49 protein-coding genes and 1 tRNA gene (2 of these 50 cut by a window edge) are annotated in these 57,671 nt (G+C 44.7%); 19 read left to right on the forward strand and 31 right to left on the reverse strand.

Features of this window, described 5'->3' with window-relative positions:
• Together AC1DYT_RS24125 and AC1DYT_RS24130 are read right to left on the reverse strand one after the other, a co-directional pair.
• A protein-coding gene (locus AC1DYT_RS24125; RefSeq protein WP_477472058.1) for an amino acid adenylation domain-containing protein crosses the window boundary here: on the reverse strand, positions 1-2,279 show its start. Its footprint begins 4,699 nt before the window's first position; 2,279 of the gene's 6,978 nt are visible here — the first part of the coding sequence; it begins with the start codon at positions 2,277-2,279; the stop codon falls past the left edge of the window.
• A gap of 264 nt (positions 2,280-2,543) precedes the next feature.
• Entirely contained in the window at positions 2,544-2,885 is a 342-nt protein-coding gene (locus AC1DYT_RS24130) for a hypothetical protein (protein WP_477472059.1), read from the reverse strand.
• A gap of 160 nt (positions 2,886-3,045) precedes the next feature.
• Here AC1DYT_RS24130 and AC1DYT_RS24135 point away from each other — a divergent pair, with 160 nt between their 5' ends.
• Positions 3,046-3,954: a hypothetical protein gene (locus tag AC1DYT_RS24135; RefSeq protein ID WP_477472060.1), complete on the forward strand. Its 909-nt coding sequence runs from the start codon at positions 3,046-3,048 to the stop codon at positions 3,952-3,954.
• A 72-nt stretch (positions 3,955-4,026) separates the two neighbouring features.
• Here the strand turns inward: AC1DYT_RS24135 and AC1DYT_RS24140 are convergent, their stop codons facing one another.
• The gene (locus AC1DYT_RS24140; protein ID WP_477472061.1) at positions 4,027-4,446 is read right to left on the reverse strand and encodes an SRPBCC family protein; all 420 of its coding nucleotides are present in this window, start codon (positions 4,444-4,446) and stop codon (positions 4,027-4,029) included.
• A 69-nt stretch (positions 4,447-4,515) separates the two neighbouring features.
• On the reverse strand, positions 4,516-6,312 hold the full coding sequence (locus AC1DYT_RS24145; RefSeq protein ID WP_477472062.1) for an ATP-binding protein: 1,797 nt from the start codon (positions 6,310-6,312) through the stop codon (positions 4,516-4,518).
• A gap of 535 nt (positions 6,313-6,847) precedes the next feature.
• Here AC1DYT_RS24145 and AC1DYT_RS24150 point away from each other — a divergent pair.
• From AC1DYT_RS24150 to AC1DYT_RS24160, 3 genes are all read left to right on the forward strand, one after another.
• Positions 6,848-7,279 (forward strand): hypothetical protein, encoded by a 432-nt coding sequence (locus AC1DYT_RS24150; RefSeq protein ID WP_477472063.1) that lies wholly within the window; start codon positions 6,848-6,850, stop codon positions 7,277-7,279.
• 37 nt (positions 7,280-7,316) lie between these two features.
• The gene (locus AC1DYT_RS24155) at positions 7,317-7,664 is read left to right on the forward strand and encodes a bleomycin resistance protein (protein ID WP_477472064.1); all 348 of its coding nucleotides are present in this window, start codon (positions 7,317-7,319) and stop codon (positions 7,662-7,664) included.
• A gap of 469 nt (positions 7,665-8,133) precedes the next feature.
• Complete coding sequence (locus AC1DYT_RS24160; protein ID WP_477472065.1) at positions 8,134-9,237, forward strand: AAA family ATPase; 1,104 nt, start codon at positions 8,134-8,136, stop codon at positions 9,235-9,237.
• A gap of 295 nt (positions 9,238-9,532) precedes the next feature.
• On the opposite strand, the gene AC1DYT_RS24165 is transcribed toward AC1DYT_RS24160, so the two are convergent.
• From AC1DYT_RS24165 to AC1DYT_RS24175, 3 genes are all read right to left on the reverse strand, one after another.
• Entirely contained in the window at positions 9,533-10,738 is a 1,206-nt protein-coding gene (locus AC1DYT_RS24165) for a hypothetical protein (protein ID WP_477472066.1), read from the reverse strand.
• Between the two features lie 72 nt (positions 10,739-10,810).
• Complete coding sequence (locus AC1DYT_RS24170) at positions 10,811-12,874, reverse strand: ATP-dependent nuclease (RefSeq protein ID WP_477472067.1); 2,064 nt, start codon at positions 12,872-12,874, stop codon at positions 10,811-10,813.
• A gap of 252 nt (positions 12,875-13,126) precedes the next feature.
• Positions 13,127-14,470, reverse strand: coding sequence for a hypothetical protein (locus tag AC1DYT_RS24175; RefSeq protein ID WP_477472068.1), 1,344 nt, complete (start codon positions 14,468-14,470; stop codon positions 13,127-13,129).
• 283 nt (positions 14,471-14,753) lie between these two features.
• On the opposite strand from AC1DYT_RS24175, the gene AC1DYT_RS24180 reads away from it, so the two are divergent.
• A complete protein-coding gene (locus tag AC1DYT_RS24180; protein WP_477472069.1) occupies positions 14,754-15,260 on the forward strand; it encodes an REP-associated tyrosine transposase in 507 nt (168 codons plus the stop codon).
• A 118-nt stretch (positions 15,261-15,378) separates the two neighbouring features.
• On the opposite strand, the gene AC1DYT_RS24185 is transcribed toward AC1DYT_RS24180, so the two are convergent.
• Both AC1DYT_RS24185 and AC1DYT_RS24190 read right to left on the reverse strand, forming a co-directional pair.
• Complete coding sequence (locus AC1DYT_RS24185; protein ID WP_477472070.1) at positions 15,379-15,804, reverse strand: energy transducer TonB; 426 nt, start codon at positions 15,802-15,804, stop codon at positions 15,379-15,381.
• 479 nt (positions 15,805-16,283) lie between these two features.
• Positions 16,284-18,662, reverse strand: a complete 2,379-nt coding sequence (locus AC1DYT_RS24190; protein WP_477472071.1) for an outer membrane beta-barrel family protein — start codon at positions 18,660-18,662, stop codon at positions 16,284-16,286.
• Between the two features lie 124 nt (positions 18,663-18,786).
• Between AC1DYT_RS24190 and AC1DYT_RS24195 the strand changes: the two genes are divergently transcribed.
• Together AC1DYT_RS24195 and AC1DYT_RS24200 are read left to right on the forward strand one after the other, a co-directional pair.
• Entirely contained in the window at positions 18,787-20,106 is a 1,320-nt protein-coding gene (locus AC1DYT_RS24195; RefSeq protein WP_477472072.1) for a sensor histidine kinase, read from the forward strand.
• Positions 20,103-20,807, forward strand: coding sequence for a response regulator transcription factor (locus tag AC1DYT_RS24200; protein ID WP_477472073.1), 705 nt, complete (start codon positions 20,103-20,105; stop codon positions 20,805-20,807). The genes AC1DYT_RS24195 and AC1DYT_RS24200 overlap by 4 nt, the downstream gene beginning before the upstream one ends.
• A gap of 181 nt (positions 20,808-20,988) precedes the next feature.
• Here AC1DYT_RS24200 and AC1DYT_RS24205 read toward each other — a convergent pair whose 3' ends face one another.
• Complete coding sequence (locus AC1DYT_RS24205) at positions 20,989-21,987, reverse strand: 2-hydroxyacid dehydrogenase (protein WP_477472074.1); 999 nt, start codon at positions 21,985-21,987, stop codon at positions 20,989-20,991.
• A 188-nt stretch (positions 21,988-22,175) separates the two neighbouring features.
• Between AC1DYT_RS24205 and AC1DYT_RS24210 the strand changes: the two genes are divergently transcribed.
• The gene (locus AC1DYT_RS24210) at positions 22,176-22,442 is read left to right on the forward strand and encodes a translation initiation factor IF-3 C-terminal domain-containing protein (RefSeq protein ID WP_477472075.1); all 267 of its coding nucleotides are present in this window, start codon (positions 22,176-22,178) and stop codon (positions 22,440-22,442) included.
• A 410-nt stretch (positions 22,443-22,852) separates the two neighbouring features.
• On the opposite strand, the gene AC1DYT_RS24215 is transcribed toward AC1DYT_RS24210, so the two are convergent.
• The 4 genes from AC1DYT_RS24215 to pfkA form a co-directional block, all read right to left on the reverse strand.
• A complete protein-coding gene (locus AC1DYT_RS24215) occupies positions 22,853-23,374 on the reverse strand; it encodes a transposase (RefSeq protein ID WP_477472076.1) in 522 nt (173 codons plus the stop codon).
• Between the two features lie 378 nt (positions 23,375-23,752).
• Positions 23,753-24,748, reverse strand: coding sequence for a type I glyceraldehyde-3-phosphate dehydrogenase (gene gap, locus AC1DYT_RS24220; RefSeq protein WP_477462255.1), 996 nt, complete (start codon positions 24,746-24,748; stop codon positions 23,753-23,755).
• A 7-nt stretch (positions 24,749-24,755) separates the two neighbouring features.
• A complete protein-coding gene (locus AC1DYT_RS24225; RefSeq protein WP_477472077.1) occupies positions 24,756-25,604 on the reverse strand; it encodes a hypothetical protein in 849 nt (282 codons plus the stop codon).
• A complete protein-coding gene (pfkA, locus tag AC1DYT_RS24230) occupies positions 25,605-26,591 on the reverse strand; it encodes a 6-phosphofructokinase (RefSeq protein ID WP_477472078.1) in 987 nt (328 codons plus the stop codon). It abuts the gene before it with no gap.
• A 124-nt stretch (positions 26,592-26,715) separates the two neighbouring features.
• Here pfkA and AC1DYT_RS24235 point away from each other — a divergent pair, with 124 nt between their 5' ends.
• Positions 26,716-27,411 (forward strand): NUDIX hydrolase, encoded by a 696-nt coding sequence (locus AC1DYT_RS24235; RefSeq protein ID WP_133232350.1) that lies wholly within the window; start codon positions 26,716-26,718, stop codon positions 27,409-27,411.
• A gap of 381 nt (positions 27,412-27,792) precedes the next feature.
• Here the strand turns inward: AC1DYT_RS24235 and AC1DYT_RS24240 are convergent, their stop codons facing one another.
• Positions 27,793-28,653: an N-acetylglucosamine kinase gene (locus tag AC1DYT_RS24240; RefSeq protein ID WP_477462252.1), complete on the reverse strand. Its 861-nt coding sequence runs from the start codon at positions 28,651-28,653 to the stop codon at positions 27,793-27,795.
• 435 nt (positions 28,654-29,088) lie between these two features.
• Between AC1DYT_RS24240 and AC1DYT_RS24245 the strand changes: the two genes are divergently transcribed.
• Entirely contained in the window at positions 29,089-29,802 is a 714-nt protein-coding gene (locus AC1DYT_RS24245) for a hypothetical protein (RefSeq protein ID WP_477472079.1), read from the forward strand.
• A gap of 14 nt (positions 29,803-29,816) precedes the next feature.
• Here AC1DYT_RS24245 and AC1DYT_RS24250 read toward each other — a convergent pair whose 3' ends face one another.
• The gene (locus AC1DYT_RS24250) at positions 29,817-30,050 is read right to left on the reverse strand and encodes a hypothetical protein (RefSeq protein WP_477472080.1); all 234 of its coding nucleotides are present in this window, start codon (positions 30,048-30,050) and stop codon (positions 29,817-29,819) included.
• A gap of 147 nt (positions 30,051-30,197) precedes the next feature.
• Here AC1DYT_RS24250 and AC1DYT_RS24255 point away from each other — a divergent pair.
• The 3 genes from AC1DYT_RS24255 to AC1DYT_RS24265 all read left to right on the forward strand — a co-directional run bounded on the left by AC1DYT_RS24255 (position 30,198) and on the right by AC1DYT_RS24265 (position 31,923).
• Positions 30,198-30,271 (forward strand) — tRNA-Arg (locus AC1DYT_RS24255).
• Positions 30,272-30,371: 100 nt separating this feature from the next.
• Positions 30,372-30,821, forward strand: coding sequence for a hypothetical protein (locus AC1DYT_RS24260; protein ID WP_477472081.1), 450 nt, complete (start codon positions 30,372-30,374; stop codon positions 30,819-30,821).
• Between the two features lie 145 nt (positions 30,822-30,966).
• Positions 30,967-31,923, forward strand: a complete 957-nt coding sequence (locus AC1DYT_RS24265; protein ID WP_477472082.1) for a CvpA family protein — start codon at positions 30,967-30,969, stop codon at positions 31,921-31,923.
• Positions 31,924-31,986: 63 nt separating this feature from the next.
• On the opposite strand, the gene AC1DYT_RS24270 is transcribed toward AC1DYT_RS24265, so the two are convergent.
• The 7 genes from AC1DYT_RS24270 to AC1DYT_RS24300 all read right to left on the reverse strand — a co-directional run bounded on the left by AC1DYT_RS24270 (position 31,987) and on the right by AC1DYT_RS24300 (position 40,583).
• Positions 31,987-32,712: an SDR family oxidoreductase gene (locus AC1DYT_RS24270; protein ID WP_477472083.1), complete on the reverse strand. Its 726-nt coding sequence runs from the start codon at positions 32,710-32,712 to the stop codon at positions 31,987-31,989.
• A 51-nt stretch (positions 32,713-32,763) separates the two neighbouring features.
• Positions 32,764-33,663 carry a helix-turn-helix domain-containing protein gene (locus AC1DYT_RS24275; protein WP_477472084.1) on the reverse strand — a complete coding sequence of 300 codons (900 nt, stop codon included), beginning with the start codon at positions 33,661-33,663 and terminating at the stop codon, positions 32,764-32,766.
• Between the two features lie 109 nt (positions 33,664-33,772).
• Positions 33,773-33,958, reverse strand: coding sequence for a hypothetical protein (locus AC1DYT_RS24280; protein WP_477472085.1), 186 nt, complete (start codon positions 33,956-33,958; stop codon positions 33,773-33,775).
• A 9-nt stretch (positions 33,959-33,967) separates the two neighbouring features.
• The gene (gene glgB, locus AC1DYT_RS24285) at positions 33,968-35,923 is read right to left on the reverse strand and encodes a 1,4-alpha-glucan branching protein GlgB (protein WP_477472144.1); all 1,956 of its coding nucleotides are present in this window, start codon (positions 35,921-35,923) and stop codon (positions 33,968-33,970) included.
• Positions 35,924-36,384: 461 nt separating this feature from the next.
• Positions 36,385-36,744 carry a hypothetical protein gene (locus AC1DYT_RS24290; protein WP_477472086.1) on the reverse strand — a complete coding sequence of 120 codons (360 nt, stop codon included), beginning with the start codon at positions 36,742-36,744 and terminating at the stop codon, positions 36,385-36,387.
• Between the two features lie 107 nt (positions 36,745-36,851).
• Positions 36,852-38,018 carry a Shedu anti-phage system protein SduA domain-containing protein gene (locus tag AC1DYT_RS24295; RefSeq protein WP_477472087.1) on the reverse strand — a complete coding sequence of 389 codons (1,167 nt, stop codon included), beginning with the start codon at positions 38,016-38,018 and terminating at the stop codon, positions 36,852-36,854.
• A 150-nt stretch (positions 38,019-38,168) separates the two neighbouring features.
• Complete coding sequence (locus AC1DYT_RS24300) at positions 38,169-40,583, reverse strand: glycoside hydrolase family 31 protein (protein ID WP_477472145.1); 2,415 nt, start codon at positions 40,581-40,583, stop codon at positions 38,169-38,171.
• Between the two features lie 378 nt (positions 40,584-40,961).
• Between AC1DYT_RS24300 and AC1DYT_RS24305 the strand changes: the two genes are divergently transcribed.
• Positions 40,962-41,564 carry a class I SAM-dependent methyltransferase gene (locus AC1DYT_RS24305; protein WP_477472088.1) on the forward strand — a complete coding sequence of 201 codons (603 nt, stop codon included), beginning with the start codon at positions 40,962-40,964 and terminating at the stop codon, positions 41,562-41,564.
• Here AC1DYT_RS24305 and AC1DYT_RS24310 read toward each other — a convergent pair.
• The 5 genes from AC1DYT_RS24310 to AC1DYT_RS24330 form a co-directional block, all read right to left on the reverse strand.
• Entirely contained in the window at positions 41,557-43,275 is a 1,719-nt protein-coding gene (locus tag AC1DYT_RS24310; protein WP_477472089.1) for an alpha-amylase family glycosyl hydrolase, read from the reverse strand. The genes AC1DYT_RS24305 and AC1DYT_RS24310 overlap by 8 nt on opposite strands.
• A gap of 188 nt (positions 43,276-43,463) precedes the next feature.
• Positions 43,464-44,969 (reverse strand): sensor histidine kinase, encoded by a 1,506-nt coding sequence (locus tag AC1DYT_RS24315; RefSeq protein WP_477472090.1) that lies wholly within the window; start codon positions 44,967-44,969, stop codon positions 43,464-43,466.
• A gap of 6 nt (positions 44,970-44,975) precedes the next feature.
• The gene (locus AC1DYT_RS24320; protein ID WP_477472091.1) at positions 44,976-45,419 is read right to left on the reverse strand and encodes a response regulator; all 444 of its coding nucleotides are present in this window, start codon (positions 45,417-45,419) and stop codon (positions 44,976-44,978) included.
• Positions 45,420-45,424: 5 nt separating this feature from the next.
• Positions 45,425-46,681, reverse strand: a complete 1,257-nt coding sequence (locus AC1DYT_RS24325; RefSeq protein ID WP_477472092.1) for a sensor histidine kinase — start codon at positions 46,679-46,681, stop codon at positions 45,425-45,427.
• A 282-nt stretch (positions 46,682-46,963) separates the two neighbouring features.
• On the reverse strand, positions 46,964-49,276 hold the full coding sequence (locus tag AC1DYT_RS24330; RefSeq protein ID WP_477472093.1) for a family 65 glycosyl hydrolase domain-containing protein: 2,313 nt from the start codon (positions 49,274-49,276) through the stop codon (positions 46,964-46,966).
• Between the two features lie 203 nt (positions 49,277-49,479).
• Here AC1DYT_RS24330 and AC1DYT_RS24335 point away from each other — a divergent pair, with 203 nt between their 5' ends.
• From AC1DYT_RS24335 to AC1DYT_RS24345, 3 genes are read left to right on the forward strand one after another with little or no spacing between them, the layout of a single operon-like run.
• Positions 49,480-50,784, forward strand: a complete 1,305-nt coding sequence (locus tag AC1DYT_RS24335; RefSeq protein WP_477472094.1) for a flavin monoamine oxidase family protein — start codon at positions 49,480-49,482, stop codon at positions 50,782-50,784.
• A 1-nt stretch (position 50,785) separates the two neighbouring features.
• Positions 50,786-51,130, forward strand: coding sequence for a cupin domain-containing protein (locus AC1DYT_RS24340; protein WP_477472095.1), 345 nt, complete (start codon positions 50,786-50,788; stop codon positions 51,128-51,130).
• A 46-nt stretch (positions 51,131-51,176) separates the two neighbouring features.
• Positions 51,177-52,100: a hypothetical protein gene (locus AC1DYT_RS24345; protein WP_477472096.1), complete on the forward strand. Its 924-nt coding sequence runs from the start codon at positions 51,177-51,179 to the stop codon at positions 52,098-52,100.
• Positions 52,101-52,139: 39 nt separating this feature from the next.
• On the opposite strand, the gene AC1DYT_RS24350 is transcribed toward AC1DYT_RS24345, so the two are convergent.
• From AC1DYT_RS24350 to pyrR, 3 genes are all read right to left on the reverse strand, one after another.
• On the reverse strand, positions 52,140-52,661 hold the full coding sequence (locus tag AC1DYT_RS24350; RefSeq protein ID WP_477472097.1) for a hypothetical protein: 522 nt from the start codon (positions 52,659-52,661) through the stop codon (positions 52,140-52,142).
• 12 nt (positions 52,662-52,673) lie between these two features.
• Complete coding sequence (locus tag AC1DYT_RS24355) at positions 52,674-53,597, reverse strand: aspartate carbamoyltransferase catalytic subunit (RefSeq protein ID WP_477458709.1); 924 nt, start codon at positions 53,595-53,597, stop codon at positions 52,674-52,676.
• Positions 53,598-53,716: 119 nt separating this feature from the next.
• On the reverse strand, positions 53,717-54,268 hold the full coding sequence (gene pyrR / locus AC1DYT_RS24360) for a bifunctional pyr operon transcriptional regulator/uracil phosphoribosyltransferase PyrR (protein ID WP_477472098.1): 552 nt from the start codon (positions 54,266-54,268) through the stop codon (positions 53,717-53,719).
• 210 nt (positions 54,269-54,478) lie between these two features.
• Here pyrR and AC1DYT_RS24365 point away from each other — a divergent pair, with 210 nt between their 5' ends.
• Together AC1DYT_RS24365 and AC1DYT_RS24370 are read left to right on the forward strand one after the other, a co-directional pair.
• Positions 54,479-56,104, forward strand: coding sequence for an aminopeptidase P N-terminal domain-containing protein (locus AC1DYT_RS24365; protein WP_477472099.1), 1,626 nt, complete (start codon positions 54,479-54,481; stop codon positions 56,102-56,104).
• Between the two features lie 184 nt (positions 56,105-56,288).
• A protein-coding gene (locus tag AC1DYT_RS24370) for a hypothetical protein (RefSeq protein ID WP_477472100.1) crosses the window boundary here: on the forward strand, positions 56,289-57,671 show its start. 1,413 nt of this gene lie beyond the right edge of the window; only the first 1,383 of its 2,796 coding nucleotides appear in the window; the start codon lies at positions 56,289-56,291; the stop codon falls past the right edge of the window.

Consider the following 57,671-nt stretch of genomic DNA (forward strand, 5'->3'; position numbering starts at 1 on the left):
TAGTTTGGCGCGTATTTTACATTTGGTGGGATAAACGGGTCTATCTCGGCATCAGTAAAGAATTTTGTGGTTTCGCGGCCTTCTGCCAAAACCTGCCAAAGTTCATCAATGGTATTAGCGCCGGGGAACCTGCCCGCCATACCTATCACCGCAATATCGCCGCTGTTTGCTTTGACGGTAGATTTTGGCAGTATGGCTTTGGCCGTTTTAAGGTTGCCATCCAAATAAGCGGCAATACCCGCTATGGTTGGGTATTGGTAAAGTTTGGTAATAGGCAGGGTAAAATCCTGCGCCTTTAATTCAGTTACCGTTTTCAGGGCCAGCAAAGAGTTGCCCCCCATTTTGAAGAAATTATCGTTTACACCAACCTTATCAACAGCTAATAATTGCTGCCAAATTGCGGCAAGTATTTGCTCTGTTTTATTACGATGCGCTATATACGCGCTGTCAGTCATATCATTATGATCCGGATCAGGCAGTGCATGCCGGTCGGTTTTGCCGTTGCTTGTTAATGGCATTTGCTCAAGCGCTACCCATACGGCCGGTACCATGTAATCAGGAAGTTTTTCCTGCATATAAGCCTGCACCTGTGGTTTGCTGGCGGCATCATTGAGCACCACGTAACCAATAAGGCGTTTCATTTTCTGGCTATCATCGCGGGCCAAAACCACGCCTTGTTTTACCAAACCGCTTTGTTGTAGTACACTTTCAATTTCGCCCAGTTCGATACGGTAACCACGAACTTTCACCTGGTCGTCTGTGCGGCCAATGTATTCAATGTTGCCGTCGGGCAGCCATTTACCCAGGTCGCCTGTACGGTAAAGTTTGTCTCCGGGCTTATCACTAAAGGGATTGACCACAAATTTCTCGGCGGTCAGTTCGGGTTTGTTCAGATATCCGCGGGCGATGCCGTCACCACTAAGATAAATTTCGCCTGCCGTGCCAACGGGGCATACCAGGTAGTCGCTGTTTAAAACATATACTCCGCGGTTAGGCAATGGCTTGCCGATGGGAATAGGGTTGCGTAATTCCGCGTCGTTTATCTCATAGTTTAATGAGAAGGTAGTATTCTCTGTAGGGCCGTAACCATTTATGAGCTTAAGATCGGGATATTTATCACGGATCTTTCCAATATGCGTTTCTGATAACTTCTCGCCTCCAACAAGGGCTGCAGTAAGGCCTGCAAAAACTTCGGGACTGCTATCTGTTAACTGGTTAAACCAACTGGATGTAAACCACATGGTACTTACCTTGTGGGTGGCTATCAATTGCTGAACTTTAGCACTTTCCAGCAGATCCTTCTCCGGGCAAAACACCAGCTTTCCGCCGTTAAGCATCATGCACCAGTATTCAAAAGTGGTAGCATCAAATGACACCGACCCGGTTACCAACAGCGCATCTTTTCGCGTAAGCGATAAATAACCCATAGCATACACCAGGCTTACCACGTTACGATGGTTCACCATTACACCCTTTGGCCTGCCGGTTGAGCCTGATGTGTAAATAATATAAGCCAGATCGGTAGCAGATGGCTTTATATCCGGGTTTGCTGTAGATTGTTTAGCAATAAGGGACCGGTCATCATCAAAATTAATAACACTTGCTTTGGAGTTAGCGAACCTGCCCATATTAGCGGCGCTACTAACAATAACATTAGCTGCAGTATCTTCCAGCATGTAGCTGATGCGATCTTCCGGATATAGTGGGTCTATCGGTACATAAGCGCCTCCTGATTTTAAGATGCCCAAAATAGCCACCGTCAACTCCAATGACCGGCCAATGCATATGGGTACCAGAGTATCGGTCTTTACACCCTTTTGGACCAGGTAATGTGCCAGCTGATTAGCTTGCTGGTTAAGTTGTTTATAAGTGAGTTTTTGTTTTTCGAATACCACCGCAATGGCATCCGGCGTGGCTGCCGCCTGTTCCTCAAAAAGTTCGGTTATGCTTTTGTTAGCGGGGTAAGCCTGCTGTGTATTGTTAAATGTATGCAGAAGTTTTTGCCCTTCACCGGCGCTCATTGTACCTAAATGCTGAATATCGCCATTTGGTAAAGCGCGGCATAGTTGCCCGGTACGGTATAAGCCCTGTTGGTCGGCAGCCGCAGCATTTCCGAAGCATAGCTCGCCTGAAATGCCCCCTGCTACCTGATTAAGCTGACTATCGAGAATCAATACAGGCAGACCGGCGGCAGACTTACCAATGGCAGGAAACAGCGGACTTAAAAAAGCATCGGCCGCTGCTTCGGGTATGTAAATATTCTCAGTAAGTATATCCATTAAGAGGTATAAGGCGGCCAAATATTACTTAGCCTCAAGAAAAGCTTGTAATTGGTTTAAAATCGGGTTTAAGTTATGCATTTTTTGTGTTAAGCGCGAAACACCTTACCCTATTTTTCATTTATTTTTAGGGTGAAAAAGCAAGATAAACTCAAAAATTAGCTATTGGTTATAGCCCTTAAGTTATCAGCAACAACGCCTATACAACCATAGGCTATATAACTTTTAGTTAAATGCGTGTAGGCTTTTTACCCAGAAAAAAAATTAGGGGTAGGTAATTTGGGGTGGCTCGGTAGCCACAATTTCGGGGCGGTTTTTATGCATCTCTAAAATACCTGTAACACATAAGCGCTTGCCTTTTAGGTTGGCCCAGTCCAGCACTATTTTATTGCCTTTTACAGCAATGGTATATTTTTGATTGGGATAGTTGCCGCCCATATTGATGAGGGCAAGTGTATCGCTGAATATTTTCACGGAGTAAACCGTGTCGCACAGGGTTTTGGATTTGCCGAGGTTGTTCTTGAAATCGTCGGCATTAAAGGTTTGTGCCGATGCTTTAACGGCAAAAGCAGCAAGAAATATGACGAGGAAGAAGAATTTTTTCATAGGGTGAAGATAATAAGTAATTACAAATTGGCTGCTGTAAAAGTTGAAGAGGAAAAGCAGTGAGGCATAACATTTTGCGGCAAACTAAAATGGTTACAAATCCATTAAATTAGCAGCGAATATAAAAATGTGGTTTTTTCACTTAATAAGCATTGAGCTGATGACCGAAAAAGAAATAATAATAAATTTTTTCGAAAAAGATAATAAAAGGAAGCTGGTAGCTGAGCGATTTTATGCTGAATTGGAGAGCATGGGTATAACCCATGACATAGGAATTTGGCCGAACACACACAGGGAAGAATTTGAATTTAGGTTTAAAGAGACGGGAGAAAAGATACCCCAAAAAGTGTATGCCCTAAGTTCAAAATACGCGAAGTTGATTAATCAAACATGCGTTACCTGCGGCAAAAAAACTATTAGGCACTCGGATTTTTATTGTGGAAAATGCTTTTTGGTGTCAAAGAGTCGTTTTAATTATAATGATATAAGCGATTTGGGATTTACAGCATTTTCAAGTATAGGCTCCCTCGACTACCGCCGGGAATTTTTCTACTGGACTGCTTTTTCTTCTGCCGAGTTTATTTTCGAAGATAATTTCTATCACGGTCAGCTTCCGGAACGGGTTAATTTGAACTTGAAACAGATAAGGGTAATTCCCAACCATAGAGAACTCTTATACGATGATACGTTGACATTGTATGATAACCGCACAAACTACTACAGTTTATTAAAATGTATCCCTGACTACCTATTACTAAAACCAGACCGATCGATTAAAATCGATTTGATTGATAATTTAGATTCTTGCGAAGTATGTGGTTACAATGCAGTACTAAAAGATAACTGTTGTTTGGTTTGCGGTTTTTTTACAGGAACGGAATTGACGGAAAGGCAGATGAAAAAGCACATTAGCTTCGAACAAAAAATCAAATCACTGCAGCTCGAATACTATCAAAAAAAGCGAAACAGGTTCATATATCCTAAAAGGGAACCTGAATTTCAGAAGTCTCGCAACTACAAGCTATTGATTACGAAAGAAGAATTGAAAGAATACAATGCCAGGAGGTGATTAAACGGATTGTATTACAATAGCGGTTCTTTCAATGACATAATCAAAACCACCCCAGAATAAAAACACCTCTCAATTCTCCTCTGCGTACTTCTTGAAGTTATTCAAGATAGCCTGCCAGCCGCCGCGCTGCATTTCTACAGGGTTTGTGCTTTCGGCCTCGAAAGTTTCTACTATTTTGGTAACCTCGTCCTCGTCTATAAACGTAACACTTACCTTGCGGCCATCGGCAATTTCGTAGACAATAAGCTTATACTCATCAACTACCGAATAAACGCCCTCGAAATCAAAGCTCACACTGCCATCTTTTGCCGCCATGGTAGATGTAAATTTACCGCCCACTTGCAAGTCGTTAGTCGCTTTTGGGGTGTGCCAATCGTCGCTTGCTGCGTTCCAGTTTACGATGTGCTCGGGGTCGGTCCACAAGCTCCAAACTATCTCTACGGGTGCGTTTACGGTTGCTTCTACGGTTATCTGCGTGGGGTTTGCCATATCTGTTGGTATAATTTAAGGGTAAAGGTAAATGATATTGAATAAAGAAGCCGCAGGTATTTTGCCTTATTAGTGATGGGCAAGCAATTCGCGGGCGGCTCTGGCGCTGTGCAGCGGTTCGAGCTTTTGGTATAGTAGGGCCGGCTGGAAAGGTTTCGACAAATAATCGTGCATGCCGGCTGCCTTTATCTTGCTGTGGATATTATGCGATACGGATGCCGTTAAGGCAATGATAGGCACGGATGATTTAACCGGATCGGCCAGCTGCCTGATGTGTGTGGTTGCTTCGTAGCCATCCATAATGGGCATGTGCAAATCCATCAGCACCACATCGAAATCATCTGCTATGAGTTTTTCTACAGCCTCGGCCCCGTTACGTGCCAATACCGAGCGTGCGTTCCACTTGGTGAGCAACTTAACCAATAATAAAGCATTGATAGGATTGTCCTCGGCTATGAGTATGTTGAGCCCCTCCAAACTGCTGTTCATGGCAGTATGGATAGACGCCGGCACCACCTTACCTTTGTGCAGGTTGAAATCTATAGCAAAGGAAAACTCAGACCCCTCGCCGGCACTACTTTTCAGCAAGATATTGCTGTTGAAAAGCTTTAGCAGCCGTTTTACGATGGCCAGGCCCAGCCCTGTACCGCCATAGTGGCGCGTGGTATCTGCCGATGCCTGGGTAAATGGGTCGAAGATTGCTTCCTGCCGGTTGTCGGCTATGCCAATACCCGTATCCCTAACCGAAAAATACGTGGCTACGCTCTGCTCATCGGCTTGGGTAACGTGCAGCTTAACACTTACCCCGCCACGTTCTGTAAATTTAAGGGCATTGCCCACCAGGTTATATATAATTTGGGTAAGGCGCGTCGGGTCGGTAACCACCCATTTATCTTTCAATTGCTCATCAACATCCATAGTTAGCGTAAGGCCCTTTTCGGCGGCCTTTTGCTGTAGGCCAAGGCATACGCGGTGCATCAACACCGGCAGGTTAACAGGTATGGCTTCCAGCTCTATCCTGTCGTTTTCGCTTTTATTGTAATCCAGTATATCGTTAACCATCGTAAGCAGGCTCTGCGCCGAGAACTCCAGGATATCGAGGTTTTCGGTTTGTTCGGTAGTTGCGGTATCACGCACCAGGCTGGCCATGCCCAATACGGCGTTGAGCGGGGTACGCAACTCGTGCGACATGGTAGATAAAAACACAGAGCGCGAATCGGCCAGGGCCTTGGTCTCGGCCACGGTGGCCTGCAATTGCCTGTTCAGTTCCTCCTTCTCGTTCACGTTATCCCTAAAGGCGCAGTAGAAAAGGTAATGTATCAACAGCATGGTTACGAAGTTCATGGCTACGATAGCTTCGAAACCCGGCGAAGGAAGCTCCTGAGGGATAACATCCATGTGCCAGTTGTTGCGGCCGGTAGCTGCCAGGTAATACATTATCGGCAAAATAGCCAACATGCTGTAAATTACCGCGTAACGGCTATCTATAAGATAATAGCCCACAAACGTTACCATAAAGGTAAACTGTATGGTAATGAGGTTGATGCTCTGCTGGAAGAAGAAAACGTTGGTCCATACCGCTGCGATGCCTGTCAACACGATAAAATGGGAGATGATGTTAATGTATTGCGGTTTATAAAGCAGGCATTTGGCAAGCAAAAGGTAAAAGAAAAACACGAAAACCACCCGGTAAAGCTGATGATCGTGTATGCGGGTAATTACCATTGGCAGCAACACCAGTACCTTAAGCAGAGAAAGCAGCAAGATGGTATAAACGATTTTTATCCTCGCCTTTTTTAAGGTATCGGGCTCTTGTGCTAATACCTTTTTCAGGGAGAAATTCAAAAAAGGTATTTGAGCATCCATGAGTATCAGTTAAGGTTGATAGTGGCGGCGTTTATTTAAACGCTAATTTATAAAAACATCCAACAAATTCCTTATTATCAGCGTTAAAGCGTTTTAACCGAGAAATTTTTTTTCGTATGACGTATTTATACCGCTAATAACGATAAATAGTTACAACTAATTACGTGTTGCACTTTATATAGCCACCTTGTTACAAAGCGTGGGCTAGGCGGCGCCGGGCTGCTAGGATAAGCCCATTGCGGCTCAAGCCACCAAGTGTTCCACTTTGAATGCGGAACAGTATTTTTCAAATAGTTATTGATTATCAAATAGTTGCAGTTTTTGGTGGAACACTTTGGAACATCCCCATTGTTTAAGTAAACTATGCAATAAATTCGGCATTAGATACTTAAAGAAAAACTGCAAAAACAAGCAAAACACTTTTTGGGGCGAAAGCGGAACACTTTGAATTGCAAAACGCATCAAAAACAATCCGGATAATTACCATTCGCGGTAAAGAATATGCATATTGCGTAAACCAATCCAAAAAACCACAATGATTGCTAAAGGCAGCTGGCAAGGCTACTATCAATTCGACAATAAAGCCCACGAAAGCATGCGTGGCCATAAACAGACCTACTTCGGCATCGACATCGTTAACGTTTACGGTAACCAGTTCAGCGGCACAGTGCAGGACGACCTTGCAAGCGGCGGCACCGAAGGCATCGGAGAAATTACGGGTACCGTTGACGGCAGCAGGGTTGAATTCGTTAAGCAAATGCCAGTGATGACGGTGCTCCGCGCCGATGGAACACGCCAAACATTTAATAAAAAACACCGTAAAATATACTATTCCGGCGAGCTATCTGCCGACGGGAAAAGCATCAGCGGCCAGTGGAGATTTAAATTCGGGTTCCTTTGGATAGGGATTATCCCTATACCCATGGAATCTTCCAAGGGTACCTGGGCCATGAGCTTTAAAGGATAATTTTTGAATATCATTGACACCATAAACCATAACCACCATGCTTACCGCCATCAACCCGAAACTACCCATGCGTAATAAAGCCATTACGCGTCAATTCTATATAGATAAGCTTGGTTTTACCCAATTCGGGGGCGATTACCCGGAATACCTGATGGTGGAAAAGGACAATATCCAAATTCATTTTTTTCTATTCGAAGATCTCGACCCCAAAGAGAACTACGGACAGGTGTACATCCGCACGGACGATATCGAGGCGTTTTACGAACTGGCCAAAGCCAATGGCGCAAGCGTTACCGCATTGGAATACAAACCCTGGATGCAAAGGGAATTTGCTATCCACGACCCGGATAATAATTTGCTGACGGTGGGGCAGAGTATGGGGTAAGTACTTTGAGTATTCGAACGTAGCGGCCGTGTCCGCGTGGCTATTCGACTCCCCCCCCGCCCCCTCTCTCGTTCCGAAAGAGGGGGAGAAATTGGGGATTTTTTCTTTTTTCTTCACCCTCTTTGCGCAGCAGAGAGGGTCGACGCCCGCGTATTGCGGGCCGTCGGGGTGAGTCAAATCTTGGGGCGATAACAATTACCAACAGAGTAATTCCTTGCAATTATGCTCAAAAACACCTTCGTTTTTCTGCGTTTTTCTTTGATTTTTCAGGGTTTTTAGTCGATAAAATGGCTTAAATCTACTGTTTTGGGAGTGGATTTTTAACGAATATGGATGTAAAACCGGAGCGTTTTCGTCGTATTAGTGTTCCAAAAAACCTTTTGCGGAACGCTAAAAAATGCCTACTGACGCAGTAGTGTCACCATTTCCCTGCCGTTGTTTGGCTAACTTGCATCATAATCAAATTTTTATGAGCATTAAACCAACGGACGAACCGCTATTTGAGCGCCCGCCGGAAATTGAACTGATGCGTTCGCAGTCGCGAGGAATACCCCTTACCGCGAAACAGCGCAAGCTACTACAGCAACAGGAGGCCCGCACCATAACCGACGACGAAGCCTTTATCATCAAAAAAGCCGACGACTGGCTACACCTCCCTCCCGGCGAACCCACTGCAGGCGATATGCTTTTTGGCGACCTGTGGTTTAAAGGCGAACTGTGCATCCTTTTTGCCGATACCAATGTGGGGAAATCCATCCTGGCAGTGCAGTTAGGCGATGCCATCAGTCGCGGCGAGGGCTTGGGCGATATGCCGGTGCAGCAGGAGCCCCAACCTGTGCTGTATTTCGATTTTGAGCTGAGCGCCGCACAGTTTGCCAAGCGCTATACCGGGCCCGATGGCCAAATGCACCGCTTTTCCCCAAATTTCTACCGCGTTATCATCAATCCCGCTGCCAGCCGCGAGCGCAAGTTTGCCAGCTATCACGATTACCTCATCAACTCCTTCGAGAATATCATCGTCAGCACCGGCTCGCGCACCATCATCATCGATAACATTACCGCCCTGCGCAGCAGTACCGAAAGCACCGCCGCCGCTGTAAAACTCATGCGCAGTCTCAACCACATCAAAAACCACTGGGGGCTTTCTATACTGGTACTGGCGCATACGCCCAAGCGTAACCCCGCCCGGCCCATCACCCGCAACGATCTGCAAGGCAGCAAAATGCTCATGAACTTTGCCGACAGCGCATTCGCTATCGGCGAAAGCCAAAGCAGCCCCGGCCTGCGCTACCTTAAGCAGGTAAAACAACGCAGCAGCGGTTTGGCTTTCAGCGCAGGCATGGTAAAGTTTTGCCGCATCGTAAAGGCCGGCAGCCTGCTCCAATTCGCGTTCGAGGGCCAGGGCAGCGAAACCCCTCACCTACAAACCCAAACCATCCTTCAGCGCAGAGCCACCGATGCGCAGATCCTCCAACTGCACGCCGAAGGCCACAGCGTGCGGCAGATAGCCGGCCGGTTAAATTGTGCGCAGACAACGGTGTTTAGGGTGATAAAGAGGGGGGAGAAGAGTTAGGACGATGTGCGGATTTCAGATGTGTTTGAAAAGCAAGGGCAGTGGTTCTTTGGTTGCGACAGTCCCGCTATACGCTGCAAGCCGCTGATAGAAGCGGGCTTTACGCTGCTATCGGGTTTATGACCGAACGGACTATGCTCCGAAAGGCCGGCCTAGTCAAGCGTTTACGCCTTACTTTGGCTATTGGTAACCGCCCGCACTTGCTGTATTACGTGGCAACGTGGACGCTGAAAACTTGCATCATTCAGGCGGGACGCCTGAACGGGCGGGTAATATTTTTGCAACAACGAGTTAATTATTCTTCTTCATTTGGGTGATATTCAAAGTCCCAATCATCAAAATCATCAACGTTTACTTTCAATAAATTTCGTTTGAAACAATTATCCCTTAAAACGTGGTGCAACAGTTTCATAAAAGCGGGATGCTTTTCAATTTTGTCAAAATCAATAATATTGATGATAGGTTTGGTTGTTTGCGCGATAAAGGGCAATATTGCGCTGAGTGAATCTAATTTATGATATTCCAGACCCTCATATCTTCTAACTTTGATATTGAAATGGCCGGTTTGTCCGTCAATTTCAAGGTCGTAACAAGTCAGTCCTTCTACTGGCAGTAATTCCATTCTAAATTTGACACGATTGAATTCCTTATCTTCCTTATAATGATCAACTTGCTCCCAAAAACGATTTGGTTCAAATTGTAATTCTTTTATTAAACGGGTACAATTACCCAGGAACTGCACTTCGCCACAAATAATTTCAAATCCTGGCGCCGATGTTCCATCATCATATTGCGTGTAGGATGCGCTGAAATTAAAAAGACACCTGAATTTATTATACTTCGTTTGTGCAAATGTCTGAAACAAAGCAATCTTCATAATAATTACCGTAAGGGTTTTCTGGGCTTCCTGTGGCATTTTCGGCAATAATATATCGCTATATGGTATATCGCGGTACTGTTTTTTGGCGTTTTGATTTTGAGATTCAAGTTTAGAAATCAGCGTTTCAAGTCTTTTAATTTTTTCATCTAATTCGATTCCGGATGCCTTTACCGCTTCTTTTAAGTGCGGGAAGTAATGATTACGGATAGATGGAAATTCAGATAATTTCCCTTGTATATCATCCCAACTGAAAAAAATAACATTTATGCCGTGAGTCCGACTTGCATCCATACAGGCATTTTGAATGGCTATATGTTTTTTTGTGGTCGTTGCAAAATATAGGCGGTCGATTGCATGCGGAAAACCTTCAATTTTTTTCAGGGTCTCAGATAAATCCAATAATAATTCTTTGATAACCGAATTTTGACTCCGGTGAATATCTTTTTTCTTTGCTTGGACTGCGATTTTTAAACCTGGGCTATATACATCAATGCCGTGTTGAATATGCCCCTTAGAACCATATTCTTCAAATGTCTTACTATTATATATGGCATTAAATAGGTCCTTTAGAAATGTTTGGAACTTGTACTCTTCCGCTAAGGGTTCATATTGATAGTTCATATTACAGCTTTAGTGCACTGATTTAACTGGAAAGTAAGTAAGTGATAACGGTTGGCCGCCTAGGTCATTTTATTAATTACTTCGTAATTTATTATTCTTCAAAATGAATTGATATAGATTTTCGGTGATTATTTTTAGTTTATCCGATTTCAAAAGGTCATCCCAAACAAAAGTCTTATTCAATATACTTTTATGGACATAATCTGCCAGCCATTTTTTATATTTTGGGCTCAACGTTCCTCCACTTTCAGCCCTGATTTTACGGAAGCCTTTCCCATATTTTATTTTCTCATGAAAATGATTTCCCAATTTTAGTGAATGGTCGATAGGAAACAGGACTGATGCATCTTCATCTGAAAGCCCCAACTCATCTATGAGAAATCCTTTTAAAACCTTATCTGGCAGCAGGTTTTCAATTTCCGGCAGTTCGGTCTTGTAATATTCAAAATTTGGTTTAGAGATATTTTCAAAAAACTTATGCTTTTCTGCGTTAAAATCAGAATCCGCTAATAGAAAGACGTTGGCATTAATAAAGAAAGCTTCAATCTTGTTTTTCAAATCATCCTCCCTGTCTTCGTTTATACTCTTTTGTTCTTTATATTGATGATCGAATTCATAGTGAATTAAATTTTTTCCACCATATTCAATAAAAGAATAATGCAGCCCTTCGAGCGGTTTAAAATCTTTCTCACTTTTGGTTTTGCAAAAAGCATACAAAAAAGCCTGAAGATAAAATCTATCAGTCACGCCCTCTACCCATATACTACAATTACTAATTAATACGGATGTATTTAAAACCCCTAATTTTTCAAGTGTATGATATTCATTACCGTTAAATGATTGAATATTTGTAGAGTGCATATCCCGCCGACTGAAAACAAGTATTTCCGCGCTATCAGGCCCCAATAAGGCACCAGATAGAACGTGATTTGAATGTGTATTTATAAAAAAACGAAGCTTTTTGTTAAGAATAAATTCATTGGCCGATAGTGTTTGCATCAATAAATTTTGATAACCGGGATGCAAGTGATTTTCTGGTTCATCAATAAATATCCATGAACCATCGTCAGCGGTAAATACTGGAAAGAGCAAGTTTACAATGGCTTGTATCCCATCCCCCAAATCATAAATAGATACATCCTCTAATTCTCCCGGCAGGCTTATTTTTATATTTCGCTCATCTTTTTTCTCAGTTTGATGAGCAACTATATGCAGGTCATCCGAATTAAAGAACACCTGTCCAACAAATTTTTCAAATGCTGCAAAATCACGGCTTTGTTTACGCGTGCCGTTTCTGGCCAACCCAATTTTTTCAAAAAGCATCAAGCCAGTTTCAATCTTTAATTTACCGGTAGGGTTACTGAAATGTTGTTTTAAAATTGTCTCCCCGTAGACATCTCCCAAAAAACCTCCGATCATTCGGGATGTACGCAAAACAGGTATATAAACGAGCGATTTGTCAAGCCGTTCAAACTTCAGCTTTTTGACAAGCCACATATAGTCCCTTACTCGTTCAATAATTGATCTTTTAAGGTCAAAATCGGTTATGCCATCATACATGGTTGAAGATACCATGTATCGAACTTCGTTTACATTAGTTGGTGAAAAACTTGTTGGTTTTTCAGTTGGTAAACCTGTCTGATTTAATCGATCGAATATCCAAAGTAAAACTTCACAAACATGAAGGGTTTGAAAAGCTATGGTTTGAAGCGCTTTGAAGTTATCCTCTACGGCCAGCCCCGCTAAAGACTCACTGATGTTTGCAACACTTATCTTTAATCTGTTAAAGTCTATCTGGCTATCATTATTAAAATATTCTTTTATAGCTGTATATCGCTGTTCAGGATTAGTGGTTTCATGGAACTGAAATTGAAACAATCTCTCGGCCATTGCTTCTTTTCCTTGTTTTTCCAAATCGCCAAAAATTAATTCGCTCTTGAAATAAGCTTCATTAAGCTCGGGTGCCCCATCTAAAAGCACATTATGCTCTTGGCTAATGATGTTTCTGAGAAACCTGCTTTTTCTTGTGTTATTCGAACCAATGATGATGTTGATATCTTTAATATTACCTAAAAATCTGGCAATAGTATTTCCAACATAGTACTCTTTCTGGTTAACTAATCTTAAATATTTCATTGCGAGATGCGGGCAGGTTTAGTAAACTGATATAATATTTAAAGTTATATTAATATTTAAAAAAGACGTATATATCAATTTCGTCGCCGGGTCTCTCAACAGAGGACCCAGTGGCACAGATGCAGTCCCAACGAAGTGGCCACTCAGCACCAATAATCCCGGTAATCAGTAATGTTTACAAACTCGTGCTGTTGATGCTTTCGACGGCCGTTTGGTGCGCAGGGTCCTTTTTAAGAGACCCTGAGAGAGACATCAAATATACTGCTGGACAGGAACTAAATATTTTTGCAATTCTTGGTTTCTGTTTAAGTCAATCAAAGAATCATCCAATAATTCGATAAATGCTTTTTTATCCATTTGCGTTATGTGGAACATTATTAAGATTATCCTTAGATAATTAATTATAATCAGGGCAAAATCATCTTTATTCCCGTAGAACGACAGAATACGATTGTTGGTTTTGCTGTCAATGACATCGCCGTGAGCAAACTTACTTCTAATTGCATATGCCTCCTTTAAGTCCTTTCTAACTTGTAATGCATTAAAACCAAAAAACTGTAATAATTTGCTTACCCTTGTTTGCATCTTAAATGATAACTCAGTTGTGCTGTCGGATATCAATGCTTCAATCCCCATAACAACATTGGCAATTCGCCTTTCAATCTTGACGATTTCTAGCAGTGACTCGTTATAGCGCTCAAAACCAATGGAAATAAAATCGACAGGCGTTACCTTTGATAATTGCTTTTTAGTCATTCTAAGTTTGGAAATAAGGCTTATAAGCCCCTGTTCTTTCTCTCTTTTTAAATAGTATTTTTTCCACTCTGGCAAATTATACAATGTAGAGCCTTCACCACCAATAGTGTTGTTAACTATCCTGTCCGACGATAGCTTATATCTTATTTGCTTAATGCTTCCAACCGCGAATAGTATTAGTATCCGAACGTAGTCATCTAGCATCTGTTGTAGGACTAAACTCGAGTCGTCTTGAGTTGATAGATTTATTTCTAATATGCAACTGTGTGTTGACCAAGAAAAAGAACCGCTCATATCGACAGGTTTGGGTTCTTCCAATTCCTCTACAGTAGCTCTTCGTAAACACGCAAATTCGTCTAAAAAAACGCAATTAGACTCTAAAACAAGCCCGTTTATATCAGCGATAAGTTTCGCATTATATGGTTCATTGTTAAGATCGCGTATGAAATTCGAAAGAATAGTTTTGTTTTCGTTATCAGGTTTTTGTTCTAATGCATTGGAAACTACCGCTCGACTAAAACTCAATAATGCTTTGTTAGCATCTGTATGCTTAATGGAATTTAATACGTTCAAAGCGTTTTGATACTCTATCCTTTGAAGTAAAAATTCGCTAATCTTATGAATTGTCCACATCCAGTAGGGTTTGTCTACGTAAACCAATGTACCGCTCTCCCTAATTATTCCGTTTGGAGTATAGTTGAATTGGTCATACTTCCAATACGCCATTTTTTCGATATGGCATTTTATAGTTCCTGCTCGAAGACCATCATGAACCACGTTTTTTATGTATAATATCAACTCTTCTAATCTTTCTACGAGTAATGCTTGGTTCTCTAACATATAAAACTTATGGGTTGAATAAAACAGTAATAAATCTTATTCTTGTAATTGAATATAAAAATATACTGTAAGTTCTTAAAAAAAGAAATAGGATCTTAGATGATTCGGAAGAACCGTATTTTTCCGAATCATCAATAGTAAATATAACGTTTTATAACTTCTAAAGGATTAAAACATAGCTACTCAACCAAATAACTGAAACGAACACTTCAGCCTGTGGTCGGTGTTATCACCGCACCACTACCAGATCACTTCGAAAACGAACAATTTGTTATATTGCGCAATGCAACAAGGCATAGAATTTTTTACCGCCACCTGCCTAAACTGGCAAAACTTATTGCTTGCCGAAGAACGTAAACAAATTGTGCTTAACAGCCTAACGTATTTGGTTACCAATAAACGTATATGGCTTTATGGCTATGTTATTATGCCTAACCATGTCCACATCCTCTGGTGCAAACAACCCGAATGGCTCGATAAAAATGTTCAACAACATTTTGCAAAATTCACCGGTCAGCAGTTTAAATTTTCGTTGATAAATAACGGCGAGGATTTAAGCAGTTACAAAAGCACCCAAAACGACAGGGAATACCAATTTTGGGAACGCCGCCCTTACAAAGCGACCATGTATAACAGGATTGTATTGGAACAAAAGCTGGACTATATTCATCATAACCCCGTTAAAGCAGGATTATGTTTGTTACCGGAGGAGTATAGGTATTCGTCGGCTGGGTACTATATTTTGAACACACCAAATGAAATGATAACGCACTATATGGATCATATTTAAAGCATCCCGGAGGTGGTGCGGTGATAACACCGACCACAGGCTGAACACCGAACACAGGCTGAAACAGTTAACATTAAGGCTTGGCATCAAAAACTAATTGTTGATTTAAGGTGACCTTCTACTCTCCGACGGTGAGAGTCATTGGAAAATCCGAAACTTTCGATCTAACCGGTAAACCCTTTATTAATGCAGGATTCCAATTAGGTAACATTTTCAAAATTCTGACTGTTTCTTCTTCGAGGCCATAGCCAATCGTTGCTGAAAATGTGATATTACTGATACTTCCGTCCTTTTCTAAAACGAAATTTATGATTTGCTTACCCTTTGCACGATTTTTTACTGCTGCTTGCGTGAAGCGAAAATTTTTACCGAATAGCTGATAAATTTTTACGCTGCCTCCGGGAAATTCAGCTATTTTGTCAACTTGACTATTATTATAGATAGTTGTGTCTTTTATTAAGCTGTCAACATTTTGTGCCTTAAGTGAACTAAATGACAATAACACCCCCAATAAAAGGACGAAAGATTTAGAAATGTATGCCATGGACAAGATTTATATTTTTCTCGAAATTAGTAATAAATTGCATATTCATAAGCTGTATCTTGCCTTTATATAAAGTGCAAACAGAACCATATTTCAGCATTTCCTCCCCTTGACTGGCGCTAGTATGCAGCGCGGGCTAGTCGGGCAAAGGCGTACTAGTGCCTTGCCACACGCAAAGAGCGGGTTTAGTTTCAGATGTACTCAATTTTTCCGCCATTGTTAGTGTTATCACCAATAACGCCCGGATGTATTATTTAATTGGCTGAATGCCGGCCTCACCGATTACCAAGTATTTGCAATCAATTCGGTTTATTCCGCCCTTGTTGGTGTTCGTGGTGCCCAGCCCTTGTTGGTGTTGTCGCCAAACAAGCTGATGCCGTTTCGGGACGGTATCTCCTTCATAAAATAAAAATAACGCCGTTGGTCACAAGACCAACGGCGGCGTAAAAATCTGTTACAAGATATATTTATAGTATTTGTTATAGCCGGTTCTGCTCATCCGTTTTTCCCTTCGCTTCTTTACCTTTCAGCTTTACATTGCCGAGGTTATATCTAAAACTAATGCGGAAACTTTGCGTATCGCCGTAATATGTGAAATAGTTGTGCTGATCAGCATAATCCGAAGTAACCTTCAGGCGCTCACCGCGATAAACGTCATTGACCATTAGGGATACTTCCGCCTGGTTATGAAATAATTTTTTGCGGGCGCTGAAACCCAGGCTGCTCATGCCACTTACTTTGGCTGGTCCCTGTACGCCGGCTGTATAAAAGCTAAAGTTAATGCCGGCAGTAAGGCCGTGTGTTTTATCTAATGTGAACTGGTTATCTATTGCGCCATTGAAAGTTAAGGCATGATTGCGATACAGGCCGCCGGAGAGAAGAATGAAATTGCTTTCGACATAGGCAGCGCCGGGGTTTAGGTCGATGCCCCACCAGGATGCGGGTTGCAGGCTGGTGCTAAGGTCGATACCGTAGGCGTTATTCCTCGGGATATTCGTTACTTTCTGGATCAGGGTGTTGGTGGCGTTATCCTGTACCGGTAGCTGGGTGGTTGGATTCTTATCGCCCATATAATACAGCGTGGCATTGTATTTCTCCTTGAACGTGTACAGCAGGCTAATTTGGTCGCTAAGCGCCGGTTTCAGTTTTGCATCGCCTATCAGGTAAGAGTTAGGTGTGAAATAAGATTTGGAGGGGTTGAGATAACTATACTGGGGCCGGGTGATCCTTTTACCATAGGTAAGCCCCAACTGGTTATTGGCGTTGATCTTATTCTGCACAAACAATGTTGGGAATAGGTTTAAATAATCCTGGCTGTTTATTTCCTGCGGGTGTACGGATCTCCCGTCAATATTGGAGTACTCTCCACGTAACCCTGCCTTAAAACTCCAGTTGCTGATGTCTTTGTTTAGACTAATATAACCTGCGGTAACCGACTCTTTATAATTAAATACATTGCTCAATTCCGGATAATTCACCAGCCCGGCAACGCTCTCAATCTGAAAATCCAGGTTATTGTCTGCTCTCACTTTGCTGAATTTGACACCGGCTCCAAGGTTGAAAGCCTTGCTCTCCTTGCTGTAATCCGCCTGTGCAGAGAAAAGGCGGATGTGCTGCACGTTATCGGTGAGGAAACGGTTAAAACGCTTATCGGCGACATAGTTACTGGTTTTTACATCCTGACTGGTATTGTTTTTATAATTGGTGTAGTCGGCAGCCGCGCTGATCTTTTCTTTGGCACCGAAAGCATGTTCGTACACGAGATTTACATCGGTATTCGTATTCGGTGTCAGTCGGTAGTTTTGCGTGGTAAAGCTATTTTTAAAGCCATCGCCGGTAACATAAATATCCGTTGGCACGCTGTAAAGCGCATGGTTCTTTTTAGCGATATAACCATCTACACCTACGCTCAGTTTATTCAGGCGATCAATGTCAAAATCCAGTCCGGCCCGGTAATTATGTTCTGCATCGCGGTAATTTTTGCGGTGCAGAACATCTACCCATATTTGCTTCTGCACTGGATATTGGGTTACTTCTTTGATCTCATTATAATATATACCCTTGCCAAGGCTGTAGCTGCCGAAGAGCGATAACTTACCGGTTTTATAATACTGGCTGGTGCTGATGTTTTGCTTCGCATAAATCCCCTGCTGATAGCTGGTGCTAATGGAGCCTTTGTAGCCTGCTTTTGTATTGGTCTTCATTTTGATATTGATCACTGCGCTGCCGGAGGCTTCGTATTTGGCAGGTGGATTAGTAATAACCTCGACCGATCTGATATCGCCGCCGTTGGTGCCTTCCAGCATAGCCTTTAGTTCTTCGCCCGACAAGTAAACCTTTTTATCATTGATGGTAACTAAAATATTCTTGCTGCCTCTGATGGACAACTCGCCGCCGCCGGACTGTACGCCAGGTGCGCGTTTGACGATCTCCCAGGCATTTGTTGTGGAAAGAACGGTATTTTCAACGTTGAACTCCGTTCGGTCGATCTTGTGAGTAACAGTGGGTTTTTTAGCGGTGATGACCACTTCGTTAAGTTGTGTCAGGTCTTTGTTTAGCAAGATCGTTTCCAACACGATGTCTTGATTCAGGACAACTTGCTGTGAAATAGATTTGAAGCCGACAGTTTTTATTTTTAACACATAGCTGCCTTTTTTCAAAGCTTCAAATGAAAACACACCGGCAGAATCGTTCAGGGTGCTTTGCCTGATGGTGGTATCTGCGGCGTTTTGAACAGTGATGGTTGCATAGGATACAGGCTGATGAGCGGCATCCTGCACCTTGCCAGATAGTTTGAACGTTTGTGCCTGTAAAGTGACGGGGATAACCAGAGCGATGATTAATATGAACTTATACATAATAAATTGATTTAAGGCAAAAGTGTGGTGTTGAATGCCTGATTTTGGTTAATGCTTGGTTAACGGAATGTTAATGACGGTAAAACCTGCACGGTTAATGGACTGTCTGATTTACCTTTGAGCCATGAAAATGAAAATCAGTTACCTGATCTGGGCCTGTTCGCTGGCGGTGCTGGCGCTAACGGCCATCCAGGGCTATTTTATTTACAATACTTTTATTCTGCGATCGAAAGAGGCCGAGCAGGCCGTCCGTGCCGAACTGATCAAAATGGAATACAGCATCGGGATCGATAGCCTGACCAATATCTGGTTCAGGGAGGCAGAGCCCTTATTCAAACAGAGCCGTTATGGCGCATTTGAACAGTTTATAAAAACAGGTTCGATATCCAATTCCCACAGGATCGCCGCTTACATTAAAAACAACCATGTTTTGAGCCGGTACAATACGGCTTATACTGTCGTGATCCATTCTGCCACCCTGATTAATGATGAGACCAATGATTCTTTGACTATTCATAACCAGGCCTGGTTTGGTAATGCTAAAACATTGGAACACGCGAAGATCATTCATGACCTGAATTCGAGCAATGGCAATGAATCCGGCGTGGTGATCAAAAACTTTAACAGCCGTTCCAGCTTTAGCATCAATGATTGGCAGATCAGCATCCTGCAACAAATGATGGGCCTGCTGATATTTTCGGTATTGCTGCTGGGTTTTGTTGTGGTGTTGTTCTATTATTCCATCAAAGGCTTGATCACGCAGAAAAAGATCGCTGATATGCAGACCGATTTTATCAACAACATTACTCACGAGTTTAATACGCCTTTGGCGACGCTGAACGTGGCGATCAGCACAGCTAAAAGCCAGCCAGAGATAAAAACTAATGCCATTATCGCTAATGCGCTAATGATTTGCGAGCGGCAACAACAACGCCTCAAAAGATTGATCGACCAGGTAATCACGCATACGGCAGGGCCTCAACAACTGGTTCTTAAAAAAGAAAAACTAAATATGGAGTTTTTCGTCGCTCAGTTGCTGGAGGATTTCAGAGCGGCGCATCCAACTATTAAACTTACCACGCGGTTTGAGTTTGAGCCGGTTACGTTATTAGCAGACCGCTTTCACCTGACTACCGCCATCACCAATATCCTGGATAACGCGGTGAAATATGGAGGTACCCATCTGGTCATCGTTACCGCTGCGGGCGAAAGTTTTTACCGGATCGGGATCATGGATGACGGCATCGGAATTTCACCTTCCGAATGGCAGGATATCTTTGAAAAGTTCTACCGGGTGGAAAAGGGCGATATCCATAGTGTGAAAGGGCTTGGGCTTGGACTATATTACAGCCGCCAGATCGCCATCGCGCACGGGGGAACAGTTGGTGTGGTAAGCTCACCCGGTCATGGTACAACTTTTACTTTAACCTTACCCTTAGCATGAAACATATCCTGTTAGCCGAAGACGACCTTGATTTTGCGGGTATCCTGAAACAATACCTGGAACTGGCCGGGTTCAATGTGACCTGGCAGCCCAATGGCATGGAGGCGTTGAAATACCTGAAAGCCGGAACTGCTGACCTTTGCGTGTTGGATGTGATGATGCCCGTAATGGACGGCTTTACACTGGCGGAAGAGATCATCCGCCTGCAACCGGAAATGCCATTTCTTTTTTTAACGGCCAGGAATCAGAAGGAAGACAAATTAAAAGGCTTAAAATTAGGGGCCGATGATTATGTGGTCAAACCCTTTGAAGCGGACGAGCTGGTATTACGGATCAAAAATATCCTGAAACGGGCGGAACAGGCGGTTGTTCCCCTGCCGGAAATGATTATACTTGGTGATTTTGCCTTTGACCACCGGAGCCTCTTATTAGTTCATCAGAACGGCAATGTGCGGCTGACTGAAAAAGAAGCATTAGTGTTGCTTTATTTCTGTCGGAACCCTAACCGGCTTATCAAACGCGAAGAAGTGCTGTTGCATATCTGGAAAAACGATGATTATTTTTCCGGGCGCAGCCTTGATGTTTTCGTTAGCAAGCTGCGTAAATACCTTAACGCCGATCCGGCTATCGTGTTGGAAACGGTGCGCGGGACCGGCTTTGAATTCCGTTTCATAACTCGACCAGCACAAAAAATGAAATGAAAGAATTGTTGTTTAACACCAATTAAAAACGGCTGAAGTTCATTTAGTACTCATTAAAACCGCCGCCGATTCAAGCGTCCCGCTTGAGCCAAAGCAAATGTAAGAACCAAAAGCATCGTGGTTGGTTGGTGACATCGCCCAACGAAGGCTAAATCAGCAATATACTCCCCTTCCGCTAAGTCTATACCAATATCACCGCCGCATCAGGCTCCAACCCTCTACTAAGCTGCTGAACGCTGTGGAGCGTAATTTCTGCTATTTGCGAGAGTGCCTCTTGTGTAAAGAAGGCCTGGTGCCCGGTAACCAGTACGTTTGGAAAGCTCATGAGCCGCTGGATGGTGTCATCTTCTATAATACTGCCCGAAAGATCCTTAAAGAATAGCTTTTCTTCCTGCTCATACACATCTATCCCTAAATAAGCGATATGCCCGGTTTTTAAAGCCTCTATCACGTCGCCGGTATGGATGAGCCCGCCGCGGCTGGTGTTGATGATGGCGATGCCTGGCTTCATAATGGCCAGTGTATCCTTGCCAATCAAGTATTTATTGTCGGGCGTCAAAGGGCAATGCAAGGATAGGATATCTGCCTGGCGCAGTACGCTTTCAAAAGTGGTGTACCCTACCCCGAGTAATTTTAGTTCTTCATCCTCAAAAAGGTCGTATGCTACTACCTTGCAGCCAAAGCCCAAAGCAATGCGGCAAAAGGCTTTGCCTATTTTCCCGGTGCCAATTACGCCTACCGTTTTGCCATGCAGGTTAAAGCCCAATAAACCATTTAGCGAGAAATTTTGCTCGCGAACCCGGTTATAAGCTTTATGCGTTTTGCGATTAAGCGTAAGCAGCATCGCCATAGCATGTTCGGCAACGGCCTCGGGCGAGTATGCGGGCACACGGCACACGCGGATACCGTATTGCTTTGCCGCATCCAGGTCAACATTATTGAAGCCGGCACAACGCAGCGCTATAACCTTTACGCCTTTTGCGGCAAGGGCGGCAATTACTTCGGCTGTGAGTTTATCGTTTACAAAGGCGCAAACGGCAAATGTACCATCGTCGACAGCGTTTACAATATGCGGGCCAAGGTGGGTCTCCAAAAAATCCAGCTCGAAGCCATAGGCTTCATTATGGCTGGCAAAAAAAGCTTTATCGTACGGCTTGGCAGAAAAGAATTGGATCTTCATAGTTGATGTGTATGCGCAAATGTAAGCTTATTCTGTGCTGTTCCGCCGTTGTTGGTGTTTCGTCCGCGCAGGGGTGTGTCAATGGAGCGGCTATTTTTGCTATCTTAGTCAACAACGACGTTGGCCACAAGACCAACAGCGGCGAAAGCCAAACATGCTTTTGCAATAACCTTAATTACAGATAAACCATGATAAAAGAAATCAAGACTCACCCGCGGTTATCAGAACTTGAGTACGCATCTAAAATTGGCGACATTATTTCCTTGTTAAAAAAGAGTGCCGAGGTACGGGTAATCGTAAGATTTAAGGGCAAAGAACTTGGCCATCCCGAATTGGGCGTAAAGCTATTGAGCAGGTTTGTAGAGGATCTGCAAGATTACGCAACCGCCCCATGGCCGCCATTGGACGAGGGTAGGCAGATGCCTTTATTATTTACATCGAAGATTGTAGGGTAAATTGCCGGAACAAAAAAGCCGTCCTGGTTTATTTCGCCCTCCCTGTGGCGGTGTCCACCGCCACTCATCGAGGAGAGGCAAACGGCGGTGGGGACACCGCCTTAGGGAATAGTTTACTTCTCTCTTTTCCCCCTGTGGCGGTGTCCTCACCGCCACTCATAGCGAAGAAGCAAACGGCGGTGGGGACACCGCCTTACGGGATAGGGTGTTTTTCTTTTTCGCCTCTTCTCCCCCTGTGGCGGTGTCACCACCGCCACTCATCACAGAGAAGCAAACGGCGGTGGGGACACCGCCTTACGGGAAAGGGTGTTTTTCTTTCTCGGTGGAGAGGCAAACGGCGGTGAGGACACTGCCTTGCGTGGGTGTTTCTTCTCGTCCCCCAAGTGGCGGTGTCCCCACCGCCACGATGCTTAAAATACATCCATATAGTGTGTTAGCCAACTAAACTTTCTATCCTCCATTTCATAAAAAGAGCACGACGAAAAATAATACTCGTTAGGGTCGGCAACCAGGTCCCAGTGTGCTTGCAATGGGTTTAAGTGCATATAGTCCAATTTCTGTTCCAGCATTTTTCGGCTCCCTACTATTTTAGCCAGGCCATCTTTTTGCCAAAACTGGTAATTGCGGTCGGTACTTACAACCTGGAATTTGTGCAGCAAAGGGCTATCCGTATTCCGCAGTTGTTCCTGAAATTGGTGCCCGGTAAATTTCATAAAGCTTACGTACGGCATTTCTTTGCCATTCATGGCAATATTTTCCCAAAGCAGATGGATATGGTTCGGCATTATTACAAAACCATAAACTTTTATCTTCTTTTTCTTCACCAGCCAGATGAGGCTATCCAAAACTATTTGTTTAAAGCTACCAGGCTTCATCAGGTGTACCCAATCGACGATAGCAACAGTATAAAAATATGTAGTATTCAGTTCCATACTCTAAAATATAGAATTGTTGGCTTACGGGTGATTTATAGTGCAATAAATTGATGGAGCAAACGGCGGTGGGGACACCGCCTTAGGGGATAGGGTGTTTTTCTTTTCTCCTCTTCTCTCCCTGTGGCGGTKTCCCCACCGCCACTCATCACGGARAAGCAAACGGCGGTGGGGACACCGCCTTAGGGGATAGGGTRTTTTTCTTTTCTCCTCTTCTCYCCCTGTGGCGGTGTCCCCACCGCACCGCCTTAGGGGATAGGGTGTTTTCTCTTTTCTCCCCTTCTCTCCCTGTGGCGGTGTCCCCACCGCCACAAAACCACAAACGCAAAAAGCCCCCCAACGGGAGGCTTTCGCATTTATTTTAAGAAATTACAAACCTTACAGTTTGCCAATTTCTTGTACAAGGTCGATCAGTTTGTTTGAGTAACCCCATTCGTTATCGTACCATGATACTACTTTCACGAAGTTATCATTCAGTGCGATACCTGCTTTTGCATCGAATATCGATGTGCGTGCATCACCTTTGAAATCTTCTGATACTACTTCGTCTTCGGTGTAACCAAGGATGCCTTTCAATTCGCCTTCTGAGGCTTCTTTCATAGCAGCTTTGATGCCTTCGTATGAAGTTGGCGTCTTTAAACGCACAACTAAGTCAACAACAGAAACGTCGGCAACCGGTACACGGAAGCTCATGCCTGTTAATTTACCTTTCAGTTGTGGAAGTACCAAACCGACTGCTTTAGCAGCACCTGTTGATGAAGGGATGATGTTTTGGTAAGCGCCACGGCCGCCTCTCCAGTCTTTAGCCGATGGGCCGTCAACAGTTTTTTGGGTTGCTGTAACTGCGTGTACGGTAGTCATCAGGCCTTCTTCTATACCGAATTTATCATCCAATACTTTAGCGATAGGCGCTAAACAGTTGGTGGTACATGATGCGTTAGAAACGATAGTTTGCTCAGCCTTTAACAGCTTGTGGTTTACACCCATTACAAATGTAGGAGTATCATCCTTTGCAGGGGCGCTCATTACTACTTTCTTAGCACCGGCATCGATATGTTTTTGTGCAGTATCTAAGGTTAAGAATAAACCTGTAGATTCGATAATAACTTCTGCACCTACTTCATTCCATTTAAGGTTTGCAGGGTCTTTTTCGGCAGTAACGCGGATAGTTTTACCGTTTACTACCAAATGGCCGCCTTCAACAGCAATGGTGCCTTTGAACTGTCCGTGTGTTGAATCGTATTTCAACATGTAAGCCATATAATCAGGCTCTACCAAGTCGTTAATACCAACAATTTCAACACCTTCGCGTTCAATTGCAGCCCTGAAAGCTAAACGGCCGATACGGCCAAAGCCGTTAATTCCTATTTTCATGTTTTTTCTAATTTTTGTTTGAATAATACGTCAATAAATTGTTTATAGGTTCTTTTACTATGCCGGCTATCTTAATGCCACTAGCTTCCGCCGCCTCGGCCAGATAATCCTGGAAGTTGGATGCTACCGTTCCCGCAAAATGCACAGGCGCACCCGGATGTTCTTTTTGCAAAGGTAACAAATAGGTGTCAATCAGCTTAGTAAAACCTGTTTTAATGATATTGCGAAGATAAACATCGTTTTTGTACTCCAAAAAGAAATCGCTGAACGAGCTTAGGTACAACGCGGGCTGCTGCTGGCGGTAAACTTTCTCCAGCAAAGTTTTGCGGTCAGCATCGTAGCTGTGGATGAATTTCTTGCGCAAATGCGCCGGAAGTGTCTCATTCATAAAGCTTTTGATGAGTTGGCGGCCCAGCCAGTTGCCGCTGCCTTCGTCGGCTAGTATGTAACCCAGGCCATAATTGTTGGGCTTCACCTTTTTGCCATCGTACCAGGCTGCGTTGGTGCCGCTTGCGCAAATACTTACAATGCCGGGGTTATTTTTGCAGCAAGCTATGGCGGCGGCGGCAATATCATGCTCTACCACTACTTTCGCGTTTTTGAAGAAAGCCTCAAGGGCACTTTTTACCACCTCCTTACGTTCGTCTGAAGATGCGCCTGCACCAAAAAAGTAAATACGTTTTATTTCTTCGGCGTGGTGTATGAGGTTAATGTTGCGGTTAAGCAGGTCCGTAATATATTTTTTGTCGTTAAAATAGGGGTTAATAGCATTGGTGTTAAAAGAGGCAATAGTCCTCTCCTTATCGGCTAAGCGCCAACCCGCATTGTTAGACCCACTATAAACGACTGCTAACATTTAGATTGATAAGATTTCAGACATTTGCATCAAATCCTCTTCCAGCTTAAACTGGTGCTGGGTAAGCGCTTCCTCTAAAGTGGTCAACTTAATATGGTTGGCCTCAAGCCCTACCATCATTTGCGATTTTCCGGCTAGTAAAGCGTTAACGGCTGCGAAACCTAAGCGGCTGCCCAGCACCCTATCGAAAGCCGAGGGACTGCCACCGCGTTGCAAGTGGCCCAATATGGTAACCTTGATATCGTAAAATTTAACCTGCGCGCGCACACGTTCGGCGAGATCATACACGCCGCCGGTTTTATCGCCTTCGGCCACGATTACGATGCTGGATGATTTTTTGTTGAACTGACCCGCTTTAAGGCTTTCTATCAAATCATCTATAGCAGTAGCGCGTTCCGGCAATAAAATAGCCTCGGCACCGCAGGAAATCCCTGCACGCAGGGCAATAGCGCCCGAATCGCGTCCCATTACCTCTATAAAGAAAAGGCGGTCGTGCGCGTCGGCAGTGTCGCGTATCTTATCTATGGCTTCTATAACGGTATTGGTAGCTGTATCGAAACCAAGCGTGTAGGTAGAGCCGTATAAATCGTTATCGATGGTGCCGGGCACGCCCATTACGGCAATATCCGGGAAACGTTTAGAGAAACGTAGCGCACCTGTAAAGGTGCCGTCGCCACCAATAACTACTAAACCATCAATCCCTTGTGCCTTTATATTATTATACGCCAGTTCCATGCCTTCATCGGTACGGAAAGGCAGGCAACGTGCAGTTTTTAATATGGTACCGCCCAGGTTAAGAATATTGCTCACCGAACGGGTTTGCATATCGTACATATTATTATCTATAAGGCCCTGGTAACCCTGCCTTACGCCAACAACTTCCAGCTTATTATATATGGCAGTACGCACTACTGCTCGTATGCAGGGGTTCATGCCCGGTGCATCGCCGCCTGAAGTGAGGACTGCTATTTTTGAAATTTTACCCATTTTTACGATCGTAAATTTGTGCCACGAATATAAGGTGTCGAAATTACACCATTAAATTTAATTTATTATTTTTGTAATGAATTTTAAGGTATATATTTAACCAGTTAACCTAATATAACCACTTTTGGAAGTAAAGTTACCAACATTTGATTCGGTATTTTCAATCGACTGTGTAATTTTTGGCTTTGAAGCCGGCGAATTAAAGATATTGCTCATTGAACGTAATGAGGAACCCTTTAAGGATTGGCTGGCTTTGCCGGGATACATTGTATCGCAGGATGAAAGTATCGATGATGCCGCTGAGCGTATTTTATACGAGCTTACCGGTCTCCGCGATCTGCACATGCAGCAATTCCACACGTTTGGCGAGGTAAAGCGCCACCCGCAAGGGCGCGTTATAACCGTTGCCTATTACGCGCTTATACGTATAAACGGGCAAAAAGAACTTAAACCCGTTACGCAATACGCAAAATCGGCGTTTTGGCACCCCGTTAACGATTTACCTAAGCTCGCCTTCGACCACAGCGATATCTTCAACACCGGGTTCAATAAAATACGCCGCAGGCTGAATTATCAGCCCATTGCCTTTGAGTTGCTGCCCGAGAAATTTACGCTTACGCAGCTGCAATCCCTTTACGAGGCAGTGCTGAACAAAAAGCTGGATAAGCGCAACTTCCGCAAGAAGATGCTGAGCTATGGCTTTTTAAAGGAGCTGGACGAGAAGCAGAAAGGCGTATCGTACCGCGCCGCCAAACTCTACAAGTTTGATAGAAGGAAGTACGCCAAGATTTTCCAGAACGAATTGAATTTGGTGCAGTAACCAGTTTGCAGTTAGCTGTGGGCAGTTTGCAGTTTAGTAATTCAGTTAAACGCAGAAAAGCGAGGATTCTCCTCGCTTTTCTGCGTTATGCCCCCCATCGTCATTGCGAGCGATAGCGCGGCAATCATCGGTGTGAAGGTGCACAAGGCAGAGCGGATTTGCTAAACGGCCCTGCATATCTAACCTGCTTGCCGAGGATTGCTTCGTGCCTCGCAATGACGGGTGGTAATAAAAAGGGGTCGAAAGCAAATGCTTTCGACCCCTTTTTGGTTTTCTCGTGATTCTTGTCTCGTGATTCTTGTCTCTTGATTCTTGTCTCTTGATTCTTGTTTCTTGATTCTTGTTTCTTGATTCTTGTCTCTTGATTCTTGTCTCTTGATTCTAAAGACTGCTAGGCGCCAGGTCCAGGTGGTATTTCACCAGGTTATCTATAGGCGAGCGGATGATGTTGCCAACGGTCATGCCGTTTTCGGTGCAAACTTCTTCGAGCACGTTGCGGAAGTTGTAACCTACCGAGCCAATGCAATTGAAGGTATATTTTTGATAATCGGGGTAATGGGTAACCAGGTTCTTGAAGAAATCTTCGAACGAGGTGCGCACCAAGTTACGCGAGTATTCGATGTTAACGTTGTTATCGTAAACAAATTTGCTGAAGCTTGCGCAGAAACGGTTTGCACGGGGCTGCGTGTAAACAATTTCGTTGATATCATCTGGCGTGTATTTAAACTCTTCCCAAAATGCTTTGCGCACTGCTTCGGGCATGTAACCGCGCAAGTAATCGGTTAAAAGCTTTTTACCAATGTAACAACCGCTGCCTTCATCGCCCAGGATATAAGCGCCCGAATCGATGTTTTGTACTACGTCCTTGCCGTCGTAAAGGCAGGTGTTGGTACCGGTGCCTAAAATAGCTGCGAAACCTTCGGTGTTGCCCAGCAACGCACGTGCGGCAGCTAAAAGATCGTGGCCTATGTTTACCTTAGATTTTGTGAAAACAGCCGACATAGCTTCTTCCACAACCTTGCGCATCTCGGGGGTAGAGCAACCTGCGCCGTAGTAGTTTACTTCGCTAATGTTGTCTTTCTCCAGGTCGTTTGGTAAACTTTCCTTTAGGGATTGTATGATGTAATCTTTCGGAGCAAAATACGGGTTGTAACCTTCGGTATTGAAATACACTTTTTTACCTTCTTCAGTAACCAGGCACCAGTTTGTTTTGGTCGAGCCACCGTCAGCAATTATGATCATATAGTTAAGAGTTTTAAAAAAATTGTGTTAAAAGTATGATTTACTTATTGTAAAAAAAACACTTGGTTATTTTAATGCTGTTTTTTGCTAAATGCACATCATAAAATGCGTTTTTATGCGAAAAATTAAACTTTTTCGGGTTTTTTCTAACATTTTTAACCGCGTTTTTATCTGTCAAGCTAACAGATAAAAACGCATTCCTGCGCTGTTTCACAGTATGGTAATAACTGCAATGATAGATAATATTTCGGCAATTATTGATGCAATATTACCGCAAGGTTAATAAAAGGCGACAAAAACGATGGTTTAAGCGTGTAAATAGTACACTACCTATTTTAATATGGCTGATAAATCAAATAATGGCTGTCGTGAGCCACAGGTTACGCTCCAACTGATCCATAATAATTATATTCGCGAAGCGATAAACCTTATTATATGCAGCAATACAGAAACAAGCCCGAAAACTTTGGCAATTTTCGTAAACAGATACTTGCCAAAACCATCCCCTTGATGGCAGCCGCTTTACTCACAGGCCTTGCCATTTCTTATTACTCGGAAGGTAGTGCCGAAGAAAGTATGCAATCCGCATTTGTTTACATCATTGTTGTAGCTATATTTTTTACTTATAGTATTTTCAGGGGCGTAAAAAGACAAAAAGCAATTTTTTACAGCTACGAACTTACTATCGGCGATAATTACCTGTTACGTAAACAGCAAGGCCTTGCTGATAAAAAATTATCATTAGATGCGATTGACTCTATCACCGAAGACAACAAGGGGATATTGTATATACGGGGAACAACGAAAGAAGACCTGATATGCGTATTTCCATATCTCGAACATTACACTGAGGTTAAAGCCAAATTACTGACTATACAACCATTATCGGGTTTGCCACAAAAAAGCTTTTCACAAAAATACGCTTTCGCGGGTATTTTCGTGATGCTTGGTTTAATGGGCACAACGTACATTAGCGAAAACAAAGCGGTTTCGGTAACTGCCGGCTGTTTGTTAATTGCGGGATTAATATGGTCTTTTTACAAAATTCGCGCAAGTACCTATTTTGACAACCGGATAAAAAGAAGAGCTTGGTTTACCTTGTTTTTAATCTTTTGCGTATTGATTACACTGTATTTTAAATTGGTTTGAGCACCACAGTAAACCTACATCCGCAAGCGTAACGATACCGACCGGCCAAGCGCCTGCACCAGTTCTGGATCGAGGGAAGTGTCGCCCTCTTTAAGCGTCCAAACCCGGCGGGCATCTTTTATCAGTTCCACTTTTTCACCGTTCAATAACAGTTCAAGTTCGGTGGTGTTTTGGCCTATCAGTTTGCTGTTAACAATCTGGTAAACATAATCTTTATCATCAAAAGTAATCCTCAGCGGTAATCCCATATTCACTTTATTCGAGTGTAAATATAGGCTTTATTACCTTTAAAGAAGTTTTATTAATGATATAGTTAAAAAACCACAATAAATCAACCAAGGGGATATTGCCATTTTGAGTATAAATTTGCATATTTGCAGCGCAAAATTTTGCATGGTCTCATAGCTCAGCTGGATAGAGCAACAGATTTCTAATCTGTCGGTCACAGGTTCGAATCCTGTTGAGATCACCGAGAAAAAAGCCGGAAGCCTTAAGTCGAAAGATTTAAGGCTTTTGTGTTTTTAAGGCATTGTAAATGCCGTTATAAGGCTTATTTTTACATCATCACCATGAAAAAAGCACTAACCTATTCCTTAAAAGTGGGCTTTACCACATTATTCGTATCGCCAATATTAAGCATGATTATCATGTACGCTTTTATGGCGTTGATTTTCCTGATAAAACCAGATAATTGGGGATTTGCTGCCCGTATCGATTTTTACGATATTGCTATGCTCACCGGCATAATTACTGTGGTATTACCTTTTGCTGTTTATAGGGCTATGCGGTCTGCACCCGGCGTTTACAATAAAAAGTCGCAGATTACAATTTCCACCTTCTTCGTTTCACTCCCCTTATTTTATGTGTATTTCCACATCGTCCGCAACGCCGCCGATTATTCCTTGGGGACTATTTTACTGATGGTTATCCCGAATCTTTTTGTGGCGATATTAAGCATGCGTTTTTATAGGCTAGACATTGGAACGCCGGTGCCGGGAGTAGATATAAACCAACACTAAATCCTATTCCTGCATCAACCGTCTACTCTGAAACTAAAGGAGAGCGATTCATAGCAGCATAAAGTGCAGGCAATTTGGATAAACAATTTTTAAATTTAAATGGAAAAGTTAAATTTAGAAAATATCCTTGCCCAAAAACCACTCCGTGAACTACATCGACCTCATTTTAATCCTCCTCATCATCATTTGCATCCGTACGGGCATCAGACAGGGTTTTATCTTATCGGCGCTTTCGTTGGCGGCATGGGTGGGTAGCCTCATCATCGGCTTTTTGATTTACCACCCGCTTGCAGGCTTTCTGCATATGATGATGCCCTCGGCAGGTTTTTGGGTACCGCCATTGTCGTTCATAGCCGGTATTTTCATCGGCAAGCTTGTATTGGATAGGATTATCGACAGTACGCTCGACCGGATACCCATCGATAAGCATATCAGCAAAACGAATAAGCTTTTGGGTGCCATCCCCGGTTTTGCCAACGGGTTCATCTGGGCCGTGCTGATATCGGGCATCTTGCTGTTGGTGCCTTTTACCAACGGCCTTTCTAAAGAGACAAGGGAAAGCCGTGTGGCCAGGAAATTGATTGCCAAGGTAAGCTGGATGGATGACTCGCTGTCGCCCGTATTTAGAGAGGTACTTAACCATACAGAACCCACCAAAGACAACAAAACAGGTGGCGAGGAGGTTATCAAACTCCCGTTTAAAGTAACCGATGCCACCGAACGGCCCGACCTTGAAGCCGAAATGCTGGTATTGATCAATAAAGAGCGGAAAGAGCATGGCCTGCACTCTTTAAAAGCCGATCCTAAACTTGCCGTGGTTGCCCGTAAACATTCGGCAGATATGTTTGCCCGGAGCTACTTTTCGCATTACACGCCCGAGGGTGCCGACCCCTACGCGCGCATGATAAAGGGTAAGATAATCTTCCTTACCGCGGGTGAGAACATCGCGCTTGCGCAAACGCTGCCTTTGGCGCATACCGGCCTGATGAACTCGCCCGGGCACCGCGCCAATATACTTAACCCGGCTTATGGGCGGGTGGGTATTGGCATTTTAGACGGCGGCCTATACGGATTGATGATTACCCAAAACTTCAGGAACTAAGGGCAAACAAATCCTAAAAAGAAAGGCGGGGCCGTATAGCCCCGCCCCTCCTGCTGCGTTATTTTACCAGGGCGTTACGCCATAGTCGCTGAAGTATGCTCCGGTCGGGCCGTCTTTATCTATCATAGCATACTTTACGATAGGTGCAGCACCCTCTTCCACGCTTTTATAGCCCTGGTTACCATTAAAGTCGGTTTTGGTGTAGCCTGGGTTTACAGCATTCACCTTGAATTTATCTTTTAATTCGTAGGCCAAAGCAATGGTGTAATTATTCAATGCACTTTTCGATGGGCCGTAAGCAGCCGTTTTAACCTCATAGTGCCTCCACGTTGGGTCGCTATGCAACGTTAACGAACCAAGGTCTGAAGTTACGTTCACAATTCGTGGGTTGGGCGCATTTTGCATAAGGGGCACAAATATGCGTGTAACACGCGCTACGCCTATCAGGTTTACCTCAAACACATCTCTGAATGTTTGATCGGGCGTATTTAGAGCCGATTGCGGGAAGCTACCGGGGATGCCGGCGTTGTTTATCAATACGTCCAAATAATCTATTTTACGGCTAAGTTCAGCATAGGCTGCCTGTACAGATTCTTCGTTGGTTACCTCCAACTGTATAAACTCTACATCTGTTAGGCCTTCGGCATGTAATTGGGCAACGGCAGCATCGCCCCTATCTTTATCGCGGGCAGCCAGGTAGATGTGGTAGCCGGCTGTTGCCAGTTGCCGCGCGGTTTCCAGGCCAATACCTTTATTGGCGCCGGTAATTAATACGGTTTGTTTTTTCATGATGCAAAGCTATAGCACGGCAATAGTTATGCCACTGCACATAGTAAGGCATTAACTGTACATTTCGCGGATTTGCTGGCGGTAGGCCATCGGGGTGGCATCGGCAAGGCGCTTAAAGAAGCGGTTGAAGTAGGCAGCATCCTCAAAACCCAGCTCATCTGCAATTTGCTTTACCGAAAGTTCGGTATGCAGCAAACGGCGCTTGGCCTCCATAACCAGGCGGTTGTGTATATGGCTTATTGCCGTTTTTCCGCTTTGCTGTTTGATAACATCGTTAAAATAGCCAGGGGTGAGATTAAGCAAATTAGCGTACCCGGCAACCTCGTGCTGATGAGTATGATGTTCGGTAATCAACTGTTGGAAGCTTTTGAGCAGGCATTGCCCCTGGGTTATCTTGCAGCCTTCGCCAAATTGTTCGGCGTAAAGTCTGCTAAGGTATATCACCAACACCTGCAGCCAGGAGGCCAGCATTTGGTTGCGCCAGCTGCTATTGGCCTGGTATTCGGTGTTCATCTTGCGCATAATATCCTGTATGTAGGCAAACTCTTCGGGCATAAGCACCAACTCGTGCGCCGCCGCAGGGTTTTGGATAATGGGGAGGCGGCGCAGCATCAGGTTCTCTTCCAGCAGCAAAAACTCCTCGGTAAAGGTGATTACCAGGCCTTCCATGGGGCAAATCTCTTCTTTTAAATGTATCTGCTGCGGAACGGTGAAGTAAAAATGGCCCGGCTTTACGGTGTAAGGCACATCATCTATCCAATGGCGGCTGCTGCCCTGCACCACCAACGCGAACATAAAAAACTGCTTACGGTGAGGCAGCAAAAAACCGGGGTCGATTATGGGTTCTACACCGTCAGATTCGCGAACCTGTATCATCGTAGGCCTGCCATCATCCCCCAGCAGGGGATAATTGGCAATAACATTCTTTTCGTGCGCGGTTAATGTCGGCATGCTATAAAATTAAAAAGATGGCCTGTGTGTACAGCCATCTTTAGGTAAAATCATTTAAGAGCCAGATTTGATAACTCTTTAAGAGTTGTCAAATCTCCTCCGGGCAACACTACATCAATTCCTTATCCTTCTTTACATGATACGCCTTATTGGCCATGTAAAAAAGCCCCACCGTTGGGATAATATAAAACAGCGCTCCGCCGTATTTGATATCCGGATAGGTGGTTATCAGTTGGTAAATCAACAGGGCTAACGCAGCTATGCCACCGATGAGGTATAAATAAAAGAACTTCATCTCTGTGTGTTATTTTGTTTTTGCAACCCTTTTAAATATAGCCGCCCCCAGCGGCGGCACCGTTAATTGCATCGAGTTTTCTTTGCCATGCCATGCTTCGGCATCGGTTTTAATCGGATTGAAGTTGATCATACCGCTGCCCCAATACTGTTGCTGGTCGGAATTGAAAATCTCCTGCCACTCCCCTGCCGCCGGTACGCCTATGCGGTAGTTTTGGTGCGGTACGGGGGTCATGTTCAAAACAATAACAAGGTCGTTTGCGGCGTCTATGCCCTTGCGGGTGTACACGATTACCGAATCGGCCATGTTGCTGGCATCTATCCATTCAAAGCCCGTCCAATCGAAGCCTTTCTCGTACAGGGCCGGCTCAGATTTGTATAATTTATTGATAGCTTTTACGGCTTCTTTGATGCCGTTATGGCTGGTATGCTCCAGCAGGTGCCAGTCTAAAGAGCGCTCGAAGCTCCACTCACCCACCTGGCCGAATTCGCCCCCCATAAACAATAATTTGGTGCCCGGGTGGGTAAACATAAAGCTGTATAGCAAGCGCAGGTTAGCAAACTTCTGCCAGTCGTCGCCCGGCATTTTGCCCAGCATACTGCCCTTGCCATAAACCACCTCATCGTGTGAGAAAGGCAGCATAAAGTTTTCGGTAAAGGCATACACCATGCTAAAAGTAAGCTCATTTTGGTGGTATTTGCGGTGTATTGGGTCGTGTTCGAAGTAGTTGATCGTATCGTGCATCCAGCCCATCATCCATTTCATACCGAAGCCCAGGCCGCCGGTGTAAACCGGCCTGCTCACCCCGCTGAACGAGGTAGATTCTTCGGCAATGGTCTGCACATCGGGAAAGTGCCTGTAAACGGCCGTATTGAATTCTTTCAGGAAAGCAATCGCCTCCAGGTTTTCGTTGCCACCGAAGACATTCGGCTCCCATTCGCCGTGGTTTCGCGAGTAATCGAGGTAAAGCATCGAAGCAACAGCATCTACGCGCAGGCCATCGATATGGTAACGCTCCAGCCAGAAGATGGCGTTACTGATTAAAAAGGCGCGTACCTCGTTGCGGCCGTAATTGAATATATACGATTTCCAATCCGGGTGGAAGCCCTTGCGCAGGTCCTCGTGCTCGTAAAGGTGCGTGCCATCGAAATCGTAAAGCCCGTGTTTATCCCCGGGAAAGTGTGAAGGCACCCAATCGAGTATAACGCCTATGCCGTTCGCGTGGAACTCCTCTACCAGGTACATCAGATCCTGTGGCGTGCCGTAACGACTGGATGCCGCAAAGAAACCGGTTATCTGGTAGCCCCAACTTGGGTAGTATGGATGCTCCATTATCGGCATGAACTCCACGTGGGTGAAGCCCATCTCCTTTACATAAGGCACCAGCTTGGCGGCTAACTGGCGGTAGCTCAGGAACTCATCGGGACTCTCGGGGTTGCGCGCCCAGGAGCCAACGTGCATTTCGTAAACTGAATACGGCCGATCTAAAGCGGTATGCTCATAGCGGTTTCGCATCCAGTCCTGATCTTTCCATTCGTAGAAGGTATCGGCCACTATAGATGCCGTATGCGGCGGTAGTTCCCAGCGCAGGGCAAATGGGTCGCTTTTTTCCAGTTCGGCACCGTTATGCGATTTGATGAAGTATTTATAGGTTTCGCCAACGCCCACATTGGGTATCCAGCCTTCCCAAATACCCGATGCATCCCAACGGTAGTTGAGCGCATGCGAACCCTTGTTCCAGCCGTTAAAATTGCCAATTACGGCAACATATTGCGCGTTTGGCGCCCAAACAGAAAAGTAGGTGCCCACAACGCCTTTATACTCCAGCACATGGGAACCGAACTTTTCGTAAAGCTTATAATGCGTGCCCGCTTTAAACAGGTTGATATCAAATTCGGTAAAGCGGCTGTAAGGCTCTACAGCTTTTATCTCGGTATCAGAAGTTGCGTTGATAATAACCTCCATTTTGGTTTTATCGGCCAGTTTGGTTGTCGGCGCGCCCGTTTTTTTTGATGCTGACTTTGGCTTCTTCGCTACCGGTTCTGCAGCTTCCGGGAACGTTGGGGCAGCTTCGGCTTTTTTAGCGGCCTTTGGTTTGACCGCTTTTATAGGTTTCGATTCGGATAATTCGGCTCCGGTAGTTTCTTTTTTCTTTGCCATAGTGGGGTAGCGCCGTACGCGCTTAGGTTAGTTGGTTGCGGGAATAATTCCCGTTGTTCAAATATATAATTATTGAACATACAATAGCAGCGGATGTTTATTTAAAACAAAAAAGAATGGCGGGGGATTTTTTACCACAAAGGCCACAAAGACCTGCTAAACGTTGAAGGCGCAAAGAACGCAAAGATAAAACTAAGTCAGATTACCAATTCGTGCGCAAATCTTTGTGCCCTTTGTGAAAACTTTGTGCTCTTTGTGGTAAAATCTTATTTATCAACTACACCTTTAATTTTAAAGTATCCTCCCATAATAGATACTGGTGCGAAGATAAACATGGCAAAAATTTGGGTCCAGTGGCTGCCGCCGGATAGGGCCATAGAGATGCCGGCAAACCCAAACATCACAGCAGCCAATATGTAATTCAAGGCCAACGTTTTTTGCTTCGCGATGAGCTGTACTACCAGGCCGGCAATTATCGAAAAGAAAACGCCGTAGGCGATAGTTATCAATTTAAAATTCAACGGCGCATCCTGGTGCGGATGGTGATGCGTTAAATTGAACAACAAAACCGAACTGATGGCAAATACCATGTAACCTGCAATAACCGATTGGATTTTCCTGAGCATTTCTTTTTTCTTCGAATGTAGGGGATTGGCAGATAGGTTGATTGTTGAAAATTGCGGAAATGCAATAGCCTCGCAGTTGGTTTTGAAAAGCAAAATTTTAATTTCCATTATAATTTCATTTCCATAAGTTCCTCTATCTTATTCTTTTGCCTGTCGACAATCTCATCATACGCCATTAAACTAACATCTGCAAAATTCAATTCGTTCAAATTTTGGTGAAGCAAATCTTGCTGATTGTATAATGTATTTCTCTTGCCTACCAACAATGTAAGTTTGGGGTGCTTTGGATGGAATTTCAAGACCTCTTCAATATTAGTTTTATTCTGGTCGTTCATAAAATAGGTCTTATAGTCTTTAATTTGCTTTAGACATTTTAAAAACTTAGCTGTAAAAGTTGGGTGAAAGCTTGTCTGTTGCATAAACTCCATTAAGGGTAGTTTCAAATCAACTATTTCCCAATTTTTACTCAATTCCATTCCGATACGTGGTTCCTTAATAAAATCAGGTTTATATGAACGTTTAGTATCGCCAATTTTCAATTTAGGCTGAGACCAATAGCGATTATAATTTTTTTCAAATAAAAACTCAGGATGTAGTTTGAAAAACTGCTGAAATTGTTCTTCCCATTGATATCTTTGGAGTTTTTCTCTTGGATATTCAAGGTACTGATTTATTAATTTTTCGAGATCATTTAATGACTTTTCCTGCTCAAAAAAATCTGCCTTAAGCCACAAATACGGCAGTCGTTTTTGCTTAATCAAAAAAGATTTGGAAAGAATAAAGGTATTGTCAGATTTTACTGTAACCGCATAACCCATATTAATGCGATCAAAATTATAATCAACCCCAACGCCTAACAACTCTAAGTCATCATAGATTTTTCGTCGCCAATCGACTACCAGGGTTTTTGCATTTTTTACTAACCTTGACCGATGGTCTCGATGACCTTTGTCCAATGTTAAATTAACCTTGAGATTTTTGTAGTCTATCTGTGGGTTTTGTCGAGTGTATATTAAAATTGGTATGGAAGATAATTTAAAGTTATTATCGGAATACGTTGCGTCACTCGATCTGATAAAATCGATAATTTCTGGTACTGGAATGCCGTAACTGTAGTATTCGGTTATTATCAGATCAATGTGCAGTTGGTTAGCAATAACTGTATCTTTAATATATTCTAAAAAACTTTGGCTATCAAGAATACAATACACATAATCCTCCTTTCCAAATATATTATCTAAGAAATCATTTTTGGGCCCGTCTGGGTCATACATGATAATATTCATTGTATGGGAGTCAAATGAAATATACTAATATTGATAAACAGATAACGCTTAAATTATCGTTAAAAACACCACCTAAATATCGTTCAAAAAAATGAAACGATCCTAAATAAACCAAAAAGGCCCCTTTCGGGGCCTTTACTATTTCAGTATCTCTATCTGCTTAAAGTTCTTGCTGAATTTAAACTCGTAGGTTTTGTCGGCGTTTACCGATACTTCTTTTATCTCTTTGCCATCGGCTATAATTTTTGATGGCTTAAACGGCAGGCCGTTTATTTTGATGTGGTAGCCATCGTATCGCGGCGTGTATAAACCCTCCATGCTTTGTTTGATGCTAAAGGATTTTGCAGTGCCTTTTACGATGAATTTCTTCTCCAGGTAAATATCCTGTTCGTAGGCAAAAGTTTCGCCGTAATCTTCAAAGTAGAAGGAGTTCACTTCGTAATCGCTATAGTAGATGTTCAGCTTCACCTCTTCTATCGGTTTCTCGTTGGTGTACTGCATTACGGGGTACTCCGGTATTACCGAGCCTGCTTTTACAAAGATTGGGATGGTATCCAATGGCGTGGCTACCATTATCTCCTGGCCACCGTCTACGGTTTCCAGGCTCCAGAAATGGTACCATTTGCCTTTTGGCAGGTAAACGGTACGGCTTTGCTGACCAGGTTCAAGCACCGGGCATATCAGTATCTTATCGCCGTAGGTAAACTCATCCTGCCTGAAGTGGTTGGCCAGAGTTTCCTGCTCGTGCATTACTATCGGCCTTAATATAGGGAAGCCGTAACGGTGGTGCTCCCAAAAGGTGGAGTACAGGTACGGTATCAACCTGTAGCGTAGCTCGATGAATTTACGGTTTATGCTGGTGAATGGTTCGCCAAAGCTCCATGGCTCGCGCTCTTTGGTATCGCCGGCTGAGTGTGCTCGCATAAATGGTGAGAATGTGCCCAACTGTATCCAGCGGGTAAACAATTCGCCATCGGGCTCGCCGCTGAAACCGCCTATATCCGTTCCGCAGAATGAGATACCCGATACGGATAAACGCTGCAATTGCACGTTGCCTATTTTGAGGTGTTCCCATGAGGCCACGTTATCGCCCGTCCACACCGATGAGTAACGCTGCACACCTGCATAGCCTGCACGGGTTATGGTGAAGGGGCGCTTATTCTTCATTTGCTTGCGCAGACCTTCGTATGTGGCGCGCACCATTTGCATGCCGTACACATTGTGTGCCTTACGGTGGCTCCCGCGGAAACCATCGTACTGGTGGCGCACATCATCGGGGAAGGTACCTGCACCAAACACGGCAGGTTCGTTCATATCGTTCCAAACGCCGGCCACACCAAGGTCAACCAGGTCGTCGAACAAATCGCCCCACCAGGTACGTACCTCGGGGTTCGTAAAATCGGGGAACTGGCAGCGGCCCGGCCACACATGGCCCTCCATAAAGTAATCGTCGCTGCGGCGGCAGAAATAACGTTTCTCTTTGCCCTCTTTAAACACCGAATAGTTATCATCTACGCGGATGCCGGGATCAATGATCACCACGGTTTTAAAGCCGTTGGCATTCAGGTCCTCAATCATCTTGCGCGGATTGGGGAAATACTTAGGGTTCCAGGTAAAGCAACGGTAGCCATCCATGTAATCGATATCGAGATAGATACCGTCGCAAGGGATTTTATTCTGGCGGAAGCCGTTGGCAATAAACCTTACCTTATTTTCGGGGTAGTAGCTCCAGCGGCATTGGTGGTAGCCCAGTGCCCAAAGCGGGGGCATGGGGTGCGTACCGGTTAAAATGTGGTAATTTTTCACCACATCCATCATGTGCGGGCCGTGTATGTAATAGTACTGCAGTTCGCCGCCATCGGCCCAAAAGCTGGTTTTGGTTGCATCCTCGCAGCCAAAATCGAAATGCGCCTTAAAAGTGTTATCGAAGAAAATACCGTGGGCGATACCTTCGCTTACGCTGATGTAGAAAGGGATGGAGCGGTATAGCGGATCCTGGTTCCAGCCGTAAGAGTAGGCATCGGTGTTCCAGTTCTTTAAACGTTTACCGCGCAGGTTAAACTCTGTAGCCTTATCGCCCAGACCAAAGAAGCTTTCTTCGGGCGCACAGGTTTTGGTACAGAATACGTAATAGCCTCCAAATTTAATGTTCTCTTCCCAGTGCATGGGCGCAGCATCACTACTGGTAATGATGCCATTATTATCGGAGAAAGAAATCAAGAAATCCTCCTTGCGTATATGGCAATTTACTGCGGTGGTAGATACTTTAAACTCCAACTCGCTCTCTGTGAGGGCAAACGGCACCGCTTTGGTAGGCAACTCGGGCACTGCGTAGCTAAATTCATCCAAAAAAACGGTATGCGGGGCTAAACGTATGCGGATGATATCCTTAGTTACGATGGTAACTTCTACACTGGCATCGCCATCTGTAAAGAATATTTTGTTGCCTTTCTGCTCGGCATGGTTGGGTACACCAAGGTATTTTTTTACGATGGGTTTTATGCCATCTGCAGGGTTATTAAGGTGGTGGAACTCTTCATCATCCACTATCATATTTTCCTCTGCAACGAGTAATCTGGCCGTTAGTAATTCGGGGTTGGGGTCAGGTATATTTTTTTTCATAAAAAATCAACATTCAATTTACTTTGTTAATTATTACTTAACAGAGCGTACAAAACACATCAGCAACTGATACTTATCAGCTAATAAACGATTTATTAGTGAATATTCAAGCCATAATTGAGCCAAAATCTTATTTGGGGTTATATTCAAATAATTTTTTAGCTTCGGTACTGTCAATATAAAACAATAATGAACAATTACTTTATCACGCAGCCCCCTTTTAGTGTTAGTAAACGTAGAAACTCTCCCCTTATAAACTTTGTTAACAAAGGGTTAAGATTTTTAAAAACTGGTTATAATGTTCAGCAATTGGATACCAGCGTAGATATGACTACTGCTGAGCAAAGGATCAACTATTATCATTTACTCAATGGTGTTATTACAAGTAATATCCCGGGGGATGTGGTAGAATTGGGCACCTTTACAGGGCAATGCGCTTTACTTTTTCAAAAAGTTATAGAAATGCGCAATTCCGATAAAATTCAGCATGTATTTGACACTTTTACCACTCCATTTAAATTTAAAGGAGATGTGCTCGAAAAGCTAAAAAGCCAATTCAACGATGCCGGACTAAAATTACCCGTTATTCATAAGGGGGATTTTTTTGATACCCTGCCTGCTGAATTACCGCAAACGCTGGCATTTGTACATATCGATTGTGGCTTTGGCGGCGATAAGTTTGAGCACAAAAAGGTAATTATTCACTGCCTGGAAAGCATTTATCCCCGTATGAGCAAGGGAGCTATATGCATCCTGATGGACTATAACGACGTTGCAGAGAACGGCGTTGCTCATGACGTTGCACCGGGTGTAAAACTTGCTTGCGATGAATTTTTAGCTAATAGGCCCGAAAAGATAGAGGCCCTTTACGGCAATCAGTACCTGCATGGCTATTTTACAAAGGTTAACTAAAATCTAACAATAGTCCGCTTTTAGATTTTATATTAATTTCCACTCCCGAAGCAATATCAGTTGTTTTAAACACAGTTTTTGTAAGCAGATCCCTAAAAACCGAATTCCCGGTCAAAGCAAATTGATCTAATAGGTCAACTGGTATTTTTATCGTGATGTCTCTTTCGGCGCTGTTAAAATTCACAGCCACCAGAACGCGCTGTGTTTGGGTATAACGCAGGTAAAAATACATTCTGGTATCGAAGCCGGGCTGACCCTCGTTGGCTATCATCAGTTCATAGAACTCGCCGTTGCGGAGGGCTTCATGGTCTTTTACGGTGTTGAGCAAGTCGCTGTAAAATTTCCTCAATTGCTGCTGTTGTGGGGATAAACCTCCACCATCGAATTGCCCATTATTCACCCATTTTTGGTGCGAGGGCACGCCCCAGTAATCAAATATGGTGGTTCGGCCATCATCGCCGCTGAAGCCTTGTGCGCCATCGGCAGGTTCGCCTACCTCTTGCCCGCCGTATATCATCACCGGGCCGGTTGCCAAAGTGGCGCTCACGATCATTCCCGGTACGGCATACCAGGCATCACCCGCGAAGTAGCGGCTGGCAATGCGTTGCTCGTCGTGGTTTTCCATAAAACGCAGCATATGCTCGTCTATGCCCCGGCTGTGGGTATTCCACACGGCGTTGATATCCCAGGTGCTGCTCCATGGGTCGTTACAGGTCAATTTCCGGATGGCATCGTAGAGGCCCACCTTATCGTACAGGTAATCGAACCCGCCGTTGTGGATGTAATTGTAGTATTGATTTTTATCATAAGCTTCGCCAATGAATATCAGTTCGGGATGTACGGCTTTCAGTTTGGGGATCAGCCAGGCCCAAAACTCTACCGGCACCATCTCTATCATATCGCAGCGGAAACCATCAACCCCCATTTCTGCCCAATAGGTAAGGATGTGGTGCATTTTATACCATAGCGGCGGCACGTGGCCAAAATAGGTTTTGTGCCCATCGAGGTAGTAAACGCCGTAGTTAAGCTTAACCGTCTCGAACCAATCGTTGATGGAAGGTGCCGCGTTAAAAACATCATTGCCGGTTGCTTTGGCGGGGTATTCGTCAAAATGCCCGTCCTTTAACGGCGATATCAACTCGTCGCCACCCGGGTTATAACCCGCCGGCACCCTGAAATGTTGGCCGGGGATGTAGTAAAAATCATTTTCGGAGGTGAAATCTTTGGAGGTATCGTCGTCCTCCCCAAAATCGCGCACGGCTTTGGGGCGCATATCCGATGCGTAGGTGCGCGCCACATGGTTAGGCACGAAATCGATGATTACTTTTAGTCCGTTGACGTGCGTACGGATAACCAGATCCTGAAATTCGTTGATGCGATTGGGCACATCCACAGCCAGATCCGGCGCTATATCGTAATAATCCTTTATGGCATATGGCGACCCGGCGCGGCCCTTCACCACATCGGGGTCGTCGGGCTTGATGCCGTGGGTTGAGTAATCCGTCATGGTAGCGTGCTCAATTACACCTGTGTACCACACGTGGCTAAAACCCATCTTGCCTATTTCTGCGAGAGCCTTGTTGGTAATATCGTTCAGCTTGCCGCAGCCGTTCTCTTCTATAGAACCGTAGAATTTATTGGTGCTATTGGCATTGCCGAACAGGCGCGGAAGCAGTTGGTAGATGATGAGCTTATGGTGGGGAGGAGTCATGCTTAAATGTTATTGCGCGAAAATAAACATTAAGGCGATAATTCAGGGATTGCAGCAATTTCATTGCTTTTGCCGGATACTTCTTGCTGACCAAGGACCGGTTTATTTCGATCAGCGTGCATAACATCCGGGGGGGGACGCTAATACTTCAGTTCTGCTTTTATGTATGATAAAGCCCGGAATACGGCCTATGTGGCAGGAAATTCAATTCGGAAATTAGTTCCCACATGTTCACGGCTTTCTACAGTTATACTTCCTCCTAAAATTTCAACCTGGGATCTGACCATAAATAAGCCCATGCCTTTGCCGGGGAAACCCGAATGGAAACGCTGGTATAAACCAAAAATATTTGTTTTGTTCTTCTCCTGGTTAAAGCCCATGCCATTATCCGCAAAAGAGAGCACAACCATATTATTCACCAATTGGCTTTTAATTTCAATCCTGCCGATAATATCTTTCCTTCGATATTTTAGGCTGTTGGAAATAAGGTTATAAAAAATACTGTACAGGTAAGCCTTTACCGTAAATAGTTCCCCTATTGCCGAAAAATCATACGCAATGTTATATTCATACGTCAATAATAAATCGTGGATATTCATTTTTATATCGTCCACCAAATCAGAAAAACGAACCGTTTCTTTGGACTGATTGCCTGATTTTATCTCCAAAATATGGTTCAGGTCTTTGATAATATGATCTAAATTAATAGCGGATTGATAAACTGCCCTATTGTATATAATCCTGTCTTCGCAGGGCAGTTCGGGATCCTCCAGGGCACCCGCAGCGCCAATAATGTTGGCTACCGGAGCCCTTAAATTATGAGAAATGATATAACCAAACTGTTCCAGTTCTGCATTTCGCCGCGACATTTCACCAATTATCGCCTCCCGTTCTGCCACAGCTAATTTTCGCCTGGTAATATCCCAGTTAACGCCGATCATCCTGACGGGGACACCCATATCATTACATTCAACCGTACCCGTCGCCCTTATTGAATGAACGCCATGGTTACCATCTACTATCCTGAATTCGGTATCGTATTTTTTTTCTCCCCTCAGCGCCAGTTGTATTTCCTCGTTTACTCGATCCTTATCTTCCGGATGGAGCCGTGAAGTCCAGGCCTCATAAACTGAATCAAATCCGCTGTCATTAATATGGTAAAGTTGAAACATGCCGTCGTCCCAATGAAGTTTATCATTGACGACGTCCCAGTCCCATATCCCCAGAGCCGCGCTTTTGGTAGCCAGTTGCAGCCTGTAGTTCAGTCTTTTAAGCTCTTCATTTATTTTAACCCGCTCAGCAGTTTGTTTGCGTATCAGGCGGAATTTTTCAATCGCATTGACCACCGCAGAAGGCAGGCGCGATAACCGGTCTTTAATGATGTAGTCATTTGCTCCCTCTTTCATGATCTTTACCGCGAACTCATCTGTCATTGTGGCTGTGATCAGAATAAACGGAATGTTGATCCCTGAGGACTGAACCATTTTTAAAGCTTGATGGGAATTAAAGTTGGGGAGTGAGTGGTCAGACAAAATAATATCGGCCGGATAGTTTTCCAGTGCCTGCTGAAAGCTTTCCTTATCACGCACTAACAGCACATCATGATTGTTGAGGCCTTTAATAAGTTCTCTTTTGATTAGCTCTGCGTCCAGCGGAGAATCTTCCAATAGCAAAATATGAATGGGATCGTTCACGCCGTATTAACTAAGTGGTGGATGATTATGCGATAACCAGTATATACCCAGGTCGGTAACTATTTTCTGAAAGCTTTCGAAATCGACGGGTTTAACAATATAGCTGTTAGCTCCCAGCGAATAAGCCCGCTCTACATCCGGATCTTCTTTGGACGAGGTAAGCACCACTACAGGGATCTTTTGGGTTAGTTGGTTGCCGGCTATTTTCTCCAGCACCTCCAGTCCGCTTACTTTCGGCATTTTCAGATCCAGTAAAATAACCCGGGGCCTGTTGTTTACATTTCTGCCGGTATAAACTCCTTTGCCGAAAAGAAAGTCGAGCGCTACCGCGCCATTTTTTAAATGGACGATCTTTACATGGGTGTTGTTTTTGCGCAGCGCACGAATGGTTAATTCGGCATCATGTAAACTGTCTTCTATAAGCAGGATGTCAACTTGTTCGTTTTCCATTTAGTTTATTGTTTTGGGGCTGTTTGTGGTAAACTGAAATTAAAAGTGGCGCCTTTATCAATTTCAGCCGTCGCCCATATTCTTCCGCCGTGCTTTTTAATAATCCGGTGCACCAGCGCCAATCCTACGCCTGTTCCTTCAAATTCTTCCGTATCATGCAGTCGTTGAAACACGCCGAATAATTTATGCGCGTATTGCATATCGAAACCAACGCCATTGTCTGTAATTGAATAAATAATCTCCGCATCGTGCTGAATGCAGCTGACCTCTATAACAGGCTTAGGCGAGTGAACAGAATATTTAATGGCATTGGATAATAAGTTTAGCCATACCTGGCTAATGAGCGAGTGGTCTGCAAGCACCGGTGAAAGTTGATGGATTTCGATGGTTGCCTTATGAGTTGTCAGTACCGTTAATTCATCTACAGCGTTCTTTACCACCAGGTTCATGTCAACATTTGTTTTAAACACACCGTTTCGGCCGAGCCTCGAAAAAGTAAGCAGGTCATCAATGAGCACACCCATTTTTTTGGCGCTATCCTGTACAATTGAAAGCAACCGCTTGCCTTCATCGTCAAAAATATTTTGGTATTCTTCCTGGAGAATAATGGCATAACCATTTACTATTCGTAGTGGCGCCCGGAGGTCATGGGAAACCGAATAAGAAAATGCCTCCAGTTCCTGGTTAGCTGCCTCCAGTTCCTCCGTCCGTTCGATAACCTTTTGTTCCAGGGCTTCATTTAATTTCCGGATATCTTCCTCATTCAGCTTTCGGATATTGTCTTCCGCGATTTTTAAATCCCGGTTGGCATTACTCAACTCAGCCGCACGCTTTTCTTTTTCTGCGTTCTGGAATACCAGCTCGGCATTAGCTATGATCAACTCAGCCGCACGCTTTTCTTTTTCCTGGTTTTGAAAAGACAGCTCTCTATTGGCAATGATGAGCTCCGCCGCACGCTTTTCTTTTTCTGCATTCTGGAACACCAACTCGGCATTAGCGATGATCAGCTCAGCCGCACGCTTTTCTTTTTCCTGGTTTTGAAAAGACAGCTCTCTATTGGCAATGATGAGCTCCGCTGCCCGATTTTCTTTCTCCTCGTTTTGGAAATCGAGTTCAATATTAGCTATAATGAGTTCGGCTGCCCTTTTTTCTTTTTCTATGTTTTGAAAGGCCAGTTCGTTGTTAGCCAATATAAGTTCAGCTGCGCTTAATTGCTCGGGGGAATTTGCCGGTGCCTTTGAATTAATTTGATCTTTATTCATGGACTGATTAAGCAACTTTATAAAAAATAATTATGCTTTAGAAAGTATGAATGCCGATTGCATAAAAGGCGGCAAGTTAAAAGGTTAGGCTAAAAAAAAGGAACCGGTTAAGTAAACCTAATTTCCTAAGAAGTGTTGGAAGGTACGCTTATTAATCATATCAACAGGCACTTATTTAATGGTAGTTTATTAATTGCGAAAAGCGCAATCATCACCGTCATTAAAGAAAAATAGCAAAACTTTTAACCAGTTTTGCTATTTATTTCGCAGGTAATGTGTTTGTTATTTAGTGCCGACGAATGCCTCTTGCTGTGCATTTATTGAAACATCTTCCCCATTCAATAAAACAACAAGTGCCTTTTCCGATAAATTCTTCACCCTCACCCCATCGTGGGCTATCCGTATGTTCAACAAACTCCCGCGGAACCCAATCTGGAACGATAAGGCTTTCCATTCGCCGGGTAACAAGGGGTTGAACGATAGCCTCCCATCCTTTACCCGCATGCCGCCGAAACCTTCCACTACAGCCATCCAGGTGCCGGCCATCGAGGTGATATGGCAGCCATCATCCGTATCGTCGTTATAATCGTCTATATCCAACCTTGAGGTGCGGAGGTAAAACTGATAGGCGCGCTCCACATCGCCCAGCTTAGCGGCTAATATGGCGTGTACGCAGGGCGATAGCGACGACTCGTGCACCGTTCTTGGTTCGTAAAAATCATAATTGCGGCGGATGGTATCGATATCGTAATCCTCCTCAAAAAAATAAAGCCCCTGCAGCACATCTGCCTGCTTAATGTAGATAGAGCGGAGTATCCTGTCCCAGCTCCATTTTTTTACCAATGGTAATTCGGATTTCGGCAAATCTTTAACGAGGATCTGTTCTTTATCCAGGTAGCCATCCTGTTGCAAATAGATACCCAGTTTATCGTCATGCGCGAAATACATTTTGGCAATAATATCTGCGAAGCGACTTGTTTCGGTTGCCTCATCAAAGTTTATTTTAGCGGCAAGCGCATCGTATTTAGCGTTATCAGTCTGTTTTACTTTTCCAATAACTTCCAAAGCGTACTTCATGCACCAAACCGCTATGGTGCTGGTGTACCAGTTGTTGTTTACGTTGTTCTCATACTCATTCGGGCCGGTTACGCCCAACATTACGTACTGCTGCTTATCTGCCGACCAGGTAATGCGTTGCGACCAGAAACGCGAAATGGCTATCAAAACTTCCAGTCCGTAATCGGCCAGGTAGGCTTCATCGCCGGTGTAGCGCACGTAATTGTAGATAGCAAAGGCAATAGCGCCGTTGCGGTGTATCTCCTCGAAGGTTATCTCCCACTCATTGTGGCATTCGGTGCCATCCATGGTTACCATGGGGTAAAGGGCTGCGCCGTTTTTAAAGCCAAGCAGTTTGGCGTTCTCGATAGCTTTGCCCAACTGCTTGTAGCGGTAAAGCAGCAGGTTACGGGCCACTTTTTGCTCTGCCGTGGCCAGGTAAAAGGGCACGCAATAAGCCTCGGTATCCCAATAGGTGCTGCCGCCGTATTTTTCGCCGGTGAAGCCTTTGGGGCCGATGTTCAATCGGTCGTCCTCGCCGGTGTAGGTTTGGTTAAGCTGGAATATATTGAAACGAATGCCCTGCTGTGCTTTGGCATCGCCTTCTATAATGATATCGTTATGCTTCCACTTTTCGGCCCAGGCAGCGGCTTGCTCGGCCAGCATGGTATCGAAGCCCTTGGCGGATATTTGTCCAAGTTTCACTTTCAGCGTGTCAACCAATTCTTCGGCAGGGTAATTCTGAGAGGAAAGATTGGCGGCGTACTTGTAAATAGTAAGAGATTGACGGGTGCCAATTTCATATATTATTTTCGCACCAAAATATTTTTCCTTGAAAATAGGCGTACCGTCCAATACCCGCGAATCACCATTTATAAGCGTTGTGAACATCATGCCGGTAGCTACGTCAAAACCAGTTTTTTTAGTTCGCATATGCACGAACCCGCCATTTCCCCAGTCATCTTTTGCGATATCTTCCCAGAACTTTTCATCGTAATTCGCATCCTGGTTTTTCACATCACCATCAATATACGGAGTGATGGTTAATTTGCCTGCAAAATTGATGGATGAAATACGATATTTAATAGCACCTGTTTCATCATCAGTCATACTGCAAAATCGAGTAGCCTCCACAACAACTTCGTTGCCATTTTTTGTTCGGGCTCTAAATCTACGGTGCAAGTACCCCTCTTTCATGTTCAACTCACGGCTAAATTCACTTACCTCGCATTTAGCCAAATCCAATTGCTCTTCGCCTATCCAAACATCTATCCCAATCCAGTTGGCGGCGTTCAAAACTTTGGCAAAATACTCGGGGTAGCCGTTCTTCCACCAGCCCACACGGGTTTTATCGGGGTAGTAAACACCTGCTACGTAGTTGCCCTGCAAGGTCTCGCCGCTGTAAGCTTCCTCAAAGTTGGCGCGCTGCCCCATACGCCCGTTGCCCAGGCTGAATACGCTTTCGGCCACTTTATTATAGTGCGGGTCGAACCCTTCTTCGATGATCTTCCACTCGTCAACTTTAAAATAATCCTTCATAAACAGCGTCTTTCGTTAGCTGCGCTAAAATAATATAAACATTTATAATTAATTGCCACAGCCTTATCAAAATAACGATGCTCACCTGAGCATTTTGCTATGCAATGCCGCGCGTTTTCGCCTCGCCAGGCTGACTAAGTCGTTTAAGTAAACGACATTAACTTGCACATCACGAATTTCATCTCTACCTTGCATCACCTGCTATGAAAAATACCGTATTAATTATTGGTGCCGGAGCCGCAGGGTTGATGGCTGCTCATGCTTTGGCCAAAGCGGGCAAAAAAACAATCGTACTCGAGGCCCGCAACCGTATTGGCGGCCGTATCCACACGCTTAGTGACGAGTCTTTTCTTAACCCTACCGAACTAGGCGCCGAGTTTATCCATGGCGATTTGCCTCTAACCCTCAACCTTTTAAAAGAGGCCAATATCCCCCATCGACCTGCGAGCGGAGAAATGCTCCGCTACGAAAACGGCAGCTTCGACGGCAGCGAGGGTATTATGGACGATTGGGATTTGCTTATAGGTGAACTAAGCGGACTGCAAACCGATACCAGCATCAACGATTTCCTGCTTCGCGAATTTCCCGGCGAAAAATACCAGACCCTGCGCACCAGCGTATGGAAATTCGTAAGCGGGTATGATACTGCCGACCCGTGCGATGCCAGCGCCTTTGCCCTTCGTAATGAATGGGAACACGACGAGATGGACGCCCAGCACCGTATAGATGGCGGCTATTGCCGGCTCATGAATTTTTTAGCAAGCACCTGCAAGGCCAATGGCGGCGAAATATTTTTGAACGCCGTGGTAAAAGAAATCTCTTGGGAAGCAGGTAAGGTGACAGCCCTTACTACCGATGGAGACGAATATCAAGCCACCCAATTACTAATTGCCATGCCGCTTGGCGTACTAAAAGCGGGGGCCGGCGAATTGGGCGCTATCAGTTTCTCACCACAGATACCCGCGCACAGCAAAGCGATACAACAGATGGGCTTCGGCGCGGTTATTAAGATATTATTCGAGTTTACGGAGGCGTTTTGGCTGGATAGCCGCAGCGAAGATATCGCCGGCAAAAGCATCAAGGAAATGGGCTACCTGTTTTCTGACGAGGAAATACCCACCTGGTGGACACAGATGCCCGAGCAATCGAACATACTCACCGGCTGGATAGGCGGCCCCGCAGCAGCCGAAAAGGCAAAGCTATCGGATGAGGTGATTAGCGGGCAGGGACTGCAATCCCTGGCCAATATTTTCAAACATGATGTGGCCGACCTGAAAAGCATGCTACTCGCCCGCCGCATTATGAACTGGACAACCGCCCCATTCACCCGTGGCTCCTATGGCTACGATACCGTGGAAGCCCCTGAAGCCCGCAAGGTATTGTGCACGCCCGTGGATGATACGATTTATTTCTGCGGCGAATATTTGTACGATGGTACGGCTATGGGTACGGTTGAGGCTGCGCTAAGCAGCGGGGCTGATGTGGCGAAAAAGATAATCAGTAAATAATATGACGAATCCTGAACCGCTCACTATTATTAACCTTGCCGCGGAGATGGCTACCGACGAGGCCTATAAGAACATTCCCGTATCGTTCGTCAACGACCACGTCATCCGCGCCAGCGTAATGACGGAGGATTTCTATTGGCATTACCACCCCAATTCCGACGAAACGTTTTTAGTGACCGAGGGCAGCCTGCTGATAGACCTTGAAGATAAAACCGTAGAACTGCAGATTGGAGAGTTGTTCAGCATCCCCAAAAATGTAATACACCGAACCCGGCCAAAGGGCAGCCGCTCGGTGAATATCACTTTCGAACTTGCGGATATGGAAACGGTGAAGGTGGAGCGGTAGTCCGTCAAAGTGTGATTATTTAGTTACCTTGGGGGCTACCCCAACTATGACGGTTCCGCAATTAAACAGGTTAAATTACTTAAACGTTGCAGCTATGCTGCTGGCATCGTGCCTGGCTATTGTCGTGCCCTTCGAATTGGTCTTGCTTTCGTACGCAGTTTTGGGGCCCCTGCATTATCTAACCGAAATTTCCTGGTTAAGCGGCAAACAATTCTTCACCCTAAAAAAATATGATTATTTACTTATACTGGCGGTAATCCTCATTTGCCTGCTGTTCCGGCTGCCCTTCGTGAAAATGGTGTACTACACTTTTGGATTATCCATTATACTGCAAACCATACCAGGCAACCGCTTAAGGGCTGCCGCATTTATCCTGCTGGTATGTGCGGGTAATTTGCTGCTCAGCAATAATTTTTGGCGTACTATTTTTGGCTTGTACATCCCCACGCTTATCCATGTTTATGTGTTTACGGGGGCGTTCCTGTTGTTCGGGGCATTGAAAGACAAGGTTGCTTCTGGCTATGTGGCGGTATTCATCTTTTTGCTTTGTCCGGCCTTGCTTTGCATCCTGTTTACTTCTACCGATACCAGGCCCACGCTTTGGGCCATGAGCAACTACGGGCATTTTGCCAACCTGAACAAGGTTAGCCTGCGTAATCAATCGTTAAGCATATTTACTGATAGGGCAAGCATCACCCTGACCCGGGTAATTGCCTTTGCTTATACCTATCATTATGTCAATTGGTTCACCAAAACAGGGCTGATTGGCTGGCACCGCATATCCATAACCAGGGCGGTTATTATCGGCGCAATTTGGATAGCTTCAGTCGCGCTATATTTTTATGATTATCACTTAGGCTTCAGTTGGTTATTTATCTTAAGCCTCGGCCATGTAATATTGGAATTCCCGCTGAATCAGCGCAGTTTTATCGGCATCGGGAGGGAATTAAAACAAAGGCTTACCGGGTGATTTTGAGCCCTGAAACCGATACAGGCAAGTAGGATATTATTAAGAAATGATATGCTCAAATTGCGTGAGTTGCTTAAAGCGTTGCTCGTTTACTTTCCATAAATACCGGTAAAATAAAGAGGCCATCAATCCGCCAACGATGCAAGCACCGCCGGTTACGATAAACATATAAGATAATTCGGCAAAAAGTTTTTGAACGCCAAATATAGCAATGGCTATCAGGCATAAAAACAAGGCCAATATGCCCCCCTGTATAATGCCGCCGTCAAACAAACAATAACTTAGCTTCCCCTCAGTGCGGGTTTGTTCCCATTGTTTCACAAACCGAATATTCTCGGCATCTTCTACGGTAAGCCCTTTTGCCTTCAGTCGCTCAATTTCTTGCAGTTTGGCATCATGGCGGAAATAATCGCGCAAGCCATATGCAGAAAAGAACACCCAAAAATAGGTATCGAAAAAAATATCGCAGGCAACAACGCCTATTAAAATTAATAACGCTAAAATAAGGAGGATGTCTTTATGATGGAAGCTCCAATATTTTTCAAAGAGGCCCTTATTCATAAATTTTGAATTTTACGCCCCCTGCCCTGCCAACAGATATAACACAGCCATGCGGATGGCCACGCCATTCTCCACCTGATCCAGGATGATAGATTGCTTGCTGTCGGCAACATCGCTGGTTATTTCCACGCCACGGTTTATGGGGCCCGGGTGCATAATGGTAATCTCCTTATCCAGCGAATCGAGGATTTGCTTGTTCAAGCCGTAAAGCATGGTGTATTCGCGTTGCGAGGGGAAGTAGCGAATGTCCTGCCGTTCCAGCTGAATGCGCAGCATATTGGCCACATCGCACCAGTTTAAGGCCTTGATCAGGTTATGTTCAACCAATACACCCAACGAGCGGATATACTTGGGTATAAGCGTAGTAGGCCCGCAAACCATCACTTCAGCACCCAATTGTTTAAGGCAAAGGATATTGGATAGGGCCACGCGCGAATGCAAAATATCACCTACGATGACCACCTTTTTACCGGCTACCTCGCCATAACGTTCGCGGATAGAGAAGGCATCCAGCAAGGCCTGGGTAGGGTGCTCGTGCGCGCCGTCGCCGGCGTTTACGATCTGGGCCTTTACATGCTTGGCCAAAAATACCCCGGCCCCTGCGTAAGGGTGGCGCATCACCACCATATCCACTTTCATGGCCAGGATGTTGTTCACGGTATCAACAAGCGTTTCCCCTTTGCTAACCGAAGACGATGATGCCGAGAAATTCACCACATCCGCAGATAGCCTTTTCTCAGCCAGTTCGAACGATAAACGGGTACGGGTAGAGTTCTCGAAGAATATATTGGCGATGGTTACATCGCGCAGCGAAGGTACCTTTTTGATGGGCCGGTTAAGCACCGTCTTAAAATTATCAGCAGTTTCGAATATCTTTTCGATATCCGAAAGGTTCAAATCTTTAATTCCTAAAAGATGCCTTGTACTTAATGCCATGTGTTTCTAAAATATCATTTTACCACCCCGTCATTGCGAGGCACGAAGCAATCTCTAAGCTTTGCATGTCCGCCCTGCCCGTCGGGAGATTGCTTCGTTCCTCGCAATGACGCTGGGTTTTATTCTTCTCTCGCCTCCGATACCAGCACAATCCTATCTTCTCCGTCGGTTTCTTTCCAGCTTACTACTACCTTTTGCGATGCGATGCTGTCTACTTCTATCCCCACGTAATCGGGCGCAACAGGTATGTGGCGCGAGTAGCGGCGATCTACCAGGGTGAGCAGTTCCACTTTTTGTGGCCTGCCGAAGGCTTGCATGGCATCCATGGCGGCGCGGATGGTGCGGCCTGTCCATAGTACATCGTCCATCATGATTACCTTTTTACCTTCGATGATGAAATCTATCTTGGTTTGATTGGGTACCAGCTGCGTTTCGCGTCTGCGGAAATCGTCGCGGTAAAAGGTTATGTCGAGGTCGCCCTGCAGTATTTTGCTTTCCGGAAGTATTTTCCTGAGTTCTTCGGCCACGCGGTAGGCTAAATAAATGCCCCGTGGCTGTATGCCAATCAGTGCCGAACCCGAAAAATCGTTATGATTTTCGATTAACTGACGACATAAACGCTGTATAGTAATTTGAAATTTCTGACCGTCGAGCAGCGTTAGATTTTGCATCGTTTGGGTGGATTTGGGCAAAAGTAGCAAATAGTTTTGAGTTTTGGGGATGATTTGTTTTGCACGCAAAGGCGCAAGGCCGCAAAGATTTATTGTAGAGACGCAATATTTTGCGTCTGCCGGGCGAAATACAAAAAACACATCCTTGTTACATTATCCTCCCGATATTATATTTATCTTCATCCGTTATTTTCAACACATCACAATCAAATGAAACTGCTTTATAAAATTTCTTTAGCTGCCGCGCTTACCTGCGCAGCTATTGCACCTGCCTTTTCGCAAACTGAAGTTATCGAAAGGCTCCCTACCGATTACCTGAGCAAGGAATTCCATGCCGGCAGGCGCCAGGCCCTGCGCGATAAGATGCCCGCTAACTCGGTTGCGGTTATATTCGCTTTCCCGGAGGAGGTTTTCTCTAACGACGTAAACTACGTTTACCACCAAAACCCCGACCTTTATTACCTCAGCGGCTACAAAGAGCCAAACGCCATGCTGCTGGTATTTAAGGATATGCAGGGTAGCGGCAGCAACGCCTACAACGAAGTGCTATTTGTGCAGAAACGCGATGCCGCCCGCGAGCAGTGGACGGGCAAACGCTTAGGCGTTGAAGGCGCAAAAAATAAACTTGGCTTTAAAGATGCCTATAACAGTGCCGAATTTGCGGCCTTCGCTATCGATTTCAAAAAATTCGCTACTATTTTGTACGATGGCATCCCCGGCGACGTGGGTGCGGATGTCTCTAAAGGCAGCCTGAGCGATCTGGTGAGCATTTTCAGAACCAAAGCCGGCATCAAGGATGCCGATAAAGGCCTGCTTGCCGATCTTACCCTGATTGCCCAACGTGGCACACCAAAAAATATCGACCGTATTTTGACTTATCTGAAACCTAAGCTGGAATTGGATGCTTATAAAAACAACGCCCTGATACAGGCATTGGTAGCCAAACCCGATTCTGCAACCCTGGCCGATTTTAAAGCCAAGGTAGCGGCAGATATGGGCGGCACCGTACTTTACGATGATGCCTTAACCCAACTGCGCGGCGTAAAAACGCCTGAAGAACTGGCCCTTATTAAAAAGGCGGTACAGATAAGCAGCTTTGCCCATGCCGAAGCCATGCGCGCCGTAACCCCTGCAATGAGCGAGCGCGAACTGGAAGGCATTATGCTATACGTGCATAAAAAATACGGTGCCGAAGATGAAGGCTACCCACCAATTGTAGGCGCAGGCGGCAACGGCTGTATTCTGCATTATGAGGAAAACAACGCCACAGCCGTACAAAACCAACTGGTGCTGATGGATGTTGGTGCCGAATACCATGGTTATTCTGCCGACGTCACCCGTACCTTCCCGGCCAACGGCAAGTTTACCGAGGAGCAAAAAGCTATTTACCAGATTGTATATGATGCGCAGGAAGCGGTGTTCGCCTTATGCAAAGCAGGCGTGCCGTACTCACAACTGGAACTTAAAACCCGCGAGGTACTTGCCGCCGGCTTAATAAAACTGGGCCTGATAAAAACAGCAGCCGAAGTAAGCAAGTACTACCCGCATGGCGTATCGCACCACATAGGGCTTGATGTGCACGATAAAGGCGCTTATGGCGGCCCTCTGGAAGAAGGCATGGTAATCACCGTGGAGCCGGGCATCTATATCCCCGCAGGCAGCCCGTGCGACCGTAAATGGTGGAACATAGGCGTGCGTATAGAAGACGATATACAGATAGGCAAAGACAAAGGCATCAACCTATCCGCAGATGCGCCACGCAGCTGGCAGGAGATAGAGAAGGTAGCATTGCAAAAAAGCATCTTCGATGCGGCGAAGTTCCCGGCATTGAAATAACCTGCTCGCCTATTTAAACACAAAACGCGCAAAGAATTTGCGTAACGATTAGCACAAGGGCACAGAGAATATTCTTTGTGCCCTTTGTGCTTTTTTACTTGGTGGGCTTTGCTGTTATAAAAAATCAAGCCATTGATTTTCAAATGCTATTACCTATATTTACCTAAATCATCTGCCTAAGCCCATGTTAAAACCGGGTACCTTTCTTTGTTTCATTAAAGCCACTTTTTGGGCGGCGTTTTGCCTCTGCATTTTAGTAGGCCAGGCAGTTTTTGCCCAGTCCGTTAAATCAACCGATACCATACCCACCCTCAACCGGGTCGAAAAACTTTACCTGCAGTTCGACAGGCCGTATTATACCACCTTTGATACCATTTGGTTTAAAGCCAATTTATTCAATGCAACAACCTATACGCCGTCGCGGTTAAGCAATAAAATATATATCGAACTCATTAACGATAGCAGTAAGGTATTCAACCGCTTTGCTATCCCACTGGTATCGGGATTGGGGCAGGGCCATATCGCCCTTGGCGAAGGCATAAAAGATGGGCTCTATACCATCCGCGCCTACAGTAACTGGATGCAGAATTTTGGTAGCGACGTGTTTTTCAGCAAGCAATTTTATGTAGGCAAGCCATCTACTCAAGGCGGCTGGCTCGTAAACGAGCAGCATACTATAACAGAAAGCGCAAAAGGCATTGAGGTTAACCTCGCCTTACAATTGAGCACCCTCGCCCGGGCTATTATTCCCTACCGGGATATTGAATTAAGACTAACCGAAGGCAAGAAAACGATATTCAAGAACAATTTACTTACGTCTGACGGCGGGAAAACTACGGCTAATTTCATCCTGCCGGATAAAGCCGACACGCGTAAACTTGTGCTTATCATTACCGATAAAACCACCCAAAATAAGTATAGCTTCCCCTTTTACCCCGGCGGGCAAATGCAAAACATCGATCTGCAATTTATGCCCGAGGGTGGCAAATTGGTGGCCGGGCTTGCATCGCGCGTGGCGTTTAAAGCCATTGGCGAAGATGGTTTAGGGGTAGATGTGCGGGGCAAAATTGTGGATAGCCATGGCAACGAGGTTAGTGCTTTTACCAGCACACATAAAGGAATGGGGATTTTTATGCTACTGCCGGTAGCAAATGAAACCTATTCAGCAAAATACGAGGTGAATGGCATTGTGCACACAGCCGCGTTGCCATTAGTTGCACCTGCAGGCTTAACCCTAAGAGCAGATAATTTGTCGCTTACCGATTCTATTTTAATCTCTGTAAGAGCAACACCTGGCTTTGCTGCGCAAAACAAATCATACAAATTAATAGTGCAGTCGGCAACTGAAACTTATGTAGTGGTGCCGTTTAACTTAAGTACAGGGTATTGCAACATCCATTCGCCCAGGGACGGGCTAAGCTCGGGAATCGTCAGCTTTACCATACTCGATGACATGGGTAACCCATTATGCCAGCGACGGATTTTTATTGACAACCACGACCGCCTTAACCTGGATGTTATCAGCAGCCAGCCGATACATCAGCCAAAAGACAGCGTCTCCCTTACC

This window comes from Mucilaginibacter sp. P1_D10 (assembly GCF_056406215.1).

Coding starts and splice junctions, on each gene's coding strand:
- AC1DYT_RS24130 (WP_477472059.1), bottom strand. CDS start 2,885: ATGAAAAAATTCTTCTTCCTCGTCATATTTCTTGCTGCTTTTGCCGTT.
- AC1DYT_RS24135 (WP_477472060.1), top strand. CDS start 3,046: ATGACCGAAAAAGAAATAATAATAAATTTTTTCGAAAAAGATAATAAA.
- AC1DYT_RS24140 (WP_477472061.1), bottom strand. CDS start 4,446: ATGGCAAACCCCACGCAGATAACCGTAGAAGCAACCGTAAACGCACCC.
- AC1DYT_RS24145 (WP_477472062.1), bottom strand. CDS start 6,312: ATGGATGCTCAAATACCTTTTTTGAATTTCTCCCTGAAAAAGGTATTA.
- AC1DYT_RS24150 (WP_477472063.1), top strand. CDS start 6,848: ATGATTGCTAAAGGCAGCTGGCAAGGCTACTATCAATTCGACAATAAA.
- AC1DYT_RS24155 (WP_477472064.1), top strand. CDS start 7,317: ATGCTTACCGCCATCAACCCGAAACTACCCATGCGTAATAAAGCCATT.
- AC1DYT_RS24160 (WP_477472065.1), top strand. CDS start 8,134: ATGAGCATTAAACCAACGGACGAACCGCTATTTGAGCGCCCGCCGGAA.
- AC1DYT_RS24165 (WP_477472066.1), bottom strand. CDS start 10,738: ATGAACTATCAATATGAACCCTTAGCGGAAGAGTACAAGTTCCAAACA.
- AC1DYT_RS24170 (WP_477472067.1), bottom strand. CDS start 12,874: ATGAAATATTTAAGATTAGTTAACCAGAAAGAGTACTATGTTGGAAAT.
- AC1DYT_RS24175 (WP_477472068.1), bottom strand. CDS start 14,470: ATGTTAGAGAACCAAGCATTACTCGTAGAAAGATTAGAAGAGTTGATA.
- AC1DYT_RS24180 (WP_477472069.1), top strand. CDS start 14,754: ATGCAACAAGGCATAGAATTTTTTACCGCCACCTGCCTAAACTGGCAA.
- AC1DYT_RS24185 (WP_477472070.1), bottom strand. CDS start 15,804: ATGGCATACATTTCTAAATCTTTCGTCCTTTTATTGGGGGTGTTATTG.
- AC1DYT_RS24190 (WP_477472071.1), bottom strand. CDS start 18,662: ATGTATAAGTTCATATTAATCATCGCTCTGGTTATCCCCGTCACTTTA.
- AC1DYT_RS24195 (WP_477472072.1), top strand. CDS start 18,787: ATGAAAATGAAAATCAGTTACCTGATCTGGGCCTGTTCGCTGGCGGTG.
- AC1DYT_RS24200 (WP_477472073.1), top strand. CDS start 20,103: ATGAAACATATCCTGTTAGCCGAAGACGACCTTGATTTTGCGGGTATC.
- AC1DYT_RS24205 (WP_477472074.1), bottom strand. CDS start 21,987: ATGAAGATCCAATTCTTTTCTGCCAAGCCGTACGATAAAGCTTTTTTT.
- AC1DYT_RS24210 (WP_477472075.1), top strand. CDS start 22,176: ATGATAAAAGAAATCAAGACTCACCCGCGGTTATCAGAACTTGAGTAC.
- AC1DYT_RS24215 (WP_477472076.1), bottom strand. CDS start 23,374: ATGGAACTGAATACTACATATTTTTATACTGTTGCTATCGTCGATTGG.
- gap (WP_477462255.1), bottom strand. CDS start 24,748: ATGAAAATAGGAATTAACGGCTTTGGCCGTATCGGCCGTTTAGCTTTC.
- AC1DYT_RS24225 (WP_477472077.1), bottom strand. CDS start 25,604: ATGTTAGCAGTCGTTTATAGTGGGTCTAACAATGCGGGTTGGCGCTTA.
- pfkA (WP_477472078.1), bottom strand. CDS start 26,591: ATGGGTAAAATTTCAAAAATAGCAGTCCTCACTTCAGGCGGCGATGCA.
- AC1DYT_RS24240 (WP_477462252.1), bottom strand. CDS start 28,653: ATGATCATAATTGCTGACGGTGGCTCGACCAAAACAAACTGGTGCCTG.
- AC1DYT_RS24245 (WP_477472079.1), top strand. CDS start 29,089: ATGCAGCAATACAGAAACAAGCCCGAAAACTTTGGCAATTTTCGTAAA.
- AC1DYT_RS24250 (WP_477472080.1), bottom strand. CDS start 30,050: ATGGGATTACCGCTGAGGATTACTTTTGATGATAAAGATTATGTTTAC.
- AC1DYT_RS24260 (WP_477472081.1), top strand. CDS start 30,372: ATGAAAAAAGCACTAACCTATTCCTTAAAAGTGGGCTTTACCACATTA.
- AC1DYT_RS24270 (WP_477472083.1), bottom strand. CDS start 32,712: ATGAAAAAACAAACCGTATTAATTACCGGCGCCAATAAAGGTATTGGC.
- AC1DYT_RS24275 (WP_477472084.1), bottom strand. CDS start 33,663: ATGCCGACATTAACCGCGCACGAAAAGAATGTTATTGCCAATTATCCC.
- AC1DYT_RS24280 (WP_477472085.1), bottom strand. CDS start 33,958: ATGAAGTTCTTTTATTTATACCTCATCGGTGGCATAGCTGCGTTAGCC.
- glgB (WP_477472144.1), bottom strand. CDS start 35,923: ATGGAGGTTATTATCAACGCAACTTCTGATACCGAGATAAAAGCTGTA.
- AC1DYT_RS24290 (WP_477472086.1), bottom strand. CDS start 36,744: ATGCTCAGGAAAATCCAATCGGTTATTGCAGGTTACATGGTATTTGCC.
- AC1DYT_RS24295 (WP_477472087.1), bottom strand. CDS start 38,018: ATGTATGACCCAGACGGGCCCAAAAATGATTTCTTAGATAATATATTT.
- AC1DYT_RS24300 (WP_477472145.1), bottom strand. CDS start 40,583: ATGATAGTGGATGATGAAGAGTTCCACCACCTTAATAACCCTGCAGAT.
- AC1DYT_RS24310 (WP_477472089.1), bottom strand. CDS start 43,275: ATGACTCCTCCCCACCATAAGCTCATCATCTACCAACTGCTTCCGCGC.
- AC1DYT_RS24320 (WP_477472091.1), bottom strand. CDS start 45,419: ATGGAAAACGAACAAGTTGACATCCTGCTTATAGAAGACAGTTTACAT.
- AC1DYT_RS24325 (WP_477472092.1), bottom strand. CDS start 46,681: ATGAATAAAGATCAAATTAATTCAAAGGCACCGGCAAATTCCCCCGAG.
- AC1DYT_RS24330 (WP_477472093.1), bottom strand. CDS start 49,276: ATGAAGGATTATTTTAAAGTTGACGAGTGGAAGATCATCGAAGAAGGG.
- AC1DYT_RS24335 (WP_477472094.1), top strand. CDS start 49,480: ATGAAAAATACCGTATTAATTATTGGTGCCGGAGCCGCAGGGTTGATG.
- AC1DYT_RS24340 (WP_477472095.1), top strand. CDS start 50,786: ATGACGAATCCTGAACCGCTCACTATTATTAACCTTGCCGCGGAGATG.
- AC1DYT_RS24345 (WP_477472096.1), top strand. CDS start 51,177: ATGACGGTTCCGCAATTAAACAGGTTAAATTACTTAAACGTTGCAGCT.
- AC1DYT_RS24350 (WP_477472097.1), bottom strand. CDS start 52,661: ATGAATAAGGGCCTCTTTGAAAAATATTGGAGCTTCCATCATAAAGAC.
- AC1DYT_RS24355 (WP_477458709.1), bottom strand. CDS start 53,597: ATGGCATTAAGTACAAGGCATCTTTTAGGAATTAAAGATTTGAACCTT.
- pyrR (WP_477472098.1), bottom strand. CDS start 54,268: ATGCAAAATCTAACGCTGCTCGACGGTCAGAAATTTCAAATTACTATA.
- AC1DYT_RS24365 (WP_477472099.1), top strand. CDS start 54,479: ATGAAACTGCTTTATAAAATTTCTTTAGCTGCCGCGCTTACCTGCGCA.